Raw genomic sequence first — 57321 nt, 5'->3', positions numbered from 1 at the left:
TGGCCAGGCGGTTGGAACTGAAGGTGGATGAGCTGGCCGGCACCATCAGCCTGCATACGCTGGTGTTCCAGCAACTGGTCAAGATCAGCGGCGGAATTCCGGTGGGCAACAAGGACACGGTCTATACCGGCTTCGGCGACGACAAAGCGTTCAACGCCGGTGTCCGACGCATTGCCGCGGATGCGCAGGCGCAGGCCAGGCTTGATCGCGACCTGCGCCTTACCGGTGCGCTGCGCCGGCCGCTACTGCTGCAGTACAACCTCAACGACCCATCCGTGACACCCCGGTTCGAGCCGGTCTACCCGGCACTCGCCGCCAAGGCAGGCGCTACCCCTCAGCCCAGGACGCTACCACCTGCTGGCGAGGGGCACTGTGCGTTCACGCCGGACCAGGTGGTTGAAGCCATGTCGATCCAGAGCCGGATGGCGCGGTAGCTGAAGGACTGGTACTGGCACTGGCACCGGGCCGTCACCCCAACTATCGTAGGCGCCTTTCCCGCCAGGCTCCGAGCACCGATGCATTCAGCACACGCCCATCCCGCCGCCTGCGAGAACTGCACCGCCGCGCTGCAAGGCGCGTTCTGCCACCAATGCGGCCAGTCCGCGCACAGCCCGGTGCGCAGCTTCGGGCATGCGGTGGAAGAGGTGTTCGAATCGTTCTGGCACCTGGATGGGCGCATTTTCCGTACCCTGCACCAACTGCTGCGGCCCGGCCGCCTGGCCGTCGCCTACCTGGCTGGCCATCGGACCCGTTACATCCCGCCGATCCGGCTGTTCGTGATCCTGAGCGTGCTGACCTTCTTCGTGGCGCGGCTGGCGGTGCACGTGGATGCGGGTACGTTCGTGCGCCAATCGCCCAAGACACCGGAAGTACCGAGTGCGTTCCGTGACGCCAGCACAGCCGATGAAGTGGACAACATCCGCCGCGCGTTGCTGGCGCCATTGGAGCAGTCACGCCAGACCATGCCGGAGCGCCTTCGCACGCCCATCGACAAGGCCATCAGAAAGGTGGAGAAGCAGGCCGAGCGCCGGCAGAGGGAACTGAAGAAACGTCCCCCGGTCGCGGCGGCATCAGGTGACGCAAAGGTGGCCGCCCCTCAGCCCAAGGTGGCGCCCGCGCCCGGCGCTGGAAATGACCCGGTCGACATCGGCTTCCTGCCCGGCTTCGTCAACCGCTGGTTGACCGGGCAGGCTGAAACCATCCGCCTGAACCTGCCGCGCATCCGCGAACGGCCGCAGCTGCTGGTCAACGCATTCTTCGCCTCGGTGCCCTCGGCGTTGTTCGTACTGGTGCCGTTGTTCGCCGTGCTGCTGAAGGTGTTCTACGTAGGCAGCGGCAGGCTCTACCTGGAGCACCTGGTGGTGGCGTTGTACAGCCATGCATTCCTGTGCGTGGCCCTGCTCGGCATCCTGCTGCTGTCGATGCTGGGTGGCCAGGTGGCCACCGTGCCCGGTACCGGGGCCGTCGTCGGCATTCTCATCGCGGCGCTGCTGCTGTGGATGCCGCTGTACCTCTGGCTGATGCAACGCCGGGTGTACGGTCAGTCCCTGCTGGTGACCACAGTCAAGTTTGTCGCGTTGGGTTGGCTGTACTTCACCGCGGTCACCACGGCGACCGTCATTCTTGCCATTGCCAGCCTGGCCCGGATCTGAGCCGGTCTAAGTAGTTTTACCCAGTTTTCCTGCACCTCTTTCGGTGGAGCAGGGAAGCGCGCACCTGCATGCTCTTCCCCACTCCTTTGCGCACGCAGGCGAACAGACTATGGCTGCCATCAGCACCCCAGCGCTCCACCCGGCCCGTTTGGCCCTCCGGCTCGGCGGCCTGTTACTGGGCCTGTGCGCGTTGGCTGCCTGCGGCAAGCGCGAGCCCGACACCGCCGCAACAGCACCGTCGGCCGCACCCGCCACTGCCGACGCCGCGCGCGCCAGTGAATTGCGCGCCACCGCCAAGGACGCCTATATCTGGGGCTTCCCCATCGTGGAGGGCTACAAGACCCTGTACCAGCAGGCGGTGGACAAGGGCGGTCCCAACTTCCATGCGGGCCTCAACGAGATTGGCAACGTGTCCTCGGTAGCCACTCCCAAGGACACCGCGATCATCACGCCCAACTCGGACACGCCCTATTCCTTCCTGTGGATGGACCTGCGCGCCGAACCTGTGGTCATCAGCGTGCCGGCAATCGATGCCAATCGCTACTTCTCCGTGCAGTTGATCGACCTGTACACCTACAACTTCGCCTATATCAACCGTGCGGCGACCGACGGCAAGGCCAGCGTCTTCATGGTCGCCGGGCCCGATTGGCAAGGCGAAACCCCCAAGGGCGTGCGCCAGGTGTTCCGCGCCGAAACCCAGCTGGCCTACGGTCTGTTCCGTACCCAGTTGATTTCGCCGTCGGATCTGGACAACGTCAAACGCCTGCAGGCGCAGTACAAGGTTCAGCCGCTGAGCGCATTCCTGGGGACGCCGGCGCCGCCGCAGGCACCGGCGATCACCTTCCCGCCCTACGATCCGGAAAAGGCCAGTGGGCTCGGCTTCTTCTCCTACCTCAACTTCCTGCTGCAGTTCGCGCCCACCGTGGACAGCGAAGCCGCGCTTCGCCAACGGTTCGCGGGAATCGGCATTGAACCGGGCAAGCCATTGGATGCTGCAGCGCTCCCGCCGGCCGACCGTGAAGCGATTACCGCGGGCATCGCCGACGCCAACCAGGCGCTGGAGCAGTTCGTCGCCACCGAGGTGAACACCGGGAAGGTGTCCAGCGCGGACATGTTCGGGACCCGCGCGGCGTTGAAGGACAACTACCTGTACCGCTTCGCCGGCGCCAAGCTCGGCATCTACGGCAACTCCGCTTCCGAGGCGGACTACCAGAGCTACTTTGTCGATGCGCAGCACAAGCCGGCCGATGGCAGCCAGCACGATTATGTGCTGCGCTTTGCCAAGGACCAGTTGCCGCCGACCAACGCGTTCTGGTCGGTCACGCTGTACGACGGCAAGAGCAAGCTGCTGGTGGACAATCCCCTGGACCGTTACCTCATCAACTCGGCCATGCTGCCCACGCTGAAGCGCGATGCCGACGGTGGCCTGACCCTGTACATCCAGCATGGCTCGCCGGGCACCGACAAGGAAAGCAATTGGCTGCCGGCACCGGCGGGCCCGTTCTACCTGATACTGCGCAACTACAGTCCAGGTCAGGCAGTGCTGGACCGCAGCTGGCAAAAGCCGGCGCTGACGGCGGTTGAGCGGACGCCCGGTTAGGTCGCGATCATTGAGAGGCCCAACGTAGTGCGGTTGGCATGCCGCCAGCCGGCCGACTGCTGCAGCTGTTGCACCATGTGGCCGAGGAACGCCCGTACCCGTGGTGCGACCTGTTTCCCGGGCGCGTACACCGCACTCAATGGCGAGGTCGCCAGCGCATGGTTGGCCAGTACCTCCTTCAAACGCCCGGCGTCGAGGTCTTCGGCCACGTCCCAGATCGACTTCCGGGCGATGCCGGCGCCCCGCACTGCCAGGATCTGCGCCGCTTCGCCATCGTCGCAGAGCGTACTGGCATCCAATGGAAAGGCGATGGTGCCGCCCGGCTGTGCGAACACCCATTGCGACACCGGCGGGCTGCCCGAGGCGATCAGATCGTGACCGTGCAGGTCGTCGATGCTCAGCGGCGTGCCGCGGCGGCGCAGATACTCCGGCGACGCGCACAGGATGCGCCGGTTCGGCGCCAGCTCCCGCGCCACCAGCCGTGAATCGTCCAGCGCGCCATAGCGCAGCGCCAGCTCCACGCCTTCGCCGACCAGGTCCACCCGCTCATCGCGCAGCGAAAGGTGCACGCGAACGCCGGGGTGCGACTGCTGGAAGCTGCGCACCGCCGGGACCACGTGGCGGCGACCGAACCCATTCGGGGCGGTGAGCTTCAGCACCCCGGCCACCACGTCCTGGCGCTGCTCCAGGGCCGCCTCGGCCGCTTCGATCGCATCGAGCACGCGGCGGCAGTGCAGGTGGAACAGGCTCCCCTCGTCGGTGAGCGAGGCGCGCCGCGTGCTGCGGTTCAACAGCCGCACCTGCACGCGCCGCTCCAGTGCGGTGAGGCGTTTGCTGACCGGCAAGCGAAACCCCCAGGTCGCGTGCCGCAGCGGAGAGGCTGCCGCCATGCACGATACGGTCGAAGGTGCGCAGCTCGTTGAGATCGTCGATCACGCCGATGTTTCCCGTTTGGCAAGAGTTCCTTTCCCATATTGCCATTACGGAAACAGTCGCACATCCACACAATGGTCGCATTCGGCGAGCACGCTGCCGCGACAGGACCCGCGCCATGCTGAGCCCCAGCCACCCGCCAGGTAGCCACACAATGAAAGATGATGCCGACCAGAACCGGCCGACGTTGACCCGTCGCCGCTTCTTCCAGGGTCTTACCCTGCTCCCGGTTGCCGCCGCCCTCCCCGGCTGCGCCCCCGGCACCCCCACCGAGGCCGACACCCTGCCCCCCGCAGCGGCCAAGGATTACGCCCCCGAATTCTTCAACGCCGCCGAATGGGCGTTCATCACTGCGGCCTGCGACCGGTTGATCCCCTCGGACGAAACCGGCCCGGGCGCGGTGGAATCGGGCGTGCCCGAGTTTCTCGACCGGCACATGCAGACCCCTTATGCGGCCGGCGCCATCTGGTACATGCAGGGCCCCTTCCTGGAAGCGCCCAGCGAATTCGGCTACCAGGGCAAGCTGGCCTTGCGCGACATCCTGAAAGTGGGCATCGATGCCTTCGATGCCTACTGCCGCAGCCAGTTCGACGGAAAGACCTTTGCCCAGCTCAGCCATGAGCAGCAGGAGACCCTGCTGAAGGCGGCCGAGGGCGGCAAGCTCGAGCTCGAGGCGATCTCCAGCAAGTTGTTCTTCTCCAACCTGCTGGGCGAGGTGAAGAACGGCTACTTCGCCGATCCCAAGTACGGCGCCAACAAGGGCATGGCGGCCTGGAAGATGATCGGGTACCCGGGCATGCGCGCGGACTATGTGGATTGGATCGGGGTGCGCGACAAAGCCTATCCCCTGCCGCCGGTGGATCTGGCCGGGCGGAGGGGCTGAAGCATGGCAATCACGAAACCGAAAGTCGATGCGGTCATCGTCGGCATGGGCTGGACCGGGGCGATCCTGGCCAAGGAACTCACCGATGCCGGCCTGCACGTGGTGGCACTGGAACGCGGCGGTGACCGCGATACCCAGCCCGATTTTGCCTACCCCAAGGTGGTGGATGAGCTGGAAGGCTCGGTGCACCGCAAGTACCTGCAGAGCCTGAACCAGGAAACGGTGACGGTGCGCCACACCCTGGCCGATACCGCCGTGCCGTACCGGCAGATGGGCTCGTTCAAGCCCGGCACCGGTGTGGGCGGCGCGGGCAGCCACTGGTCCGGCGCGCATTTCCGGCCGCTGCCGGAAGACCTGATCCTGCGTACCAATGTGGAAGAACGCTATGGCAAGGCGTTCATCCCCGCAGACATGACCATCCAGGACTTCCCGGTCACCTATGCCGAACTCGAGCCGCATCTGAACATGTTCGAGCTGGTATGCGGCACCTCCGGCAAGGCAGGCGTGATCAACGGCGTGGTGCGGGAAGGCGGCAATCCGTTCGAAGGTTCGCGCTCGCATGAGTATCCGCTCGGCCCGAACCCCAATTACCTGGGTGGCGAGCTGTTCTACAAGGCGGCCAAGGAAATGGGCTGGCATCCGTACCCGATTCCCGCGTCGAATGCCTCCGGCCCGTATGTGAACCCCTACGGCTGCCAGCTGGGGCCGTGCAACGCCTGCGGCTTCTGCAGCGATTACGGCTGCCTGAACTATTCCAAGGCCAGCCCGAACGCCTGCATCCTGCCGGTGCTGCGCCAGCGCCCGACGTTCGAGCTGCGCCCCCATTCGCAGGTGCTGCGGGTCAACCTGGACAGCACCCGCTCCAAGGCCACCGGCGTGACCTACCTGGACGCGCAGGGACGTGAAGTGGAACAGCCGGCCGACATGGTGCTGTTGTGCGCGTTCCAGCTCTACAACGTGCACCTGATGCTGGTGTCCGGCATCGGTGAAGCCTACGACCCGCAGACCAACACCGGTACAGTCGGGCGCAACTACTCCTACCAGAACCTCAACCGGGTGGTGCTGTTCTTCGACAAGGACGTGCAGGCCAACGGCTTCATCGGCATTGGTGGCGCCGGCACCACCATGGACGACCTCAACGGCAACCAGCTGGACAATGCCAAGGCCGGCTTCGTCGGTGGCGGCCTGGTCTGGGCGCGGCAGCCCGGTGCCGGCCCGGTGCGCGGCATCAACGTGCCCTCGGGAACGCCGAACTGGGGCCCGGCATGGAAGAAGGCGGCGGCCGACAACTTCCGCCACAACTTCTATTACGAAGTGCAGGGTGCGTGCATGGCCTACCGGCAGCACTACCTGAGCCTGGATCCCAACTACAAGGACTCCTTCGGCCGCCCGCTGCTGCGCATGACCTTCGATTGGCATCCAAATGAGATCAAAGCCTCGCAGTTCTTCGTCGACCAGGCCATGCAGATGAGCCGGACACTCAATCCGTTGTCGATGAGCGGTGATGCCAAGAAGAACGGCGAGCACTACAACATCACCAAGTACCAGAGCACGCACACCTGTGGCGGCGCGATCATGGGCGCGGACCCGAAAACCTCGGCGCTCAACCGCTACCTGCAGAGCTGGGACGTGCCGAACGTGTTCGTAATCGGCGCCAACGCGTTCCCGCAGAACAACGGCTACAACCCCACCGGGCTGGTCGGCGGGTTGGCGTACTGGGCGGCCAAGGCCATCCGCGAGAAGTACCTGCCCGATCCGGGCCCACTGGTGCAGGCGTGAGGAGGCGCGCATGAAGAAGCTTCTGCTCTGGATCGTGGCGATCGGCCTGGTCGTGCTGCTGGCGGCGCTGGCCTATGCCTTCATTCCCGCCAGGACCCGGGTGCTGGCCGACAGTCCTGTCGCCGATGCGGCATTGATAGAGCGCGGCCGCTACCTCGCCGCGGCCGGCGACTGCACCGCCTGCCACACCAAGCCGGGCGGCAAGCCGTTTGCCGGCGGGCTGCCGGTGGCCTCGCCGCTGGGCAACATCTACAGCACCAACATCACCCCGGACAAGGAAACCGGGATTGGCGCGTATTCGCTCGATGACTTCGACCGCGCGGTCCGCCACGGCATCGCACCGGACGGCCGCACGCTGTATCCCGCCATGCCCTACCCGTCCTATGCGCGCATCACCGATGACGATGTGCGGGCGTTGCACGCGTACTTCCTGCACGGCGACATCGCGCCGGTGCATCAGGAGAACAGGGGCGTGGACATCACCTGGCCGTTGTCGATGCGCTGGCCGCTGGCGATCTGGCGCAAGACCTTTGCACCGGATGCGGAGGCCGTGGCCTTCGATCCCGCCCGCTACAGCGATCCGCAACTGGCGCGCGGCGCGTATCTGGTGCAGGGCCTGGGTCACTGCGGCAGCTGCCACACCCCGCGTGGCGTCGCGCTGCAGGAGAAAGCGCTGGACGAATCTGGCCAGACCTATCTGTCCGGTGGCCAGGTGATCGACGGCTGGAACGCGGTGAACCTGCGTGGCAACACCGCCGATGGGCTGGGCCGCTGGTCGGAGCAGGACATCGTGGACACCCTGCGCACCGCACGCAACGCGCACAGCGCGGTGGTAGGCACGCCGATGGCCGATGTGGTCCGCCACAGCACGCAGAAGCTGACCGACGAAGACCTGCAGGCCATTGCGCTGTACCTGAAGCAGTTGCCGGCCAGCCCGCATGATCCATCGGCGTACACGGCCAGCGATACCACCGCACGCAAGTTGCGGACGGGTATCAACGACAGTCGCGGTGCCGAACTGTTCGTCGACAACTGCGCCGCCTGCCACCGCACCGATGCGAAGGGCTACACGAACGTGTTCCCGACCATTGCCGGCAACCCGACCGTACTGGCCGATGACCCCACCTCGGTGATCCGCCTGCTGCTGGCCGGCAGCGAACTGCCCTCCACTGCCCTGCGCCCGTCCAACCTGGGCATGCCCGGGTTCGCCGAGCGCCTGTCGGACACCGAGATCGCGCAGCTGGCCACCTTCATCCGCCAGGACTTCGGCAACCAGGCGGGCGCGGTAACCGCCGATCAGGCCAGAAAGGTCCGCCAGCACCTGCAGGACGACGCCGAGGCAGCCAGGACCACGCATGATCCGACCGCCGCCCGGGACGGCGAGGATGCTGAATGATTGAACCTGCGGCCCGGGCGCAATGCCTGGGCCGTCATCCTGCCGTCACTGCCGGATCCAACCTGATTCAGAACTGTGCCCTGACGGTCAGCTGCGCCCCCTGGTCCTGGAACCGGGAACCGGGAACCGAAACGCCCCTGGTAGTCCGCCTTGAGTTCCACCCGAGGTGTCAGCTGGGTGGTGAAGCCCACCTCGGCCAGGCCGGAATTGCGCCCCTGACCCCTCAGGTGGCCCCCGTCTCACACCTCAGTGTGACACAGCCCACAAAACAGCGTCGGGCGGGCCGCTTCAGCCCCTCCAGCATGAAGCGCCCGGATCAGGGACAATAGCGGCCCTCTCAACCCCTCTGCCCCACACCGGCAGGGTGGCCGCCATGCGGTCGACGGCCAAGCTGCCGCTGCCCCGCCGTTACTTCCGGATCCAACGTGAACGCTATCGCTTCCCCTCCCGCCGACGCCCTGCCCCAGGACGAGCTGCCCCTGACCGACCGCCTGCGCGCCGCGCTGGATCTGCTGGAGGCGATCGAGGCTGACCGCGCCGTGCTGGATACGCTGCCCGAGGACGACCGCGTGCGTTTCCACCAGGTGGTGGCCAAGGTCTACCACCCCGAACCGAAGGCACGCCGGCAGATGCTCAAGCAGCAGGCCAAGGCCCGTCACCACGAAAAGGTGCGCAAGGCCGAAGCGCTGCTGGAGCAGACCGGTATCCGCGCCCTGCGCCGCAAGCCGGTGTTCAGCACGCCGAACTATTTCCCGCCGCACGCCGCCGGCCTGCACGACGCGCACAACGGTGAGAACGCCAGCGAAACACCGGAGCCGGTGCATTCGCCGGAGCTGCGCCACTGCTATGTGTGCAAGCAGAAGTTCACCCAGCTGCATCACTTCTATGACCAGATGTGCCCGGCCTGTGCCGACCTGAACTTCATCAAGCGCACCGAAACCGCCGACCTGCGCGGCCGCGTGGCGCTGCTCACCGGTGGCCGGGTCAAGATCGGTTACCAGGCCGGCCTGAAGCTGCTGCGTGCCGGTGCCGAGCTGATTGTCACCACCCGCTTCCCACGCGATTCGGCCGCACGCTATGCCGAAGAGCCGGACTTCGCCGAGTGGGGCCACCGCCTGCAGGTGTACGGGCTGGACCTGCGCCACACGCCCAGCGTCGAAGCGTTCTGCAATGAGCTGCTGGCCACGCGCACGCGCCTGGACTTCATCATCAACAACGCCTGCCAGACCGTGCGCCGCCCGCCGCAGTTCTACGCGCACATGATGGCCGGCGAAACCACCGCGCTGCAGGACCTGCCGGAGACGATCCGCAAGCTGGTGGGCCAGTACGAAGGGCTGCGCAGCCCGGAAATGCTGGGCCTGGGCTCGGACACCAACGCACTGGCGGTGCAGGAGCACGCCCTGGCCGGTGCCGATGGCCTGACCCGCGCCGCCGAGCTGTCGCAGGTGCCGTTGCTGGCCGACGAGCTGCTGGGCCAGCAGCATCTGTTCCCGGAAGGCCGCCTCGACCAGGACCTGCAGCAGGTGGATCTGCGCGGGCGCAATTCCTGGCGCCTGCTGATGGCCGAAGTGCCGTCGGTGGAGCTGCTGGAAACGCAACTGGTGAATGCGATCGCGCCATTCATCATCAACGCGCGCCTGAAGCCGCTGATGCTGCGTTCGCCCGAGCGCGACAAGCACATCGTCAACGTGTCGGCGATGGAGGGGCAGTTCTACCGCAACTTCAAGACCACCCGCCACCCGCACACCAACATGGCCAAGGCCGCGTTGAACATGATGACCCGTACCTCCGCAGCCGATTACCAGAACGACGGCATCCACATGAATTCCGTGGATACCGGCTGGGTGACCGACGAGGATCCGGCAGAGATCGCCGCGCGCAAGGTGGAGGAAGAACGCTTCCACCCGCCGCTGGATATCGTCGATGGCGCCGCGCGTATCGTCGATCCGATCATCCAGGGCTTCAACACGGGCGAGCACGTGTGGGGCCAGTTCCTGAAGGATTACGCGCCCACCGATTGGTGAGGCGCGGCATTCCGCCTCAGATCAGGCCTTCCTGCCTGGCTCTCCTGATGAGCGCCAGGGTGGTGCTGACCTCGAAGCGTTGCATCAGCATGTACTTGTGGGACTCTACCGTTCGGGTAGAGATGCCCATTTCCTCGGCGATCTGCTTGGGGCGCAGGCCCTCTGCCACAAGCTTCAACACCGCCAACTGAGCGGCAGAGGGCGGACGTGGAATCGACGCGTGAACCTGGGTGGGTTGGACGCCGGAGCTGACGAATGCGATTCCGCGCACAGCGTGCTCCAGTGCGGTCACCAACTCATCGGCGACGGCATTCTTGACGACATAGCCGATTGCGCCCGCTGCAAGCGCCCTTCGCACCATGGATGCATCGTCATGCATCGTCAGCATGACGACAGGCACTTTGCAGCCAAGTCGCTTCAATTCCTGGAGCGTCTCAATGCCAGACATGCCCGGCATGGCGATGTCCAGAAGGATGGCGTCGGGCGTTGTGTCCTGCAGGACCGTCAGCAGTGCGGCCCCAGAGTCCAAGACCTGGATCGATCGTGCGCGACCTTTGAGCAGGAGCCTGATTCCATGCGCCACCACCAGATGATCGTCAACCAGAACAATCGACATTTCGTGAAGCGGTAGCGTCATGGTTGCAAGCTGCGGGCGAGAACGGCAGGGGAGTCTATGAAGCCCCGGTCACGGCGGACATCAGACAGATCTCAACTGCACGCACTTCGCACCACCTCGTGCCATCATGCGTCAAATGCGAATGATTCGTGATACGATTGTTAAAGTTGCTTGAAACAACGCACACGGATGTCCCAGCCATCGCCAGCGGACCCTCTTACTCAGGAGTTTGCTCGATGCACGTTTCCTCCCCCGCCCACGCCGCTGCCGTTCTGGCCACCGCCATCACCCTCGCCCTTTCCGCCCAGGCCCATGCGGCGGCCGACGCTGCGGGCGACACAAAAAACATGGACATCGTGGTGGTCACCGCCACCGGTGCCCAACAGTGGATCAGGGACGCGCCGGCCAGCATCAGCGTGATCACCCGCCAGGAGATCGAACGCAAGCCGGTCACCAGCATTGGCCAGCTGCTCAGCACCGTGCCGGGCGTGACCGGTGGCTATGCACTTTCCGGTGCGCAGTCCAAGATCCGCCTGCGTGGCCTGCCCGAGCAGTACACGCTGATCCTCATCGACGGCCGCCGCCAGGGCAATTCGTCCGGCGTGAACTATCGTGACGACCTGGGTCCGCAGGATCTGAACTGGTTGTCGCCGGACATGATCGAGCGCATTGAAGTGGTGCGCGGCCCGATGTCGTCGCTGTACGGCTCGGACGCCATGGGGGGTGTCATCAACATCATCACCCGCAAGATCGCCCCCGAGTGGAGCGGCTCGGTCACCTACAACTACAGCAAGCCCGATTCGTCAACGCGCGGCAACACCACCCAGATGGGTGGGTTGTTCAGCGGCCCTTTGACCGACAGCCTGGGCCTGCGTGTCGGCGCAAACGTGACCGATCGCGAATCCGATCGAGGCCGTGGCCAGACCCCGGGCACCAAGGCCGAGAACGCCAACGCCCTGCTCAACTGGGCGATCAATGGTGACCACACGATTGGCTTTGAAGCCACCCATGGCGTGCAGCGCAACAGCGGCGGCGGCGATGTCGGCGCATGGGGGCTGTCCAAGCTTGTCCACACCGGCCATGTGGTCACCCATGACGGCCGTTATGGCGACGCCAGCACGTCCAAAACCACGCTGGCCCGGAACGACTATGAGGACAAGGACAGCCAGGTGGGCAACCACTCCAGGGAAACCGTGTTCGATACCGCCTTCGCCACCGGCTTCCACCTGGGCTTCGAACACCGCTTGAACGTGGGCGGCCAGTGGAAGCGCGAGGAGCTGCAGAACACCGACACCATCGGCACCGTGCCGGTGACGTGGAGTGGAAGCGGCCGGATCAGCCCGACCAACCAAGCCGATTCGTGGGCGCTGTTCGCCGAAGACCACATCACGCTGCATGAGCGCTTCACCCTGACCCTGGGCCTGCGCTGGGACAACACCGAGAACTACGACGACAACCTGAGCCCGCGTATCTATGGCGTGTGGCACCCGTCCGATGACTGGACGGTTCGTGGCGGCGTGTCGCAGGGCTTCCGTGCGCCGAACCTCAAACAAGGCAGCGCCGGCGCGGCCACGCAGTCCGGCGGTAACGGCTGCCGCAGCCTCACCGTGGAAGGCTGGACCAACCGTTCGGTCAGCGCCGATGGCACTACCGGCTGCTACATGGCAGGCAACCCGGACCTGGAGCCGGAAACCAGCACCAACTACGAGCTGGGCGTCGGCTTCGACCGCAGCGGCTGGTCGGCTTCGGCCACCTACTTCCTCACCGACTTCGACGACAGGATCGAGCAGGTGCCGCTGCGCGAGATTGCCGGTTACGACACCAGCTTCGTCAACGGCTTCTGGTGGACGGTGGCGCAGAACATCCAGAAGGCGCGCACCCGTGGCGTGGAAGCCAGCGTCACGGTCCCCTTGCACGGGCGCCTGGGCTGGACCACCAACGTCACCCGCATGCTGGAATCGAAGAACCGCACCACCGGAGCGAGCCTGCTGGTGGTGCCCAGGATCACCGCCAACACCTCGCTGGATTGGCAGGTCACCGATGCGTGGTCGCTGAATCTGAGCGCGCAGCACATCGGCGAACAGCTGGTGTCCAGCACCAGTGCGACGTTCGCCAAGGCCTACACCACGTGGGATCTGGTGACCGGATTCAACGTCAACGAGAACCTGACCCTGCGTGCAGGCGTGCTGAACGCAGGCGATGTTTCCACCATCGATGAAGGCAACAACTACGACGGTGGTGCGCGCACCTTCTTCGTGGGGGCTACTGCGCGGTTCTGATCCCGCGCCGAGGACGCGCCCACCCATCGAGCCGGATGGGCGGAGCGTAGCACGCGTTTCCACCGTCAATGAATCAGGCGTAGGCCACCCAGCCACGGAAGCTGAAGGCTGCGTAGAACAGACCGACATCATGAAAGCCGGCCTCCTGCAGGACGGCGACTTCTTCCGCCTCGGTGAGCAGCGGCAGCGCTTCGGCCAGTGCACTGGCCGAAGCTGCAGCCCGCACGGGATCGGCCGGCGTGTCCATCGAGAACAGGGTCGAACGGAGCAGCCAGCGCTCCCGCTCGCCCACCGCCGGTGCGGTGTGATGGGCCACCACAAGCGGGGCACCGGGCTTGAGCCGGCGATGCAGCTCCCTCAACGTGCGCAGCCGCTCCGCCCGGCCCATGAAGTGCATGGTCAGCAGGCAGGTGGCTCCGTTGAACGGTCCCTCCGGCGCATCCTGGATATACCCTTCCCGCAGGTGCACCCGCTCGCCGAACGGCGCCGTGGCCCGTGCGGCCAGTGCCAGCATCGCGGCGGCGGGATCCACGCCCACCAGGCGCCAGTCCGGTTGCGCCTCGGCGAAGGCCTTCAGCTCCAGTCCGCCGCCCGCTCCCAGGACCAGGATCTCTGCATTGGCCGGTGCCTGCTCGGACAGCAACAGCATCGCCATGCGCTGCATGTCAGCAAAACCAGGCACTTTTCGTGGCGTCAGTTCCGCGTAGCCAGACACCGCCGCGGCATTCTTGAATGGTTGCAACAGATCCATTGTCCCACCCCTCCCGAGGTGTGTCAGCGCTTCATGTTCAACGCAACATACAAGGAACGACCCGCAACCGGTGAGAACATCGGTTGCGGCTGCGTGGGGCTCAAGAAGACCAGCGATAGTCCGAACGCGCCAAAAACCGTACTGCGTTGACGGCAAGATGAAGTGCGGCCTGCCGTAAGTTGCGCCTGCCGGAAACGTCCATCCCGGCGCGTCCCCGCGCTGCTATAGTCCCCCCCATCGTGACGGGCACCCCGCCCGTCCTTGGATCACAGGGAGCGGGTCATGGGTCTCATTCAGGCGGTGAAGGGTGCGGTGGGCGGTGTTCTGGCCGACCAGTGGAAGGACTTCCATACCGTGCCCGCAGGCCTGCCGGCCACTGCGGCGTTGTTCGCGGCCGTGCCACAGGGCACCAATGCCGGGCGCGGGTCGAACACCAGCGGCTCGTCCAACATCATCACCAACGGCTCGAAGATCGTCGTGCCGGAAGGCTACGGCCTGCTGCTGTTCCAGGACGGCGCCATCACCGGCTTCGTGGCCGAGCCGGGCGGCTATGAGTGGCGCTCGGACGACCTGAACTCGCAGTCGATCTTTGCCGGCGACGGCATCGTCACCCCGCTGATCAGGCAGAGCTGGGAGCGCTTCAAGTTCGGCGGCCAGCCGGGCGGCCAGCAGGCGGCGTACTTCGTATCGCTGAAGGAACTGCCCGACAACCGCTTCGGCACCCAGTCGGAAATCTACTGGGATGACGGCTTCCTCAATACGCAGGTAGGCGCGGTGACGCGCGGCTCCTACACGCTGAAGATCGTCGACCCGATCCTGTTCGTGAAGAACTTCGTGCCGGCCAGCTACCTGCAGCCGGGCAAGGTGTTCGACTTCACCGACCTGGACAACGCGGCGGCCAGCCAGCTGTTCAACGAGGTGGTGGGCTCGCTCGCGCCGGCTTTCAGCCTGTATACCAATGATCCCGGCAAGGGCAACCGCATCACCAGGCTGCAGCAGGATTCGCTGGGCTTCGCGCAGAGCCTGTCGGCGGCGGTTGAACAGGGGTACCAGTGGAAGTCCGACCGTGGCCTGGCCATCGTCAAGACCGCCATCGTTTCCATCGAGTACGACGCCAACACCCGCGAGCTGCTCAAGACCGTGCAGCGCGCCGATGCGCTGTCGGGTGGGCGCGGCAATTCCAACCTGCAGGCCAGTGTGGCCCAGGGCATCCAGTCGGCCGGCGAGAACACTGGCGCGGCCGGCATCATGGGCATTGGCATGGCGTCCGGCATGGCCGGTGGCCTGGGTGCGTTGCAGCAGCCCGCCGCCCCCGCTGCGCCGGCCGCGGAAGATCCGGTGGCCAAGCTGAAGAAGGCCAAGGAGATGCTGGACCTCGGCCTGATCACCCAGGACGACTACAACGCACTCAAGGCCAAGGCACTGGGCCTGTAAGGCGGACGAACGAAGACCATGTCCGACCCGAAGATTCCGCCCCCGTTGCCCGGGGCTCCACCGCCGTTGCCGGAGGTCGTCACCGGCCCCGGCTCGCCGCGCGATGTGCCGCCGCTGCCGGGCAGCTTCCCGCTTGACCCAGCCACCCTGCCCGACCCGATCCGTGCCGAGATCGAGGCGCCCGATCCGGTCGCGCTCGACACTTCCGCCGAGGAGCTCAAGGACGGTCTCAACCGCTGCCCCAAGTGCGGCTCGACGGATGTGCGTCTCAAGCTGGGCACCGATGTACTTGTCTGCCAGTTCTGCCGTCACCAATGGCACGGCGCACTGGTGGAGCAGGAGTTCGGCCTCGGCGAAGGCCTCGACCAGCTGCGTGGCACGGTCATCGCCTCCGGCGCACGTGATATCGAGGCCGGCACCGCCAGCCTGATGAGCTTCAAGTGCACCGGTTGCGGCGCCGAAGTGACGATCAATACCGAAACCACCATGACCGCACGCTGCCACTGGTGCCGCCATGTGTTCGGCGTCAACGAACAGGTCGCCAACGGTGCGGTGCCGGATGCGGTGCTGCCGTTCCGGATCACCAGGGACGATGCGGTATCGCGCATCCGTCAGTTCGTGGACAAGCGCAGGCTGTTCGCGCTGAAGGCCTTCAAGGATCAGTTCACGCCCGAGAACGTGGTGGGCGTGTACATGCCCTACATGATCGTGGACAGCAACGTCAGTGCGAGCGTATCGGGCAAGGGCGAGATCAAGACCCGCCAGTACACCCGCGGCGACGGTGACAGGAAGAAGACCTACTACGACGCCGATGTGTACCAGGTGGACCGCGCGGTGGACTTTACCGTCGATGACCTGCCGCTGGAGTCGTCCGCCGAGCGCGGCAATCTTGATACGAAGGCCAACACCAACAACATCATCAACGCCATCCTGCCGTTCGATACCAAGAACGCGCTGAAGTGGAACGCGTCGTACCTGCTGGGCTTCACGTCGGAGAAACGCAACCTGGACGTGGAGAAGATGAAGCCGCGGCTGGAGGACCAGCTGCTGTCCATCGCCCGCGCGCAGGTGGAAGGCTCCGTGCGCCGCTACGACCGCGGCGTGCGCTGGGAGCGGGAACGCGTGGATCTTCACGGCTCACGCTGGGTATCCATGTACCTGCCGGTGTGGCTGTATTCGTACCACCAGCCCGGCCGCAACGGCGGCATGCTGCATTACATCGCGGTGAACGGTCGTACCGGTGAAACCATGGGCAGCGTGCCGGTGCAGCAGTGGAAGCTGCTGCTGGCCGCGCTCACCACCGGCACGATCGTCGAAGCCATCACCCTCTGGTTCCTGGTAGCTGCCTCATGAGCGACGAAAGTGGACTCTGGTTGCTGTTGGCTGGCCCCGCCAGCGCGACAGCCCTGTACTGGGCGCTGTACCGGTACTACCGCAATACCGACAAATCACACGCGTTCGAGCGTGAGACCACTGTCGAGGCCAAGCCGGTCACCGGCTCGGACCGCCAGGTCGATACCATCACAGGGACGCAGGAAACGCGGATCCGTGGCGACAACGTGCGCGAGTATCGCAAACGGGTGATGCAGGACCCAGGTTGAAGTCTGCTTGATCCCTACCTGGATTGCGCTGATGCCGCCTGCAGGCAGAGCAGCATCAGCGCCCGGGAGGCCATACCGGCCCCACCTATTCCTCCCGCGCAGGGCGCGCGCGCTCGGGCGGGCGCTTCCACGGCCAGAACCCTTCCACCTCCAGCACCACCGACCAGCTCAGGAAGGTTCGGATGATCACCAGCAGGCCAAGCGACAGGATCGCAGTCATGGTGCTGTCCAGCGCTACGGTGCGTACGATGTCGGCGGCAACGAGGATTTCAAGGCCGAGCAGGAGCGCACGACCCAACCGGCGCCGGTAGCGTTCGTAGCTTTCCACGCGGTCCTTGTGCTGCACGGCCAGCGCCAGCACATACACCACCGTGGACACCAGTATCGTGGCGACGATCAGGCCGATGGCCAGCAGCTCGATGCCGAGTGCAGACCATTCGACCCATTGGATGGCGGCTTCCTGGCTGGGCATGACGCGTGATCCGACGCTGCAGACTGCCGTCAGGGTGGGGCCAAGGCGCCGTATCAACCAGCGTTTTACTACCGAAGATCGTCCAGTAAATTTACCTGTCTGCCGTATCCAGGCTTGCTGGCAGCGCCTGGACAGCGACGACAGCGCCACCGATGCATTCCCGAAAGGTGCGCAAGATGGCGGCCTTCCTGCTTGATGGGTCCGGCACCGCTCCCCCTGCGGGAAATACTGTGGCTCGGCTCACGGGTTGCTGCCACGCTTGGGGCGTGGACACGATCTCCGCCTGCCGCCACGCCGTTGTGTACGCTGCCGTTCTGGCGGGGTGTCTGCTCCTGGGCGCGTGCGCCACCCTGCCTCGCACCCCGGTACCCGCCGACCAGGGGGCTTGGGCCGTTGTTCCCGGCATGCCGGACGTTCGCGCCTGGGCCGGCCGGCCGAACCGGGACATGGAGCTCGACTTCGAGCAGTCCATCCGCGATGAGCATCCGGATCGGTTTCCCGTAGCTGCGGACGGCCGCATCCATTACCCGCACCTGGCATTGTCCGGCGGTGGTGCCAACGGCGCGTTCGGTGCCGGGTTTCTCAACGGATGGACAGCTACCGGCACCCGGCCCACTTTCAAGATCGTCACCGGCGTATCGACCGGCGCGTTGATGGCCCCTTATGCGTTCCTGGGACCAGACTACGACGAAGCGTTGCGGCGCTTCTACACCACCACATCCGATGCCGACGTCTTCACGGCCGGCAACCCACTGATGGCGCTGTTGCGTCGCGACTCGCTCGCCCATACCGCGCCGCTTGAAGCACTTATCGCCACCGCCATCGACGCACCGCTGCTGGCGAAGATCGCCGCCGAACATCGGGCTGGCCGTCGGCTGTACATGGGCACTGCGGACTTGGATTCGCGCCACTTCGTGGTCTGGAACATGGGCCTTATCGCCAGCCGTGAAACGCCGGCGTCCCTGGCGTTGTTTCGCCGCGTGATGCTGGCCTCGGCCTCGATTCCCGTCGCCTTCCCGCCCGTGCTGATCGAAGTGGACGTACACGGCCACCGCTATGACGAGATGCACGTGGACGGCTTCGTAGCCGCCAACATCTTCCTGCACGCGGGAATCATCGACCCGCAGCAGATCTACAACCGGCTGTCGCGCGCACCGGCCACCTATGACACCTTCATGATCCACAACGGCCAGCTCAGTGCCGCCTCTGATCCGGCCGAACGTTCGCTGCGGGGCATCGCGTTCCGCACCATTGAAGTTGCCGGCCGCGCCGGCATGATCGGCGACCTGTTCCGCGAGTATGCCTATGCCCGTCGTGACCAGGCCCGGTTTGCCTGGGTAACCATCGATTCAACGCTTGCGTTGCCCGAGGCGACCAGCTTCGATCCGGTCCGGATGAAGGTGCTGTATGACATTGGCCATGCACGCGCGCTCGAAGGACCGGTATGGCTGTCGCGGCCACCGGGAATGACGCCATGAAGATGCCCGGCAGAAGCTTGCCGTCGCGTTGAAGGCCATCCGTTGGGTGGGCTGGGCATCTTCGCCTGCGGCATGAAGCCGCAGGCGTGACCGTGGATGCGCGTTGCGGGAGGCAGCCAGGCAGGGCCTGGCTCTACGGCGTGGGTGCCGACGGGGTTGAGGAGGGAGCGGGCGCTGCGGCCGGCGTGGTGGATCCAGCGTCCGGAGTGATCCGCCAGATCGTATTGGCCAGGTCGTCGGCGACGATCACCGCACCACGCGGGTCGACACTGACGCCGACCGGGCGGCCGCGGGTCTTGCCGTCATCACCTCGGAACCCGGTTGCGAAATCGACCGCATCACCAGACGGCTTGCCATCACGGAACGGCACGAACACCACCTTGTAACCCACCGGTGGGTTGCGGTTCCAGCTGCCGTGCTGGCCAACGAAAACGCCATCGGTGAACGTGCCACCGAGCGCCGGGTGGGCGAACGCCACGCCGAGTGCGGCCACGTGCGAACCCAACGCGAAATCCGGGGTCAGCGCAGAAGCCACCTTATCCGGGTTCTGCGGCATCACCCGGCGATCCACGTGCTTGCCCCAGTAGCTGTAGGGCCAGCCGTAAAAACCACCGTCGCGCACCGAAGTCAGGTAATCGGGTACCAGGTTGGGCCCGATCTCATCACGCTCGTTGACCACTGCCCACAGCGTGCCGGTGCCCGGTTGCACTGCCAGCGCAGTCGGGTTGCGGATGCCGCTGGCAAAGGTGCGGTGCGCACCGGTCTGGGCGTCGATCTCCCAGACCTGGGCGCGGTCGATTTCCGCCGCCATCCCGCGTTCGGTGATGTTGCTGTTGGAGCCGATGCCCACGTACAGGTGGGTTCCATCCGCACTGGCAGCGAGCGACTTGGTCCAGTGATGGTTGATGGCCGACGGCAGGTCGGTGACCTTGGTCGGCGCGCCGCTGGCCTTGGTCTGGCCTTCGGCATAGTCAAAGCGCACCAGCGCATCCTGGTTGGCCACATACAGTGCGTTGCCGACCAGCGCCAGGCCGTACGGCGCATTGAGTTTGTCGGCGAATACGGTCTTGAGCTCGTACACGCCGTCACCATCAGCGTCGCGCAGCAGGGTCAGGCGGTTGCCGCTCTTGACCTGGGTGTTGCCCTTGGCCTTGATCTTGCCGGCAACCACATCCTTGGGCTTGAGGTTGGGCGCACTGCCACCGCGTCCTTCGGCCACCAGGATGTCGCCATTGGGCAGCACAAGAGTCTGCCGCGGAATGGCCAGGTCGGTGGCGATCGCCGAGACCTTGTAGCCGGCCGGGACATTCGGGACGGTGTCGCCCCACGCGGTCGGCTTGGCGATGGTCATGTCCGGCATGACCCCGCGATGGGGCTTGGGCAGTTCGGGGTTGGCGCCAAGCTGCTGCAGGTCTGGCGCCTTGCCGCTGCAACCGGCCAGGGCCACGGCGAGGACGGACAGGGCCGCCACGTTCGAAGAAGTGCGGTTCACAGGGCACCTCCCACGCGCACCCGCACGCTGGAGAAGCCCAGCCACGTTGCCAGCAGCGCCAGCACCGTGACGATTACCGACCACAACAGCGCCGCTGGCATGATCGCCCAGGCATCGCGCGCGTGGTGCAGCGAGTTGATGAAGCCCACAATCCAGGTCGCTGCCAGCACGATGACGTAGAAGCTGTTGCGGCTGCCGCGAACCAGACCCAGCAGCCCGCACAACAGCGCCAGCGTGGTCAGGACCATGGCCCCGACCAGCAGCCAGGAGGCGAAGTTGCTCCACTGGATCTCATAGGTGCGCCAGTACGCGTAATCGGCCAACAGCGCGCCGAGGAACAGCGGCAGTACCCCGCCGAGCACGGCGGCATGGAACGGATGGATGACCCAGTGGCGGGTCACGACGTCGGTTGAGGACACGGCTGTCTCCTGAGGGTCGCGGGGAATGCACGCCATCGTGCCAGCCCGGGCGTGAGGGGCCTTTTGATGTACCGCGCCAGAACCGGCACAACCGGCCGATGTCCCGAATGCGACGATGGCGGTCCCTATCGCGCGAGACGGCCGCCTGCGCCCGTCTTACGCTTTGCCTCCGCTTGTCCCCCACGGGTCCGGGCTGGAGCGCGCGCCGGTATGCTGGCGTCGCCCGCCTGGACCGCTGCCGCTGTCCAAATGGTCCCATGAGCACAGAACCCACGCCTTCCGCTTCCCCTGCCACACCTGCAGTTGCGCCACTGCCCGCTGCGCCCGATACCGCCCACCAGGGCTTTGCGATCCGCATCGTCGGTGCCGCCGCCTTCGCGCACCTGCTCAACGACATGATCCAGGCCGTGCTGCCGGCCGTGTACCCGATGTTCAAGAGCCAGTTCGCGCTGACCTTCGGCCAGATCGGCACCATCGCGCTGGTCTACCAGTTCACCGCTTCGCTGCTGCAGCCGTGGGTGGGCATGTACACCGACAAGCGGCCGCTGCCTTACCTGCTGCCCTCCGGCATGATCGCCACCTTCGTCGGGATCGGAATGATGGCCATGGCCGGCAGTTACGAAATGCTGCTGTTGGCCGCCGCCGTGGTGGGCGTGGGGTCGGCCACCTTCCACCCGGAAGCATCGCGGGTTGCCCGCATGGCCTCCGGCGGGCGTTTCGGCACGGCACAGTCCACCTTCCAGGTCGGCGGCAATACCGGCTCCGCGATCGGGCCGCTGCTGGCCGCAGCCGTGGTGATTCCGCACGGGCAGCGCGCCATCGGCTGGTTCCTGCTGATCGCCGCCGTGGCCATCTACGTGCTGTTCCGGCTGACCGGTTGGACCGTGCGCCATGGCCAGGCCAAGATGAACAGCCTGGCGCGGTCGCATGGCATCGGCCTCAGCCGCGGCAAAGTGGTGCAGGCCATCGCGGTGATTGCGGTGCTGATGTTCGCCAAGTTCGTGTACATCGCCTCCATCACCAACTACTTCACGTTCTACCTGATCGAACGTTTCCACCTGAGCGTGCAGCAGAGCCAGATGTACCTGTTCGTGTTCCTGGCGTCGATCGCACTGGGCACCTTCATCGGCGGTCCGGTGGGCGACAGGATCGGGCGCAAGGCGGTGATCTGGATTTCGTTCCTGGGCGTGGCCCCGTTCGCGCTCGCCCTGCCCTACGCAAACCTGATGGGCACGGCGGTGCTGGCCGTTGCCGTCGGCCTGGTGATGTCGTCGGCCTTTGCGGCGCTGGTGGTATATGCGCAGGAAGCGGTACCTGGCCGCGTCGGCATGGTATCGGGCCTGATGTTCGGGCTGATGTTCGGCATTGGCGGCATCGGCGCGGCCGGGCTGGGAAAGCTGGCTGACGTGCACGGCATCGTGTGGGTGTACCACCTCACCTCGTTCCTGCCGTTGTTGGGATTGGCTACTGCGTTTTTGCCGAAGACTTCCGTGCGATAGCGTGTAGTGACAGGCTACGTCAGCCCACGCGCTTTTGCCGCGATGTTCAAGAAGCGGTTCGGGCAGTTGCCGAGCCGGTTCTTTCAGTGACCCTGCCGTGCCGAAGGTAGCCGATGTTCAGAAATCACAGCCCCCGACCGGAACCCATCGGATTCCACCGCCGAGGCTGCAAGGGACCAGTTGCACGCCCGGTGGAAAGCCGCTCTGACCAGGCGGGAGCGGGGTGATGGGACCTACGTCGACCGTTCCGGTCCAGCCGGAGCCGCCGCCGGGTAGAATTCCATGGCTACCGCCATTTCCAGCGGGCGGCGCCGGAGCATGCGCCGGAAAGACTCCATCTGCCACAAATTCTTCATTGAACGTCTGTCGATACTTCGCGCAATGTGTCGCGTTGCAGACTGTGTAAGTCGTTCCAGTGGCCCACATCCACAATGGAACTGCATCAATGGCGGCAAGCTGACGCTCAAGAAATTCCTTTGTCAGCGGATCAATAAGGTGATGTTGCACCAGGCATCCGTTGTCGCAAGTAACTGGGCCCTTCTCCCAGGCATGCAGGAGGGAGCACGTCATTCCCAGGATGAGGATCAGCAGCGTCCAAAGCAGGATTCTTTTTCCATACTTACGGGGTGGCTTGTTGGCTACAGCACTCGTCATATATTCGCATTCCCTTGGTTCGTGAAAATTTAACTTCCTGCTGACTCAGTTGTTTCTCGATGGCCTCCATCTTCTCTCGCGACACAAAGCGCGGTTCGATTCTTTCAACTGCCTGGTAGTAGGCGTACGCCAGTGTGTGACCCTTTTCTGTCAGTACGCCGAGCCGGTAAGCATCTGCCAAACGAATCAGTGCATCGACGTTTCCGTCGACTGATGCATTTTTCAGATAGGTCATGCTCTTCTCCTTGTAGCTTTTGATCGCGTCTGGGTACCTGAGCATGTCTGCGGGAGTGCCGAGTGTCGCCTCCGGATCGGCTACGTAAAGAAGCTGGGCGCCCAGATGGCCATGGGTAGCGGCACGGTCAAGCCACGATGCAGCAGCGTCGTACGACTCCGCCGAAAGGTTCCTGCAGCTTTCATAAGTTCCAGAGTCGACTGCGGCCGCGCCACGCTCATCGAATCGCCGCATCATGCTGGCGCAATCCCTGATCTTCAGGTAAATTCCGTACGACGCACTTGCATCTCCCGCCAATGCTGCAGGCGAAAGCGCGCGCACTGCGCTTTCTGCGTCTCCATCCGGAGTTTCACCAGGGTTGATGATTGTGTAAGCGCGCCCACCCAGCGACCTCGTGATGACGCTGGCGCTCGGTTCGCGGTTCTGTGGATGAGGCGTAAGAGCGACGGCATTCGTTGGCGCGGAGTGAGCCCCTACACTGGATTTCATCGGTCGCGCCTGTCTCTCGGACGGCTCCTCGCCGCCACATCCAGCAAGGGGTGCAATGGTCAGGGCGCTGATCGCGATCGAACGGGCACAGGTTTTGACTGAGCCCTTGTGTGCCGCAATGAGAATAAAGTTCACCACTCCACATCCATATCTTCCTCCAGCAATCCATGCATTCGCATCGTTGATTCGGTGTTGGTTAAAGTCTATGGATACGTGTGCAATGGTCCAATTGAACTTTGCGATACCTATTTCCAAGCGTTAATGCTTCGTCAATCACGTCGAAGAGGAGCTGCCGACTAACAGTCGGCACTACCATCGACACCAGGTCGGCACTGCCCCCGCAACCGCCGGGTACACCACTATGCGCGCTGCCTACCGTGACAGGACCTCAGCGTCGAAAAGATCAATTGGACTAGACTCTGTAGCTACCTAGACTTCATCCAACATCACATGGATCGTGCGGTTGCAACCGGCCAATGGGGTCGGTCGCCTGCGAGGATCGCTGCAGGGTTGGAAGATGAGGCGCGTGCCACCTGTTTATTTTGTAATCGCAGCCCTGATGGCTGTACGGAATCGCCGCACCCCGATGTGAGCCGCGAGCCAACTGAAACTGGCGCAGCGTCAGCAACACCCCAGCCACTCCCCAGCGAACGTGTCACCCAGGTAATTGAGCGCCATCGCCGCAACGGCATCGTCACCCGCAATCTGGGTGGCCGCGCTTACACGATCACGGAAAGGAATGCAGATTTATGAAGAGTGTTGCAGGACACGTTGAACAGCGCCGTAAGCGGATCAGACGCGGGCTTGCGGCGATTGCGATTCTTCTGGTGGCAGGTCTCAATCGCTTTACCAGATGTTCGCGCACACCCGGCAACCAACTCCCCGCCCTTGATTCCCGGATTGGCTCCCGTTACTGAAAGAATTGACTCGGCAACTGGCCAAACCGCTTCTTGAACATCGCGGTGAAGGCGCTGGGGCTGGCGTAGCCCTGCGAGAGCGCTACGTCGATGACCTTGTCGCCGTGGGCGAGGCGCTCCAATGCACGGACCAGGCGGATCTGCTGGCGCCATTGGCCGAAGGTCATGCCGAGTTCGCGCGCGCACAGGCGCTGGATCGTCTTGGCGTCCACGCCCAGGCGCGCCGACCATTCCTGCAGTGTCGAGGCATCGTCGGGTGACGTTTCCCAGTGCTGGGTGATCTGCTGCAGGCGCGGGTCGGCCGGTTGTGGCACGTGCAGTGGAAGCACCGGCAATGCCTGCAGCTCGTCCAGGATCAGCTGCATCAGGTGCCCATCGCGCGATTCGGGTACATACGGCTGCTCAACTTCCGCAGCGGCGCTGATGAGTTCGGCAAGCAAGGGGGTGATCGATACCGTTGCCGCACCCGTCGGCGCATCGGCGATGGCCTGCGGCAGAATGTAGAGACTGCGCATGCGCACCGCGCCGATGCAGCTCACTTTGTGGCCGATCCCGGCGGGCATCCAGATCGCGCGTGTGCTGGGCACCACCCAGCGACCGGCACCGGCCTGCACCACCAGCACGCCGGAGGCGGCATAGACCAGCTGGTGCCGGTCCGGGTGGTGGTGCAGCGGGATCACCGTGCCGGCGACGTAATCGCGCGCCCGGCACAGCACGGCGGATTCCGGACCCAGCGGCAGGCGCTGGCCAGCGGCGTCCACCGGCGGAATGTCTTTTTTTCGATGGAGCATGGGCAGATACCGCGAAACAACCAGCCCGGTGACTCTAGCGCCCCCCGCGCCGCCGCTCAACCGGATGCTCACGGCACCCGCCCTACCCTGCAGGCATGCGTCGTTTTGCCCAAGCCATTGCCGAGCCGGAATCGGTCCCGGACGGACTGCCTTCCGAGCTCGCCATCGCCGTGGCCGCTGCGCCGGACCGCTACAACATCGGCAAGGGTTCGCCTGCGTCGGTGCTTGCCCGCAATGCCGATGGCGAGCTGATCGTGACCGACATGGTCTGGGGGCTGGTCCCGCGCTGGTCGAAGACCCCTGAGACGCCCTACACCACGGTCACCGCCCGGCTCGATCGGGCCCCCGGGAGCCGCATCTTCGCCAAGGCCTGGTCCGAACGTCCCTGCGTGATACCGATGACGGGGTATTACAAGCTGGACCGGCAGCGCCGACCGCCGTGGCCGCTGTTCGTGCAGCGGCGCGATGGCCTGGCCCTGCTGGCGGCCGGTATCTGGGAGCATTGGGAGGATGGCGAAGGGCACGCAATGGATTCCTTCAGCGTGCTCACTGCGCCCAACCGGGCCATTCCGGAACCGCTCACACCCGATGGACCGGTGTTCCTGCCGACGGACCTTGCCCTGGCGTGGCTGTCAGGCGCAGCCACCACGCCCGCCGATCTGCGCCTGCGCTCGCCGGCACTGGAGGCGTATCCCGTGGGGCGCGCATTCCGTGACCTCAAGCGCGACGACTACACACTGCTGGAACCGGTCGACCCGGACCTGGAAACGACATCGCCGCCCCCGCTGGACGGGGACGGCGATGGGTGGGACGAGGACAGCTGAGCGGCTTCAGCGCGACATCGAATACGGCTGTTCCGCACCCTGCCCCGGCCACGCCTTGTTGGGCTCGGCCTGCAGGGTGAAGTGCAGTTCGCCGCCCGCCAGGATCTCGGCATGGCGCAGGAAGGTGCGGTTCAACGGCTTGCCGTTGAGCGTCACCGCACCCACGTATTCGTGGCCTTTGGCCATGCCGTCGGTGGTGATGCGGAAGGTCTTGCCGTTCGGCAGGTTGAGCACCGCCTTGGGCAGGAACGGGCGGCCGATGATGTATTCGGCACTGCCCGGTGCCACCGGGTAGAAGCCCAACGCGGTGAACACGTACCAGGCCGACATCTGGCCCAGGTCGTCGTTGCCGGCCAGGCCGTCGGGGCGGTCGGCGTACTGGGTGTCCATGATCTGTTTCAGGCGCGCCTGGGCACGCCACGGCTGGCCCGCATGGGAATACAGGTAGGCCACATGGTGGCTGGGTTCGTTGCCGTGCGCGTACCAGCCGATCAGGCCGGTGATGTCTTCCATGTGCTCGAAGATGGACGGATCGACCTTGGCATCGAACACCGCATCCAGCCGCGCCAGCAGCTTGTCGGCGCCACCGTGCACCTCGGCCAGGCCCGCCACGTCCTGCGGCACATACCAGGAATACTGCCAGGCGTTGCCTTCGGTGTAGTCGGTGCCGTAACCGCTGGCGCTGGGATCGAACGGGGTACGGAAGCTGCCGTCACGTTTCCGTGCACGCATGAAGCCGGTTTCGGCGTCGAAGGCGTGGCGCCAGTTGCCGGCGCGCTTGTCGAACTCCGCGGCAACGTCGGTGTTGCCCATGGCCGTGGCCATGCGGGCGATGGTCCAGTCGTCGAAGGCGTATTCCAGCGTCTTGCTGGCCGCTTCGCCCTCTTCGTCGATCGGCACCCAGCCCAGTTCACGGTACTGCGCGATGCCATCGTAGGGGCCGTAGTTGGCGGTGGCCACCATGGCCTGCAGCGCCTTGTCGGCATCGAAACCGCGAATGCCCTTGACGTAGGCATCGGCGATCACCGGCACCGCGTGGTAACCGATCATGCACCAGGTTTCCTGGCCATGGAACGCCCATACCGGCAGCATGCCGTAGGCGCTGTTGTGCTGGTGGGCGAGCAGCGAATTGACCATGTCGCTGGTGCGCTTTTCCGGCTGCACCAGGGTCAGCAGCGGGTGCAGCGCGCGGTAGGTATCCCACAGCGAGAAGGTCGAATAGTTGGTGTAGCCCTCGGCGCGGTGCACGGCATTGTCCGAACCGCGGTACTGGCCGTCCACGTCCATGAACAGGGTCGGGCCGAGCAGGCTGTGGTACAGCGCGGTGTAGGCGCTGCGCCGGTCATGCGCAGGGGCGTCGATATCGAGCACCGACAACGCCTGCTGCCATTGCGTACGCGCGTCGGCGCGGATGCGGTCGAAGTCCTGGTCCCTGGCCTCGGCGTCGAGGTTGGCGATGGCGCCGGCTTCGCTCACCGAAGAGATCGCCACGCTCACCACCAGCGGCGCGTCGAGTTTGCCGAAATCGAACGTACCCACCAGCTGGCGGCCTTCGATCTGCGGGCGCTGCTCCGGGCTGTTCTGGCCCGGCGGCGGGAAGCCTTTGTAGGCGATGTCGGTTTCGGTGTTGTGCAGTGCGTGCCCGGTGAGTGGGCGCGAGAAACGCATGGCAAAGTACAGCTGCCGGCCCGGGGCCCAGCCGCGGGTTTCGCGGAAACCAGTCACCGTGCCGTCGTCGCGCAGGCGCAGGCGTGACCACAGGATCTTGCCGGGGTAGTCATACAGGCTGGTGCGCAGGTCGAGCAGCAGCTTGGCCGACTCGCCCTTCGGATAGGTATAACGGTGCACGCCGGTGCGGGCGCTGGCGGTCAGCTCGGCGCGGACCTTGTAGTCCTGCAGCGTGACCGCGTAGTAGCCCGGCTCGGCCTTTTCGTCCTTGTGGTCGAAGCGCGACGCGTAGCCGCTGCGCGGTTTTTCCGGATCCCCCCGCTCAAGGCCGGGATCGCCGATGAAGGGCATCACCAGCACATCGCCCAGGTCGGAGTGGCCGCTGCCGGAGAAGTGGGTGTGCGAGAAGCCGACGATGCTGCTGTCGTCGTAGCGGTAGCCGGCGGCCCAGTCGTAGGCCTTTTCGCGCGGCTGGATGCGCGTATCGGGGCTGAGCTGGACCATGCCGAACGGCACCGTTGCGCCGGGATAGGTATGCCCCTCGCCGCCGGTGCCGATGAACGGGTCCACTGCGGCGTAGGCGCGTTCGCCTGCGCTCTGCGGGGCTGCTGTTGCGCCCCCTGCCACCAGCATGGCGCCGATTGCCAGCGCCGCCCATCCCGACTTCCCCGCTCTGCTCATATGAATTTAGATCGATTCAAGGTTGATCGATCCTAGCATTGGTGGGGGCGATGTCGCATGTTGCGGCGCGAGGGGCACCTGCGGTCACAAGGCGCGGCGTGGCACTACGCGGGGGTTGGGTCGTTCGACAGGGCCGTCTGGGGCAACGTGGGCTGGGTGGCGTCTACGGTAACCGGTTCGTCGCTGCGGAGCAGTGCGTGGGCTTCGGCTTCACTGGCCACCGCCGGCGGCGAGCCGCGCAGCGGCAGGTTGGCGGTCTCGTTGACGAACAGCATGGTGACCAGGCCGATCACCGCCGCGCCCATCAGGTAGTAGGCCGGCACCAGCGGGTCGCCGGTGCGTTCGACCAGCCAGGCAGTGATCAGCGGCGTGGTGCCGCCGAACAGCGAGACCGAGACGTTGAAGGCGATCGACAGCGCGCTGTAGCGTACCGGGGTGTAGAACAGGGCCGGCAACGTGGAGGGCATCGAGCTGGTGAAACACACCAGCGCCAGGCCGAGCAGCATCAGGCCGAGGAAGATCAACCCGTCATGACCACTGCCAACCAGCAGCAGGCACGGAATGGCCAGCGCGAACAGCGCGATGCACGCACCGATGATCATCGGCCGGCGTCCCAGCCGATCACTGAACAACCCGCCCACCACGTTGAGCGGCATCATCACCAGCATCACGATGATGATCAGCAGCAGGCCCTTGCTCTCGGCATAGCCCATGGTCACGCTGAGGTAGCTGGGCATGTAGGTGAGCAGCATGTAGTCGGTGACGTTGAACACCAGCACCAGGCCCACGCACTTGAGCAGCTGCGGCCAATGCACGCGCAACAGCGCGCCCAGTCCCGGGCGCTCGTGGTCGCGCTTGTCGGCTTCTTCGGCATAGGCGCGGAATGCCGGGGTTTCTTCCAGCTTCATGCGCATGTACAGGCCCAACAGGCCCAGCGGGCCGGCGATCAGGAACGGCAGGCGCCAGCCCCAGTCCAGCATCTGCGTGCTGCTCAGTGCCATGTGCAGCACGGTCACGGTGGCCGCACCGGCGATGTAACCGCCCAGCGTGCCGAACTCCAGCCAACTGCCCATCAGGCCGCGGTTGCGGTCGGTGGAATACTCGGCGATGAAAGTAGCCGCACCGCCGTATTCACCCCCCGTGGAGAAACCCTGCACCAGCCGCGCCAGCAGCAACAATGCCGGTGCCCACATGCCGATGCTGCCGTAGGATGGAATCAGGCCGATGCTGAAGGTGCCCAGCGCCATCAGGATCATGGTGAATGCCAGTACTTTCTGACGGCCATAGCGATCGCCCAGCGGCCCGAACACCAGCCCGCCCAGCGGGCGGACCAGGAAGGCCACGGTGAAGGTGGCGAAGGTGGCAATCAGCTGCGCGGTGGGACTGCTGGCGGGAAAGAACACCTGGCCCAGGGTGACCGCCAGATAACCGTAGACGCCGAAATCAAACCATTCCATCGCATTGCCGAGCGCGGCGGCACCCACGGCCTTCTTGAGCATGGGGCGGTCGACCACGGTGACTTCATCGACCTTCATATGGCGGCGGCGCTTGAACCACCCGAAATGGGCGTGTGCGGCATGCAGTTCCTGCATCTGCTTTCTCCTGGAAGCAGGGTCACCAACGCACCCGAGGCCCCGCGCAACGCACAGGAAAAACCGCCTCCGGAAGAACGCGGCACGATGCGCGAAGAGGGGTAGCAACAGGCGTTCCCGGACGGCCGCGTGGTACACCACGGCGCTGCAGGAAGGATGACCGGGAGACGGGCAATGGCCCGAGGCAATGATCAAGCAATCATGTTACCACAGTGCGTGCACGCAGCCTTTATCGCACCTTCACATGTTGTTTGAACAGCTCGGTAACGCATGACCTGCGCCGAGATGCGAACCTGCCGCATCAGCCCAATCGTGTTACGCGCTCGCCTGTAGTTCCATCGCGCGCATCACGATGGGTTTGGCCCAATCCGGTGTCTGCAGCAGATCGATCACCGTCACCGGAAAGTGCAATCCCTCACGATCCAGCTGCAACAGCGGCAGTGGCGCCGCCCTGCCCTTTGCATCGGCGGGAGCGCTGTTGTCGTACACATGTAATTCGGCGAGGTATGGCAACAACCCGATCAGGTTTTCGCGCGCGGAATCGTAACGCGCGCGGATCTTGTCATGCGGAATATCGTGTCCGCCCTGGCTGACCCGGTCTGCCACGCGTTCGATGTGCAGCGCCACGCTGTGCAGGCCGCAGAACCAGATGGCTACTTCGTGGGTCTGGCAGGCATCGCGCAGCAGACGCGGAATGGTGTTGCCGCCGAGCGTGGTTTCAAACGCGAAATCGGTACCATCGGCCATCGCCTGGCGCAGCCGCCGCGCGCCTTCGCTCCATGCCGCGGCGTTGGCCTCGTCAAGCGGCCAGCCCTGTTCCACCAGGCGCCGGGTAAAACTGTCCGGGTTGAACCAGGTCAGCCCGGCTTCGCGCAGCCATGTGCCCAGCAGTGAACTCTTGCCGGCGCCATTGACGCCGGCCAACACCAGGATCCGCGCCACCGGTCAGAGCGACGGGCCAAGGGCGGTCTTGCGCCCACCGCGAATCGGCTGGCCCATCACTTTGCCCAGGCCGCCCTCGGTGTTGAGGCTGGCCAGGGTGGTATCGAACTCAGCGCGCAGGCGCTCCAGTTCCCCCTGGCGCGCGTCGTCCGGGTTGCCCGCCGCGCGGGCCAGCAGCTCCTGGTAGGCCTTGATGTCCACGATCACCGCTTCGGGGTGATTGTGGTTGGTGATGACCAGGGCCTGCTTTTCGCGCACGGTGCGCATCAGGCTCGGCCAGCCACGGGTCTTCACCGATGACGCAGTGGCCTTTTCCAGGCCGGGAACATCCAGGGGCAGGCTCATGACGGACATCCAACGGAGGGATGTGGCCACTATACCCCTTTTGGGTAAATTGGGAATAAAGGGATGTTTTTTATCCCGTCGCGGGCCAGGACTCCAGCAGCTGCCAACCCACGCCGGCTTCCACTTCGGCGCGGGTGGGCTCGGGAAACGGGTCAAAGGTACTCGCGCAGCCCCTGGCTCAGGCCGCCAGGGCGCGCTGGATATCGTCCAGCGTGGAATTGGTGAAGTCCTTGGCGATCTCTTTGAGCAACCGCTCCTGTACTTCCTTGTGCAGCTGCGGCCGGATATGGCCCAGCGTTTTCGGGTCGGCGATGAGGATCAGGTGCTTGTAGCGCTGCTTCAGGGCGTCGTCGTTCAACTGCTGCGCCAGCTGCCTGGCGAAGGTGGCTTCGTTGAGCTGGGAGGTGCTCATGTCCTTCGGCACCGACCCGGACGGACCCTGGCCCAGCAGGCCCTGGGCGCTGAAGTCCTCGACCTGCAGTTCCCCATGCTGTTTCAGCTGCAGCTTGCCGCGCTCGCCGACATTGGTGAACACGCGGGCCGAGCCGCCATCTGCGACGACGATGAGGGTACCTTCGGGGATCTGCATGGTGGACTCCTTGAATGAAAGCGGGCGATGTCCTGGCCTGCCCCCACCGTAGGCAACTGGATGTAAGCGCGGTGCATAGGCGCGTGCTCACCGTGTGTGGAACGGCATTCAGCGAGTCGATCCGTCATTCCAGTGTAAAATTCGCGGTTTTGACCGGAACCATGGCGAAAACGCAGCACCGCACGCCTGTCCCCGGCCCGCCCTTCATCCGGTTGCTGGCGGCGCTGGCCGACCGCAATGCCCCACGTACCGGGCCGGACCTGTCCGACCGGCTCAGCCAGTGGATCGACTGGACCCGCGCGGTCGCCCTGTCGGGGGCGCTCGATGGGCGGCTGCCGGCACCGGTCGACGCCGCGCCGGTCGCCGTGGATGCGCTGGCCAAGGAATGTGCGCGGGTACGCGCCACCCTGGTCGACAGCATCACCGCCCCGCCGGCGGCGGGCAAACCGGTCCCCACGGACCCCATTGCCTACCGCCAGCGCTGTCTCACCGTGCAGCGCGCCATGCTCACCGCCACCGGCCGCCTGCGTGGCCAGCTGCGCGACCGGCTCAGCGCTGAACCCGGCGAGCTGCCGCGCCTGGCCGAAGTGGATGCGGCCATGGAACAGGCGCTGAGCCCGCGCGAGCAGCAGTTGCTGGCCGGCGTGCCGGCCCTGCTCGGCGCCCATTTCGAGCGCCTTCGCGAAGACGCCGGCAGCGCCGAGGTCGATCCTGACAGCGGCTGGCTGCAGTTGTTCAGGAACGACATGCAGGCCGTACTGCTGGCCGAGCTTGATGTCCGTTTTCACCCCATCGAAGGCCTGCTTGCAGCGCTTCGCCCCCACTAACCGGGCTGTCATGTTCAGAACTCCTCTCTACCTCGTTGTTTTCCTCGCCGGCCTGCTGGCGGTGTGCTGGATCGGTGCCGGTTACGTGGGCACCAACCCGGTCGGCCTGGCCATGGCACTGGTCATTGCCGCCTGCTACGTGGCCGGTGCAGTGGAACTGCACCGCTACCGGCAGGCCACGGCCGGGCTGGCGCTGGCCGTGGACGCAGCGGCGACCGCGCCGGCCAGCCTGGGCGAGTGGCTGGAACGGGTGCCCGCTGGCCTGCGCAACGCGGTGCGCCTGCGCGTGGACGGCGAGCGCGTGGCGCTGCCGGCGCCGGTGCTGACCCCATACCTGGTTGGCCTGCTGGTGCTGCTGGGCATGCTCGGCACCCTGCTGGGCATGATGGCCACCCTGCGCGGCACCGGGCTGGCGCTGGGAAGCGCCACCGACCTGCAGGCCATCCGCAGCTCGCTGGGCGCGCCGGTGGAAGGCCTCGCCGTGGCGTTCGGCACCTCGATTGCCGGCGTGGCCACCTCGGCCATGCTGGGCCTGCTGTCGGCCCTGTGCCGGCGCGAGCGCCTGCTGGGCGTGCAGCACCTGGATACCCGCATCGCCACCACCCTGCACGTGCATTCGCAGGCCTGGCAGCGCGCCGAGGCATTCCGCCTGCTGCAGGCGCAGGCGGGATTGATGCCGGCGCTGGTGGACCGGCTGGAGGCGATGAGCGCAGCGATCGAGGCACAGAGCGACGCGGCCGGCGAACGCCTGGCGGCCAGCCAGGACACCTTCCATGCCCGCGCCGAGGCCGCCCACGAGCGCCTGGCCGGTACGGTGCAGGAGGCCCTGCAGGCCAGCGTCGCGCAGAGTGCGCGCGCGGTCGGCGAGGCGCTGCAGCCGATCATGGCCGACACCATGGCCGGCCTCACGCAGCAGACCACGGCCCTGCAGGGCACGGTTGGCGAGGCCGTGCGCGCGCAGCTCGATGGCCTGGCCAGCGGTTTCGAGGCCAGCCGCGCCGCCACCACCGAGACCTGGAACGCCGCGCTCAGCAGCCAGCGGCAGGCGCACGACACGCTTTCGAGCGAGCTTCGTTCGACCCTGGCCACACTCAGCCAACAGCATGACCAGCGTGCCGTGCAGCTGCTGGAAACCCTGGCGGCCCGCCTGGATGCCAGCGTGGAGGCATGGACCGACGCCCAGAACGAACAACAGCAGCGTCACGCGACGCTTACCACCGACCTGCGCACTACCTTTGATGCCTTCAGCAAGGCCCAGGGTGAACACAGCACCGGCCTGCTGGATGCGGTCGGCACGCGCCTGGAGGCTTGGGTCGATACGCTGGCAGACCGCATGGACACCAGTGCCAACACCCATGCCCAGGCATGGCGCGATGCGTTGCAGGGCCAGCAGTCCGTCAATGCCGAGCTGGCCGAGCGCAACCAGCAGGCGCTGGTGGCCGCCACCGCCAGCTTCGATGGTCATGCGCGTTCGCTGGTGGACGGCCTGCAGGCCTCGCACAGCGGGCTGCAGGACCGCCTGGAAGCCCGCGATGCGCAGCGCCTGGCCACCTGGAGCGATGCCTTCACGCAGTTGTCCGGACAGCTCGCCCAGCAGTGGGCGGACAACGGCGCCCAGGTCGCGGCCAGCCAGCAGGCGGTCTGCGAAACGCTGTCGCGCACCGCGCACGAGATCGGCACGCAGGCACAGGTGCATGCAGCCGAGACCATCAGCGAGATCTCGCGGCTGGTCACCTTGGCCTCGGAAGCACCGAAAGCCGCCGCCGAAGTGGTCGCCGAGCTGCGCCAGAAACTGTCCGACAGCATGGTCCGCGACACCGCCATGCTGGACGAACGCACCCGCCTGCTGGCCACGCTGGAAACCCTGCTGGATGCGGTCAACCACGCCTCCACCGAGCAGCGCACCGCCGTGGACGCGCTGGTCAGCACGTCGGCCGACCTGCTGGAACGTGTCGGCACGCAGTTCACCGACCACATTGCCGTCGAAACCGGCAAGCTCGATGGGGTGGCCGCGCAGCTCAGCGGCAGCGCGGTGGAAGTGGCCAGCCTGGCCGAAGCCTTCGGCACGGCGATGCAGAGCTTCGGCAGCGCCAGCACCGGGCTGGGCGAACAGCTGCAGCAGGTCGCCGGCGCGCTGGACGCCTCGATGACCCGCAGCGATGAGCAGTTGGCGTATTACGTTGCGCAGGCGCGTGAAGTGATCGACCTGAGCGTGCTGTCGCAGCAGCAGATCATCGAAGAACTGCAGCAGCTGGCCGGTCGTCGCCGCAGCGCCGGGACCGCCACCGCATGAGCGACGAGATCGAGCTGGAAGGCGAAACCGGTGCGCCGATCTGGGCCGCCTTCGGCGACCTGATGGCGGTGCTGTTGGGCGCGTTCGTGCTGATCCTGGTCGGCGTGGTGGCACTGCAGCTGGAACTGTCACACCGGCTGGATGAGGAAGTGGCGCAGCGCCAGGCCGAAGCCAAGCGTCGCCAGACCCTGGAACAGGCATTGGCCGGCCCGCTCGCCGCCGGCCGGGTGACGCTGGTGGATGGCCGTATCGGCATCCGTGGCAGCGTGTTGTTCGCGCTCAATTCCGACCAGCTGCAACCGGAAGGCCGCGAGCTGCTGCGCAGCCTGGCCGCGCCATTGACCGGCTACCTGGCCTCGCGCGAGGAAATCCTGATGGTCAGCGGTTTCACCGATGACCGCCCGGTGCGCGACAGCAACCGCCAGTTCGCCGACAACTGGGAACTGTCGGCCGAGCGCGCATTGACCGTGACCCGCACCCTGATCACCGAAGGCGTGCCGGCCGGCTCGGTGTTCGCCGCCGCGTTCGGTGCCGAACAACCGGTAGGGTCCAACGCCGACGAGGAAGGCCGCGCGCGCAACCGCCGTGTGGAGATGGCGCCGATTCCGCGACCGAAACCGACCGTGGCGGGCGATGGACGGTAACCGTACCGCCGTCAGCAACCGGCTCGCGCAGTGGCGCGGGCAGCAGCTGGATCGCCACGATCCGGTGCATTTCGCGTTCCTGGAAGCGCTGCATCGGCGTGCGCAGTCGGCCAGCGGTTCACTGCGACAGGTCCTGGACGCGCGCCTGGACGCGCTGCTGGACCGATACGCAGCGCGCTTGGCCGACGTGCCGGTTCCCACCGCAGGCACGGCGCAGGCTGGCAGCCCGGACACGCTGGCCGCGCTTGGCCAGCCGCGCATCACGCACAATCCCGACTACCCTGCACTGCCGGCGCTTGCCCGGTTCCGCAGCGCGTGGGCGGCGCTGCGCACCGCCGGCCAGGTACGGCAGACGCTGGCGCAGACACCGAGCGATGGCGGCCCGTTGAACTCCAGCGTGCTGGTGCACCGGGCGATCGGCTGGATGGGCGAGGTATCGCCTGCGTACCTGCAGCACTTCCTGGCCTACGTCGACAACCTGGCCTGGCTGGAACAGATGCAGCAGCGCGGCACCCTGCCCAGCCGCGACAGCGTGCCCGGCCGCGCACCGGCCAAGCCGCGCCGCAGCCGCACCGCGCGTTAGCCGCGCAGCGTTGCGCCGCCGTCCACGTACAGATCGCTCATCGCAATGTGGCCGGCCTGATCGGACAGCAGGAACATCACCGCCTGCGCGATGTCGTCCGGGCAGGCCAGTTTGCGTAATGGTATGCCGGCCTTGTAGGTCGCCGGGTTGCCATCGATGACGCGTTGCGCGCCGTCGCTGTCTGCCCACATGCCCGTCTGCATCGGGGTCAGTGTGGAGCCCGGTGCGACGATGTTGCAGCGGATGCCGTGCGGAGCCAGCTCCAGGCCCAGGCAACGGGTGAACATGGTTGCTGCCGCCTTGGACGCCGCATATGCAGCCATCCCATGGCGCGGCACTCCCGCTGCGTTGGAGCTCACCGTGACAATGGCACCCTGTCCGCGCGGGGTCATCACCCGCGCCAAGGCACGGCCAAGATGGAATACACCATCGGCGTTCACCGCGAACACACGGCGCCATTGCGCGTCGTCGATGCCAACCACCTCGCCGACCTGCAGCACGCCGGCCACGCTGATGCCGAACCCGATCGGGCCGAGGGCGGCTTCAGTCGCTTCGACCAGTGCCTCGACTGCCGCCGAATCGGTCACGTCCAGTGCGCGTGGGTGCAGTCGCGGATGAACCGCCAGCATGGGTACGGTCAGATCGGTGGCGACCACCACGCAGCCGCTGTCCAGCAGCTGCCGAACCAGCGCGGCACCGATACCGCCGCTGGCGCCGGTGACCAGCGCAAGCGTGTCGTTGAATCCAGTGAGTGTCATATCCTGTCCTTCGGTCAAAGGCCGTCCCAGTGCTGCAACCGTGCCGACAACCACGGCGCCAACTGCGCCACCGCGTCGCGACCGGTCAGCTCCGCATGCAGGAACGGCAGCGGCAGCGATTCGATCCGCGTCGCGTACGCTTGCCATAGTGCCGATTGCAGGTGTGGCCGTTGGGCATGGTCGTTGCCGGCGCGCACGTGCACCAGACTGCCGTTGAATCGGCGATGGTGATGCTCGCGAATCAACCGGTTGGTGCCGGTCACTGCACGGACCACGCCGTCGAGCACATGCTCCGGCAGGTTGCCAAGCGCGCTGTCGCCACGGCGCAGGAACGCCACGATCCGCTCGCGGCTGTCCAGTTCAGGGTGTCGTTCCGGGTCATGCCCGGCAATGGCCAGCAGCGCACGCAACGCCGCCACCGGGTCCGGGTCCGGCTCCGGCTCGGCCCGCCAGCATTCGCTGGGATAGGCATCGAGCAGGACCAGCGCGCCGACCTCCCGCTGCTGCGCCTGCAGTTGCACGGCGATGGCCTGGGCGATGATGCCGCCCACCGACCAGCCCAGCAGGTGCACCGGGCCGCGCGGGTGCAGCGCGACGATGCGGGTGGCGTAGTCCGCCGCCAGCGCTTGGATCCCGGCGGGCAATGGCTGCGTTGGATCCAGCGCCGGCGACTGCAGACCATGCACATCGCGGGCCGGGTGCAGCGCACGCGCCAGTTCGCGGTAGCTCCAGGCGATACCGCCAGCCGGGTGGATCACAAACAGCGGCACCCTGCCCGGCTCGCCGTGCGCCAGTGTGATCACCGGCGCCAGGCCGTGGTCGCTGTCCTGCACCGGTGCATCCAGTCGTGCCGCCAACCCAGCCACTGTTGGCGTGGCGAACACGGCCCCCAACCCCGGATCACACTGCCACTGCTGCTGAATCCCCAGCAGCAGGTGGACTGCCGAAAGCGAGTCGCCGCCAAGCGCGAAGAAATCCGCGTCGGCCGATGGCGCAGCGGCAAGGCCGAGTACCTGCTGGAACAGCGTGGCAAGCGTCCGTTCGGTGGGCGTTGCCGCGCTGCGGCCAGCCGCCCCGGTGTCAGGCAATGGCAGCGCGGCGCGGTCGAGCTTGCCGTTGGCGGTCACTGGCCAGGCCTGCACGATGACGAGGGCCGCCGGCACCATGTATTCCGGCAGCTGCGTGCCGAGCCCGCGGCGCAGGTGGGTCGGATCAAGTGCATCGCCGGACACGTAGCCGACCAGCCGTACCGGCATGCCCGGGTCCTGGTCGCGCAGCAGTACCTCCGCCCGCGCCACACCGGGCATGCTCCGCAACGCCGCCTCGATCTCACCCAGCTCGATGCGCAGGCCGCGCAGCTTGACCTGATGGTCGCTGCGCCCGAGATACTCCAGCGCTCCATCGTCGCGCCAGCGTGCCCGGTCACCGGTCCGGTACAAACGGCCTCCCGGTACATGCGGATCGTCGAGGAAACGTTCTGCGGTGAGATCCTCGCGCCCCAGGTAACCACGCGCCAGCTGCACGCCGCCGAGATACAGGTCGCCGGGCACGCCAGGAGGAAGTACCCGCAGCTGTGCATCGAGTACATACAGTCGCGTGTTCCAGACCGGGTAGCCGATCGGCACCGGGTCTGAACTGTCGTCACCGGCAGCCGGCCAGTAGCTGACATCCACCGCCGCTTCAGTGGGCCCGTAAAGATTGTGCAGCTCCGCATCGACGCGCGCGTGGAAGCGGTGGCGCAACCCGGCGTCCAGCGCTTCGCCACTGGTGAACACCTGCTGCAGTGCCAGTGCGCCCAGATCAGGCACTGCCAGCCAGGCATCCAGCATGGAAGGCACGAAATGCAGGGTGGTGATCCGCTCGGCCACGAGCAGGCCGGTCAGCGCCTGCGGATCCCGGTGCAGGCCGGGCGATGCGATCACCAGCACAGCCCCACTCAGCAGCGGCAGGAAGAACTCCCAGACCGAGACATCGAAGGTGGCCGGCGTCTTCTGCAGGATGCGTGCGTCCGGCCCGATCCTGTAATGGCTGCGCATCCACTCCAGCCGGTTGACGATGGCGCGGTGTTCCACCAGCACGCCTTTGGGTTCGCCGGTGGAACCGGAGGTGTAGATCACGTAGGCGGCGTCGCCGGGCTGCACGGTATCGGGCAATGCGGCGTCGCTGCTGGTTTTCCACTGCGAAGGAGGGAGCACCGGTGCTCCCTCGAACCGCAGCGCATCGTCGGCTTCAGCCAGCACGCACTGCGGTTGCGCCGAGGCCAGTATCCTCTGCAGGCGCGCATCCGGGTGGTCCAGGTCCACCGGCAGGTATGCGCCCCCTGCGCGCACCACCGCCACCAGCGCGATCGCCAGCGACAATGAGCGCGGCAACGCCACCATCACGCGCGACTCGCGGGTGACGCCCATCGCCTGCAACTGCAGCGCCAGCGCCCGGCTGCGTTGTTCCAGTGCGGCATAGCTCAGCGCCTCGCCTTCGAACACCAGCGCGGTCGCCTGGGGCGATGCTGCCATGCGCGCGCCCAGCAATGCCGCCAGCGACACGTCCGGCATCGCATGCGCTGTGGAATTCACCGTGTGCAGCCAACGATGCTGCTCTTCGGGAGTACACAGGGCAATCTCGTCCAAGCGCCCGGCGCGCGCCTGCACGTGCAACGCCGCCGACACGAAATGCAGCAGTCGCCGTGCATGCGCCTGCACCGAACGCGGTGTGTGCCGCTGCTGATTGGCTTCGATCTCCAGTGCCAACGACGAAATCGCATCGCCACGGAAGCCGAAGGTGATGTCATCCACTGGCCCGGTGCACAGCACCTCCAGCCGCGCCGCGACTCCCCGCCACGGCAGCGGCCGGTAGAACGGCTGCACATTCACCAGCGGTCCGTGCAATCGATGCTGCAGGCCGCTCCAGCCCAGGTCGCGGCGCATCTGTTCGCCCCGGTAGCGCCCGTGCCGGCGCCCGCGCACCAGCGCGTGCGCGATATCACGGACCCATGCATCCACGCTGGCGCCAGCGGCTGCGGCTGCGCGCAACGGCAGTACGTTCATGACCATGGCCGGCACCCGTGCCGACGCGCTGCCCAGCCGCCCCATGTAGGGCACCCCGACGGTTACTTCATCACTGGCCGTTACACGCCGGCAGTACTCGGCCGTCAACGCAGTAAGCAGGTCCGGCCACGGCTGCCCAACGGACTGTGCCGCCGCCAGCAGACGCTCGCGCAGCGGTGCGTCGATGGCCTCGGTCAGGCGCAGCGCATCGGCGCCGGCCGCTGCGGCACCCCCGCCCAGACCCTCGGCCGGGGCCGCACCCTGCAGGTACGCCTGCCAGTAGCCGGCATCGGCCACCCGGCGCTCGCACCCGCGCTGGCGGTACTGCGCGTCCTCCTCCAGCACCGGCTGCAATGGCTGCAGTACATCGGTGGCGTCCCCGACGTACAGCGCGCAGACACGGGCGCTGAACAGCGCCATGCCGTAACCGTCCGTGGCCAGGTGGTGCACCCGCAGGTACCACGCGAACCGTTGCGGCCCGAGCACGAAGAGCCGCTGTCGGGCCAGCCGGTCGCGGCCGGGATCGACGGGCTGCAGTCGATCGGCCTGCATGGCGTCGCGCGCCAATTGCATCGGGTCGCGCTGCGCCGACAGATCCACCACCTGCACGCACGGGAGGTGCGCGGGATCGAACCATTGCTCTGCCGTGCCCGCTTCGTTTTCCGCAACTCGCAGGCACAGGGCGTCGGCTTCGGCGGCTGCCGCATCGGCAGCTGCGCTGAAGCGCGCCACGTCCAGCGGTCCCTCGAACCACACCACATGCGCGGTGTTGAACGCCGCTGGCGCAGCCGACAAACGCTGTGCGTACCACAGCCCGGTCTGCGCCTCACTCAGCGCACGTCGTTCCAGGCCGGCGCCCGCCTCGCTGTCCCGCTGCGCGCTCATGCCCCGGCGCTGGCGCTGGCCTGCAACTGCCGCACCACCTGCCACCAGCCGGCCAGCGTGGTGTGTTCGGCCAGGTGGCCGAACTCCAGTGCGATGCCGGTGTTGCTCCAGGCCAGTACCAGCCCGAGCACACGCATGGAATCCAGCCCGAGGTCCATCAGGTGGTCGTCATCGCCGACCGCGTCGGGCGATTCGCCGAGCATGCCGGCCACATCGGTGCGCATGCGTTCAAGGGTCAGTGGCGCGGTGGCCGTGATGTCGCTCATGCCAAGCGCTCCAGCAGCTGGTGGGTGGTCATCGGGACGCCGCAGGTGCGGGCGATCCAGTGCAGCGCGTGGTCATGGTCCGCCCGCGAGAAGTCGGCCACCGCATCGGCGGCGATGAATGCTTCGATATCACGCTGGAACGCTTCAACCACGGTGGCGGTGCAGCCGATGTGCGCATACACGCCGGTCACCAGCAGCTGGTCGCGCCCGCGTGCGCGCATCATCGTTTCCAGGTTGCTGCGCTGGAAAGCGCTGTAGCGGTGCTTCACCAGGACATGATCGCCATCGGCAGGGGCCAGCACGTCGATGATCGCTTCGTGTTCGCCGATTGCCCTCATGCCAGGGCCCCACAGATCGGCCTGCAGGCCACGATCACCGCGATCCTGGTTGCCGCGCTGGGCGGTGTAGAACACCGGAATGCCCTGCGCGCGGCAGTACGCGATCAGGCGGGCGATGTTGGCCACTGCCGGCGCCAGCGGCGCGACGTCGGTGCCGAACGCGGCCAGGAAGTACCGCTGCATGTCATGCACCAGCAGTGCGATGCGCCCGGCCTGTGGCTGCCACGGCCCGCGCGGTGACGGCAGTTCGGCTGCGGTGGGAAGTTCATAGGCTGGAATGGTGGGCAGCGCCATCAGCGCGTTTCTCCAGTCTGTTCGATATGGCGCGCGCGCAGCTGCGCACGCAGTTCGCGGCGGCTGACCTTGCCCACCGCCGTGGTGCCGAAGGCCTCCACGAACACCACCTGGTCCGGCACCTTGAAGGCGGCCAGGCCGCGGCTGCGTACCCACGCTTTCAGGCTGGTTGCCGTAGGGCGGTCACCGCGTGCGATCACGAAGGCGCAACTGCGCTCGCCCAGATACGGATCCGGCATGGACACGACCGCCGCGTCGAACACGCCGGCGTGGGCCAGCAGGTGGTCTTCGATTTCCTCGGCGGAGATCTTCTCGCCCGCACGGTTGATGTGGTCGCCGGCACGGCCCTGCACCACCAGGTATCCACCCGGCAGCTGCTGGACCATGTCGCCGGTGCGGTAGAACCCGTCCTCGGTGAAGGATCGGGCGTTGGCGCCGGGGTCGTTGTGGTAACTGCGGATCGTGTAGGGGCCGCGGGTGAGCAGATGACCCACCACGCCCGGCGCGACCGGATTGCCGTGATCATCGACCACCAGCACCTCGTCGTCGGGCGAGATCGGACGGCCCTGGGTGGTGAGCACGCACTCCAGGGAGTCGTGCAGGCGGGTGTAGTTGACCAGCCCTTCGGCCATGCCGAACACCTGCTGCAGCCGGCAACCCAGACCGTCGATGACCCGGCGTGCGGCTTCGGGCACCAGCTTGGCCCCGCCGACCTGCAGCACCTGCAGGCTGGACAGGTCATGCGCGGTAGTGGCCGCCGCCTGTGCCCACAGCAGCGCCAACGGCGGCACCAGCCCCACGCAGGTCACCCGCTCACGCGCAATGAGCGGGAACGCGGTGTCCGGGCCGGCCCCGGGGCCGAGCACCACCCGTGCGCCGGCGTAGAGCGCACCGAAGAAACCCGGCGAACTCATCGGGAAATTGTGTGCCGCCGGCAGCGCCACCAGGTACACGCTGTCGCGACCAATGTCGCAGATCGCATTGCTGGCACGGAAGGAATACAGATAATCGTCGTGGGTGCGCGGGATCAGCTTGGACAAGCCGGTGCTGCCACCGGAGAGCTGCAGGAACGCGACCGACTGCGGGTCAGGATCCGGCGGCAGCGCTTCGACGTCCCCCGCCAGGCCGGCAACGGAGATGAACTCCGCCGCGTCGCCAACGATCAGCACATGGCACAACGCGGGGATGGACGCCTGCAGCTCACGCGCCAGCGTCCGGTAATCGAAACCCTCGTAGGCGGATGCGGCGATGTACGCGCTGGCTTCGGCCGTGCGCACGACGTGGGAAACCTCGGTGAAGCGATGGGCCGGCAGCGCGTACACCGGGATCAGCCCGGCGCGGAACAACCCGCAGACCACGCCGACAAACTCCACCGTGTTGCCCAGCTGCACCACCACCCGGTCACCCGGCAGCAGTCCACCCGCCAGCAACCCCGCACCAATGCGCCCTGCTTCGCGCCACAGCTGCGCATAGGTCAGCCGGGTCTGGCCGCCGACCACGGCCACGTCGTCGGCGAACTGCGCCGCGCGTTCGCGCAGGAAACCGGGAAATGTCTCGCCACGCCAGTAGCCGGCGGCACGGTAGCGCGCGACCAGCGCCGGTGGCCAGGCCTGGCGCAACGGCATGCGCGCCGGGGAAACGACTGAACTCATCAGGTGCTCGCTCCTTCAAGGTGCGGGGCGGCGTCCGCGCCAAGCGCGGCCAACAACGCCCCGAATTTCGCCCCGGTTTCGGCCACTTCCGAGGCCGGGTCAGATCCCGCCACGATCCCGGCACCCGCATGGATCCGGGCCTGGTTGCCCTGCACGCGCGCGCAGCGGATCGCCACGTACCAGTCGCCATCACCGTGTGCATCCATCCAGCCAACCGCGCCGGCATAGAAGTCGCGCTGCACCGGCTCCAGGGCACGGATGGTGTCCAGCGCCAAGGCAGTAGGCGTGCCGCACACCGCCGGGGTGGGATGCAACGCGGCCAGCAGCGTGGCGACCGACGGGAACGGTTCGCGCAGGGTCGCTTCAATGCGCGTGCCCAGGTGCCACAGCGTGGCGGTGGCATGCAGGGTCGGCTGCGGTGCGGCGTCGATCACCTCGCAATAGGGGCGCAGCGCCGCCACAATCGCGTCCACCACGTAACGGTGCTCGTCATGGTCCTTGGCCGAGGCCAGCAGATCGCGGGCGGCCTGCGCATCCTCTTCCGGATCGGCGCGGCGACGGGCCGAGCCGGCCAGCGGGTGCGACAACACCTGCCGGCCACGGCGCGACACCAGCCGCTCGGGACTTGCACCGACCAGCCACGCCGGCACCTCTTCGGACGCCACCGGCAGCGGGGACAGATACGTGATCGCTTCGGGATCCTGGCCAAGCCGCGCCACCAACGCGCGCGGATCGATCGGCGTGTGCCCCTGCACGTGCAACGTGCGCGACAGCACCACCTTCTTCAGTGCCGCGTTGCCGTCCCCCAGGCGCATCAAAGCATCACGGACCGAATCGGCAAACTGCGCGGCACTGGGTTCAGCGTGGATGTCGCCGCTGAACGGCAGCGCTGCGCTCACCGCTTCCGCCGCGCCCTGTGCCAGCCACTGCGGCTGATACAGCGCGTCATCAGCGTCCGGGTCGAACGGCAGCACCCCTACCAGCAGCGCCGGTGCGCTGCGTTCGCGCGCGAAGAAGGCCTGCACCCGCGCGTCCAGCGTCGATGTGCCACCGGCCGGCAGCGTGGCATGGCAACCACGCGCATCCAGCGTTCGCTCGGGCAGGCGCAACACGAACTGGGCGGTTGCATCCAACGCCGGCCCGGCCGTCAGCGCCGGCAGGCGCGCGCGCGGGTCGTACCAGGCCAGGGGAGTTGAACGCATGGATCACCACGACCGATCAGGAATGAACACGCACCGCGCGGGGCGGGCGTTCGATTGATTCGGCTTCGTCGGTTCAAGGACCGGCGTGGCTATCGCCTCAAATGATAACAGCTCTCATTTAGATTTGCGCATCCCATGCCACGGGCGTTCATCCGGGGCTGCCACATCACAAGGATTGACGCGGATCAACACCGCCTTCCGGCGGGATGACTAAGCTGCAGGCAATGCTTCAAGGACCTTCCGCCATGGCGTTGCTTCCCCTGCCCGCGCTGCTTGCCGACGCACAGGGCCTGTCGCTGCAGATCCTCAGCCTGGCCGGTGAGCTGTGGAGCGGCGAGGTCCGCGAGGTGAGCATGCCCGGCAGCAATGGCCGCTTCGGGGTGATGGCCCGCCATACCCCGCTGCTGGGCACGCTGCGCGAAGGCATAGTGTCGGTGTATCCATTGAAAGCCGAACCGCCACTGCACGTGTACGTGTCCGGAGGCTACGTGGAAGTGCAGCCGGGCAAAGTGATCGTGATGGCCGATCTGGCCCTGCGCAGCGACGACCTCGATCAGGCACGCGCACGGATTGCAGCGGAGGCGGCGCGCTCGCCGATGGCACAGGCGTTCACCGACGAGGACTACGTCCGCCTGCACGCCGAACTGATGCATCAGCGCGCCCTGCAGCTGCGCGGCCTGCCCTGGAAGTAGCGGCTGCAGCTGCGACATCTGGTCATCTCTGTCCGCTCGTAAACACAACATATGATGTTGACGATGAGGCAGACCCACACTATGTTGTGCTTATCGGCTCCCCGCTTCCGCCAGGCCCGGTTCCTGTCTTCGTCCCTGCAGCCTCCTCCGGCCGCACGACATGACACCCCGAACGGCCCCTGGAAGATGGAACAGCGATGACCAACGACGACACCGCCACCGACACCTCCGTGTCGGCCGAGCCGGCAACCGACGCCGGCGAAAACACCCTCTGGATCACCAAGGAAGCCGGCAACCGCCGCATGCGCTTCGATCCGGCGCGGCTGGAACGCGCCCTGCGCAGCACGCACACCGGGTTCCCCAGCCTGGACCTGGCCGACTACCTGCGCGCGGTGCTGGCACTGATCAACCGCCGCACCCAGCTCAGCGCCGATGACCTGGTGGACCTGCTGATCCGCGAAGCCGAATCGCGGATCGATCTGGTCGCGCCGGACTGGGAACACTTCGCCGCCCGCCTGTACCTGCGCCGCCTGTACAAACGCGCCAGCCGCAACCGGTTCTACGATGCCGCGCTGCGCTACGGTTCCTACGTGGGCCTGCAGGAAAGCCTGGCCGACCGCAACGTATACTCGATCGACATCCTCAAGGCCTATTCCAAGGAAGAACTGGAGGAAGCCGGGCAGATGATCGACCCGGACCGCGACCGGCTGTTCGCCTACAACGGGCTGTATCTGCTGGCCACCCGCTACCTCGCCACGGACCAGACCCGTGGTGTGTTCGAACTGCCGCAGGAGCGCTGGCTCACCATCGCGCTGTACCTGATGCAGCACGAGCACCTGCATGGCGAACGCTCACGGCAACGGCGCATGCAGCTGGTGCGCGAGGCCTACTGGGCGTTGTCGCATCTCTACATGACCGTGGCCACCCCGACCCTGGCCAACGCCGGCAAGGTCGGCGGGCAGCTGTCCTCGTGCTTCATCGACACGGTGGACGACAGCCTGCAGGGCATCTACGACTCCAACACCGACGTGGCGCGCGTCTCCAAGCACGGCGGCGGGGTCGGTGCCTACCTGGGCTACGTGCGCTCGGCCGGCGCGCCGATCCGTGGCGTGGCCAATTCGTCCGGCGGCGTAGTGCCGTGGATCAAGCAGCTCAACAACACCGCCGTCAGCGTGGACCAGCTGGGCCAGCGCAAGGGCGCCGTCGCGGTGTACCTGGATGTGTGGCACCGCGACATCGAGAACTTCCTGGACCTGCGCCTGAACAACGGCGACCAGCGCCTGCGCGCGCACGATGTGTTCACCTCGGTGTGCCTGCCGGACCTGTTCATGGAAGCGGTGGAACGCCGCGGCGACTGGTACCTGTTCGATCCCCATGAAGTACACCGCATCAAGGGCTGGTACCTGCAGGATTTCCACGACGAGCAGCGCGGCCACGGCAGTTTCCGCGAGCGCTATGCCGAAGTGGTGGCCGACGAGCGGATCAGCCGGCGTACGCTCAAGGCCATCGACCTGTTCAAGCGGATCATGGTCAGCCAGCTGGAAACCGGCAACCCGTTCATGTTCTACCGCGACGAGGTCAACCGGAAGAACCCGAACAAGCATGCCGGCACGGTTTACTCCAGCAATCTGTGTACCGAGATCCTGCAGAACATGAGCCCCACCCGCATGATCCAGGAGATGATCAGCGGCGACCAGATCGTGACCACGCGCCAGGCGGGCGATTTCGTGGTGTGCAACCTGTCTTCGATCAACCTGGGCCGTGCGGTCACCGCCGCGCCGGACCTGCTGTCCTCCGACGTGCTGGAACGGCTGGTGCCGATCCAGGTGCGCATGCTCGACAACGTGATCGACCTCAACCAGCTGCCGGTACCGCAGGCCACCATCACCAACCGCAAGTATCGCGCCATTGGCCTGGGCACCTTCGGCTGGCACCACCTGCTGGCCCAGCAGCACATCCAGTGGGACAGCGTGCAGGCCGAGGATTATGCCGACACCCTGTACGAACGCATCAACTTCCTGTCCATCCAGGCCAGCCTGCAGCTGGCGCAGGAAAAAGGCCGCTACAGCGCGTTCGTCGGCAGCGACTGGCAGACCGGCGAGTACTTCCGCACCCGCGGCTATGACAGCCCGGCCTGGCAGGAACTGGCCACGCAGGTCGGCTTGCATGGGCTGCGCAACGGCTGGCTGCTGGCGGTGGCGCCGAACATGAGCACCGCGCAGATTGCCGGCTCCAGTGCTTCCATCGATCCGGTGTACGGCGCGTTCTATTACGAGGAGAAGAAGGACTTCCGGCGCCCGGTCGCCGCGCCGGGGTTGTCGCTGGAGACCTACCCGTATTACGAGAAAGGCGCTTACCGGCTGGACCAGTTCGCCAGCATCCGCCAGAACGCGCGCCGACAGCGGCATGTGGACCAGTCGATCAGTTTCAACCTGTATGTCCCAAGCACCATCCGGGCGAGCACGTTGTTGGCTTTGCATATGAGTGCGTGGCGCGAGGGGTTGAAGACCACGTATTACGTGCGGTCCAACGATATTGATATTGAGGAATGCGAGTGGTGTGCGTCTTGACCACGCATTGCAGCCATGCAGGGCGTGGCTCTACAGCAGATCGGCCGCACCGGTAGCGCCGGCCGTTGGCCGGCCTTCGGGAACGCCGGAAATCACGTAACAGGGAACATCCCATGGCAACGCCGTTAGAACGCATCAGGATTCTCGAACCCCGCCACCCCAACCGGTCCACGGGGATCATCAATGGCCGCACCAGCGGCATCCTGAACTGGAACGACATCCCCTACCCATCCTTCTACCGGGCGTACAAGGAGCTGTCGACCAATTTCTGGATACCCGACGAAGTGGACATGAAAGGCGACGCGCGCCAGTACGGTGAGCTGTCGGCGCGCGAGAAAAACGCCTACGACTCGATCATCGGGTTGCTGGCCACGCTGGATTCGCCGCAGACCCGCTACATCTACAACGTGGCCGAGTACATCACCGACCCGGCCGCGCACGCCAACGCGGCCATCATCGGCCAGCAGGAGGTGATCCACAACGAAAGCTACAGCTACGTGCTGGCCTCCATCGCCGGGCTGGCCGACCAGAACCGGGTGTTCGAGCTGGCCCGCACCCACCCGACCATCCTGGCCCGCAACGCGCCGATCATGCAGTCCTACGACGACTTCATGCGCGAGAAGACCGCCGAAACGTTGATCCGCTCGCTGATCCAGTCCTCGATCCTGGAAGGCATCAACTTCTATTCGGGCTTTGCGTTCTTCTACAACCTGGTCCGCCAGAACCGGATGACCGGCACCGGCAAGATCATCAGCTTCATCAACCGCGACGAGCTGGCCCACACCAAGTTCATCAGCGAACTGATCCGCGCCATCATCGGCGAGAACGCACAGCTGCAGGGCGACCAGCTCACGGCCTACGTGCACGATGCGTTCGAGCATGCCATCGCACTGGAAACCCGCTGGACCGGCGAGGTGCTGGACGGTATCGACGGCATCGACGTGGACGAGATGATCCGTTACGTGAAGTACCGCGCCAACAAGATGGCCGGCATGCTCGGCATCGAGAAGCTGTACAGCGAATCGAACGCCAACGTGATGCCGTGGATCAAGGCCTACGCCGACAACTTCACCGAAACCAAGACCGACTTCTTCGAGATGCGCAACGCCAGCTACAAGAAGACCAATTCGGACAACGGCTTCGACGATCTGTAAGGAGCCTGCGCATGCACGCCTTGATTGCCTATGCCTCGTTGAGCGGCAATACCCGCGAAGTGGCGCGGATGGTTGCGGCGCGCTGCAGCACGCACGGCCATTGCGTGACGCTGCTGGATGTCGACGACGCACAGGCCGCCGCCCTTGCAGCCCGGCCGCATGACCGCCTGTTGCTCGGCTGCTGGACCGACAACGCCGGCCGCACCCCGGCCGAGATGAAACGGTTCGTGGGCGCGCTGCGCGATGCCGATGCCCTGCCCCCGCCCGAGCGCGTGGCGGTGTTCGGTACCGGCGAAACGCAGTGGGGGCTGGAGTACTACTGCGGTGCCGCGCATCGGTTGGCCCGCTGGTTCGGCTCACCGCATCCGGTGCTGGAAATCGAACAGATGCCACACGGCCAGGCCGACGCCCGCACCATCCACCACTGGACGGACACCGTCCTGGTTGCAACCGGAGTTCCCGTCCCATGCTGACCCTGCACGCCGACACCGCCGAGCACTACCATGCCGCCATCGCCCGCCACCCCGCGCTGCTGGTGGACTACCACAAGGACAACTGCCCGGGCTGCCGGATGCTGGATATGTCGCTGGCAGCGGTGGCTGACGCGCCAGAGGCAGAGGGCCTGGTGCTGCTCAAGGTCAAACTGGAATCCGTGGGCGAGCCGCTGTTCCGCGAACTCGGCCTGCGCCAGACCCCGACCCTGAGCCTGGTCCGTGACGGCCGCGAAATCCAGCGCCTGCCGGGCTTCCAGTCGCCCGACGCCATCCGCGTCCTGCTCTGCCGATAACGGGGGCGTCAGCGCGGTGCCAACAACCCGCGCCGCTTGAACCACCATTCCAGCGGCAACGTCACCTGCGGCGGTACCGCCGCCAGCAGCGCCAGGTCGGCGGCCAGCACGGTCACCACGTCAGACGAACATGCCGCCCGACGCTTCCACCCGCTGCGCGTTGATCCAACCAGTGGCCGGCGACAACAGCGCCACCACCACCGGCCCGACGTCATCCGGCTTGCCCGCACGGCCCAGCGCCGTATTGCCGGCGACCATGGCGTTGATCGCTTCGTCGTCGCGGACGCGGCCACCGCCGAAGTCGGTTTCGATCGCGCCCGGTGCCAGCGTGTTGGCACTGATGCCGCGTGCACCGAGTTCCTTGGCCAGGTAGCGACTGAACACCTCGATGCCGCCCTTCATCATCGCGTAGGCCGAACTGCCCGGCAGCGAGAAACGGGCCAGGCCGCTGGACACATTGAGGATGCGCCCACCCTCGGCGATCAACGGCAGCAGCGCCTGGGTCAGGAAGTACGGCCCCTTCAGGTGCACCGCCACCAGGTGGTCGAACTGCGCCGCGGTGGTATCGGCAATCATCGCGTGCAGGCCTTCGCCTGCATTGTTGAGCAGGCCCTGCAGCCCGGGTTCGCCCCACGCCTGCAACTGCTCTTTCACGGCACCGGCGAAGGCGGCAAAGCTGCCGCTGTCGGCGACATCCAGCGGCAGCGCCGCCGCGCGGCGGCCCAGCGCCTGGATCTGCGCGACCACGGCGTTGGCCGCATCCGCCTGGTTGCGGTAGGTCAGCAGGATGTCGGCGCCGTCGGCGGCCAGCGCCAAGGCGGCATTGCGGCCGAGGCCACGGCTGCCGCCGGTGATCAGCACGACGCGGGAAGTGGAGATGGACATGGGGTGCTCCTGGGTGAGGTGTGACGCCAGACTATTGGCATTGCGCAATCACATAAACCGCGCAATCCTGATTTGACTGTCCACCCAGAGCGAACAATCCATGGACCGCCTCGACCACCTGCGCAGTTTCCTGCGCGTTGCCGAACTGGGCTCGTTCACCGCCGCAGCCGAGCAGCTGGGGTTGCCCAAAGCGAGCGTTTCGCTGGCCGTGCAGCGGCTGGAAGCGGAAGTGGGCGTGCAGCTGCTCCACCGGACCACCCGCCGGGTCCGGCTGACGTCTGATGGTGCGCAGTTCCAGCAACGCGCCCGCGACCTGCTGGATGACATGGAGGACCTGCAGGGCATGTTCCGCCGCGATACCGGCCAGCTCAAGGGCCGGCTGCGGGTGGACATGTCCAGCGGCCTGGCCCGGCAGCTGGTGATTCCGCAGCTGCCCGATTTCCTGGCCCGGCACCCGGGGCTGGAAATCGAGCTGAGCGGCACCGACCGCCGCGTCGATCTGGTCCGCGAGGGCTTCGACTGCGTGGTGCGGGTCGGCCCGCTGGATGACAACACGCTGGTGGCGCGACCGCTCGGCGTGATGCGCATCGTCAACTGCGCCAGCCCGGCGTATCTGGCCACACACGGCGTGCCACGTTCCCTCGACGACCTGTCGCACCATGCGCTGGTGCACTACGTAGGCACGCTGGGCCAACGTTCGCCCGGCTTCGAGTACCACGACGGCCAGGGCTATCGCAGCGTGCCAATGCGGGGGGCCATGACGGTCAACAGCGGCGAGGCTTACAGCGCGGCGGCACTGGCTGGGCTGGGCATCATCCAGGTGCCGCGGCTGGGTGCACGGCGGGCGCTGGCGGCGGGGACGCTGGTGGAAGTACTGCCGGACTGCGTGGCCGAGCCGATGCCGGTGACCCTGCTCTACGCGCAGCGCCGGCACCTGCCGCGTCGGGTGGCGGCCTTCATGGAATGGGTGGCGGAACGGGTGACGCCGGAACTGCAGCGCGTCGACTGAACACAGGCACGCACTGTGCCGCACACTTACGCATATTCGCGCACACTCGTGCACATACGTGCATTCATTCGTGTACAGTTCGTCACTCCAGACGGCTGCCCCACGATGCTGATGACCCCCGACGCGCTCCCTGGCGAACGCCAACAGACCATCCTGCGCCTGCTGCGCGAACAGGGCCGCGTGTTTTCCGCCCAGCTTGCCGTGCAGATGGACGTGTCGGAAGACTCGATCCGCCGCGACCTGCGCGAGCTCGCCAGCCAAGGCTTGTGCCACAAAGTCCATGGCGGCGCGCTGCCGGCCGCAGTGGATTTTCCGCCGCTGCCCGCGCGCCACGCGCAGCAGCCGGCGCAGAAGCACGCGCTGGCGCTCGCCGCCGTCGCCCATGTCCGCCCCGGTAACCGCGTCCTCCTGGATGCCGGCTCCACCAACAGTGCGATCGCCGCTTGCCTGCCGCAACAACAGGGCCTGCATGTGGTCACCAATGCACCCGATATCGCCCTGGCGTTGCTGGCGCGCGGCGGGATCGAGGTGACGCTGATCGGCGGGCGGCTGGACCCGCGCGCCGGCGCCTGCATCGGCGCGCAGGCACTTGAGACGGTGGCCGGGCTGCGCGCGGACGTCTGTTTCATCGGCACCTGCGCGGTCGATGCTGACGCAGGTCTGTGGACGATCGATGGCGAAGAAGCACCGCTCAAACGCGCCCTGCTGGCGGCCAGCAGCCGCTGCATCGCGGTGGCCACCAACGACAAGCTTGGCACCCAGGCGGCCTATCGCGTCGGCGGGGTCGAGCAGATCGACCTGCTGGTGATCGAACACGATGCCCCCGACGCGCAGGTGCAGGCCTTCCAGCGCCGCGGCGTCGACATCCAGCGCGCTGCGCCGTACTGAGGTTTCATTGATGACCGTTACCGCTCTTTCCGCACGCGGCGCGCGCGCCGAACAGCACGCCACCCGCGCGGCGTTTTTCCTGCCCGGCTTTGCCACCGCCGCCTGGGCCCCGCTTGTTCCGTTCGCCAAGAGCCGCACTGGATTGGATGAAGGCTCGTTGGGCCTGGTGCTGCTGTGCCTGGGCGCCGGCTCGCTGCTGGCGATGCCGTTGGCCGGCATACTCGCCGCCCGCCATGGCTGCCGCGCGGTGATGATCGTGACGCTGCTGATGGTGGTGGCCAGCCTGCCACTGCTGGCCATCGCGCCCTCGCCGTGGACGCTGGGCCTGGCGCTGTTTGTGTTCGGCGCTGGTGTCGGCGCCTGCGACTGCACGATGAACATCCAGGCGGTGATGGTGGAGCGCGACAGCGGTCGGCCGATGATGTCCGGCTTCCACGCCTTCTACAGCATCGGCGGTGCGGTGGGCGCCGCCGCGATGACCGCGCTGTTGGCACTGCGGCTGCCGCCGCTGTGGGTATGCGTGCTGGCATCGGTTGCGATGGTGATGGTGCTGGCGGTGTCCGTGCCGTACTGGCGGCGCGACCGCGCGCCGAGTGGCGCCCCGGTATTCGCCGTGCCGCATGGCGTGGTGCTGGCGATCGGCGTGCTGTGCTTCGTCGCCTTCCTCGCCGAAGGCGCGGTGCTCGACTGGAGCGCGGTGTTCCTGCATGAAGTGCAGCAGGTGCCACCGGACCGCGCCGGCCTGGGCTTCATGACCTTCGCCATCGCGATGACCGTGACCCGCCTGGTTGGCGACGGCATGGTCGCAAAACTTGGCCGCCTGCGCGCGATCCTGCTGGGCAGCATCGTGGCCGCCGCCGGTTTCGGCATCGCCACCTTCGCCAGCGCCCTGTTGCCGGCACTGCTGGGCTATGCGCTGATCGGCCTGGGCTGCGCCAACATCATCCCCGCCCTGTTCTCCATGGCAGGCAACCAGAAGACCATGCCAGAAAGCCTGGCCATCCCCGCCATCACCACCCTCGGCTATGCCGGCATCCTGGCCGGCCCGGCCCTGATCGGCTTCGTCGCCCAAGCCAGCAGCCTGGTCATCGCCTTCTGCGCCGTTGCGATCGCATTACTGCTCGTAGGCCTGACCGCAAAGTGGGTGAAGGCGTAGAGCCACGCCCTGCGTGGCTGGGGCTTTCCTAGCAGCGCCTGACCGCGGCGCGCACTGCCATCGACCGCCGATCAATGGGCCAGCGCGTAATCAATGGCCGCGCAGATCGCCGCGACCTGCGCATCGTTGCACTGCTGCGGCGTCGCACGCGGGCTGTCCGGATACACCTCGGTGGTGGTAGTGAAGCGCGCACCGGTGATGCTGGCGCACAGACCCAGCTTCTTCAGCGGATACTCGATTACCCCCGGCGCCACCACCGGCGAACCGATGATTTCGTTGCGCTCATCGGCGGGCGCGATGTGGGTCACCTGCTCCACCGCCGCATTGACCGCCTGCTGGAAAGCCGGCTGCCGGTTTTCGGTGTCGTCGACCAGGTAGAAGCCATCGGGAATCAGGCCCGGCTCGAACGGCTTGCCATCGCGCGCGGCCAGCGCCGGGCGGAACTCGCTTTCATCGCTGTCGGTGGTTTCGTGCAGGTCGATGTGCAGGACCATGCCGTCACGCAGCGGTGCCACCAGCGCCATCAGCGCGGCCGACTCCTGCGCCGGGCTGTCGGCCACGAACGAGCGGTTCGGGTCGATCGCATCGGCATTCCAGCGCTGGACGCGCTCATACCCCCACGGACTCACGCACGGGGCGACCAGCACGTTGGCGCGCCCGGCATAGTCGGCCGCACGCGTGGCCAGGAACTGCAGCGCGCCTTCCACGCCGCTGGTTTCGTAGCCGTGCACGCCACCGGTGACCAGCACCGACGGCAGCGCCGGATTCCAGTCGCGGCTGCGCACCGCAAACAGCGGGTAGTGGTCCGGCGCGTAGCCCAGGGTGCCGTACTGGACCACATCGAAATCAGCGCGCAGTCGTTCCAGCGCCGGCAACACATCGTCGGCATAGCGCCGCACCGGCAGCTGCCGCGCCCGCCACTCCGCTTTCTCTGCAGCGCCCCACGGCTGGCCGGGGGTACCGATGGGGTAGAAGCGGGTGTCGTTCATGGTTGGGCTCGCGGTTGTCACGGAAGAACCGCGATTTTAGCCTGCGCGACCAAGGTATTGGTCGTCGCTGACCTGCTCCAGCCAGGTGACCGGCGAACCATCGACAGCCTCTGCGATGGCGATGTGGGTCATGGCCACATCCGGCGTGGCGCCGTGCCAATGCTTCATGCCCGATGGGATCCAGATGATGTCGCCGGGGCGGATCTCCTGCGCGGGCTTGCCCCACTCCTGCACCCTGCCCACGCCGGTGGTGACGATCAGGGTCTGGCCCAGTGGACGGGTGTGCCCGGTCACCGGCGCGCCCTTACGGGCGCAGCAGGACTTTGCCGTTTCGGCCTGGTTCCAGACTGGCCTTCGCTGCCTCGGCCACCTGGTCCAGCCCGAACACCGCGTCCACCGGCAGGCTCAGCCCGCCCGATGCGGCCAGCTCAAGCAACTCGCCCACCAACTGGCGTTTCTTCTCCGGGGCCATGTTCTGGCTGACCTTGCTGCCCCAGAACCCCTTCACCGTGGCCTGCTTGAAGATCACATCACCCGAGCCCAGCTGCATCGGCTCACCGGTCATCGAGCCGAACGACACCAGCGTGCCGCCCTCACCGAGCAGGCCCATCAACTCGCCGCTGGCGCGCCCGCCGACCGAATCCACTCCGGCTACCATCGCACCACCACCAACCCGCGCCTGCACCTGCGCAATCCAATCTGCCTGCGCGGTGGAAATCGTGTTGTCGATGCCCAGCGCTTCCATCTCGGCCACGCCCGCATCACGTCGCACCAGGTTCACGCAATGCACGCCGCGCGCCTTGGCCAACATCGCCAGTGCCTTGCCGACCGCACCATTGGCCGCGTTCTGCACGATCCACTGCCCTGCTTCCACCTGCAGGAACTCCAGCAGCATCAACGCACTCAGCGGCATGGCGATCAATTGCGCAGCCGTTTCATCGTTGATGCTGTCCGGCATCGGAATCACCATCCGGGCCGGCGCAATGAACTGCTCGGCCCAGGTGCCGTGCACGGAGGCAGCGCTGACCCGTTGGCCCAGCTGCAGGCGGGTCACGCCTTCGCCCAGCGCGTCGATCACGCCGGTACCTTCACTGCCCCCGATGGCCGGCAGTTCGGGCCTGTAGCCGTACTGGCCGCGGATGGTCCACAGGTCATGGTTGTGGATCGGTGCGAGCACGGTGCGGATCCGCACTTCGCCGGCCGCAGGTACCGGAAGAGCCGCCTCACCGCCGTGCAGGACGACAGTCGGGTCACCAAACTGGTCATGCAATGCTGCACGCATGGGAATCTCCTCGATCAACGACGATGGCGGTGCGCGGCGACCACACCCACGCGCGGTGCGCGCCAGGCACGGGTGCGCAGCAGCAGGGTCTGCAGCACCAGCAGCACGGCAATGGCCAGCGCAAGAACCGCAACGGTCTCCGCACCCGGCAGGCGCCAGCCGGATTGTTTGATGCACACGCCCACCAGCGCCCAGATCACCGCTGCCGGGTATGCAAAATGGCCGCGCAGGCGATAGTTCATCACCCACGCCAGCAGCGTGGCCAGCGCCAGCAGCACCACACTCCACGACAGCATGTCGCCGGTCGGCAGCCACTGGTACGCCACGATCACCTGGGCGGTATTGAGGAAGGCGGCCACGGTCAGCCAGCCGGCATGAAGCGCCAGCGGATAGGCCGCGAACGCACGCTGCCCGGCGCTGGCGGTGGCCGGCGCGGCGCGTACCGCTGCGACCAGCAGGCACAGCAGCGCAAGCCAGATGATCGCCAGCGCCGGCAGGAATGCCTGGCTGGAGAACACGGGCATCCACGCTGCCGTAAGTGCGAACCCGGCGGCGGCCCAGCCGCGTACGCCGGTATTGCCGTCAGGCCGACGCTGGCGCAACTGCCACAGGCCAAAAGCCACGTCCCACAGGAAGATCAGGCCCCAGATCGAGAACGCATAGCCGGCCGCGACCAGCAGCGTGGGATAGCGGTCGGAGATCGCACCGTTGGTCGGGCCGAACTGGCCGGTCTGGGACAACCACGCCACCACTGGCATGGCCAAGGCGGCCAACAACACGATCCAGCGCATGCACCCACTCCTGCTCAAAGAGCGTCGACCATACGCGCTTTGCGGTTAAGGAGGTGCCACGACACATGGCGTACCCATCGGCCCATGGCGGGCAACCGCGCAATGCCGAACGGACCATCAGTCGAACACCCCCCACTGATCGCCAGCAGAAGAAAGCGGCGCCAGTTGCCGCCGTGGTGAGCGGCCCCCGACTTTGCACTGACTTGATAACATAGCCTCTGCTATATTCAACGGCATGAGCGCGGATCCCCCCTCCCCGACCGCCACGGCCTGGCCGCAGGCCACCGGAAATCGCCC

General features: G+C 66.4%; 50 protein-coding genes and 2 pseudogenes (2 of these 52 only partly in view). 27 read left to right on the top strand and 25 right to left on the bottom strand.

The features are described 5' to 3' along the window. The 3 genes from WIX41_RS17095 to WIX41_RS17085 form a co-directional block, all read left to right on the top strand. Window positions 1-434, top strand: the 3' portion of a protein-coding gene (locus WIX41_RS17095) for an alpha/beta hydrolase (RefSeq protein WP_339449703.1). Its footprint begins 664 nt before the window's first position; only the last 434 of its 1098 coding nucleotides appear in the window; its start codon lies beyond the left edge, outside the window; the stop codon is at window positions 432-434. Between the two features lie 81 nt (window positions 435-515). Further along, on the top strand, window positions 516-1652 hold the full coding sequence (locus tag WIX41_RS17090; RefSeq protein ID WP_339449701.1) for a DUF3667 domain-containing protein: 1137 nt from the start codon (window positions 516-518) through the stop codon (window positions 1650-1652). Window positions 1653-1761: 109 nt separating this feature from the next. Further along, window positions 1762-3252 (top strand): DUF1254 domain-containing protein, encoded by a 1491-nt coding sequence (locus WIX41_RS17085; RefSeq protein ID WP_339449699.1) that lies wholly within the window; start codon window positions 1762-1764, stop codon window positions 3250-3252. On the opposite strand, the gene WIX41_RS17080 is transcribed toward WIX41_RS17085, so the two are convergent. Further along, window positions 3249-4097: a LysR family transcriptional regulator gene (locus tag WIX41_RS17080; RefSeq protein ID WP_339449697.1), complete on the bottom strand. Its 849-nt coding sequence runs from the start codon at window positions 4095-4097 to the stop codon at window positions 3249-3251. The genes WIX41_RS17085 and WIX41_RS17080 overlap by 4 nt on opposite strands. Window positions 4098-4339: 242 nt before the next feature. Between WIX41_RS17080 and WIX41_RS17075 the strand changes: the two genes are divergently transcribed. From WIX41_RS17075 to WIX41_RS17060, 4 genes are all read left to right on the top strand, one after another. Continuing rightward, a complete protein-coding gene (locus tag WIX41_RS17075; protein ID WP_339449695.1) occupies window positions 4340-5068 on the top strand; it encodes a gluconate 2-dehydrogenase subunit 3 family protein in 729 nt (242 codons plus the stop codon). A 3-nt stretch (window positions 5069-5071) separates the two neighbouring features. Further along, window positions 5072-6847: a GMC family oxidoreductase gene (locus WIX41_RS17070; RefSeq protein WP_339449693.1), complete on the top strand. Its 1776-nt coding sequence runs from the start codon at window positions 5072-5074 to the stop codon at window positions 6845-6847. A 10-nt stretch (window positions 6848-6857) separates the two neighbouring features. Beyond that, window positions 6858-8243, top strand: a complete 1386-nt coding sequence (locus tag WIX41_RS17065; protein ID WP_339449691.1) for a cytochrome c — start codon at window positions 6858-6860, stop codon at window positions 8241-8243. Between the two features lie 425 nt (window positions 8244-8668). Then, window positions 8669-10267, top strand: a complete 1599-nt coding sequence (locus tag WIX41_RS17060) for an SDR family oxidoreductase (protein ID WP_339449689.1) — start codon at window positions 8669-8671, stop codon at window positions 10265-10267. 16 nt (window positions 10268-10283) lie between these two features. Here WIX41_RS17060 and WIX41_RS17055 read toward each other — a convergent pair whose 3' ends face one another. Then, window positions 10284-10904, bottom strand: coding sequence for a response regulator transcription factor (locus WIX41_RS17055; RefSeq protein WP_339449687.1), 621 nt, complete (start codon window positions 10902-10904; stop codon window positions 10284-10286). Between the two features lie 215 nt (window positions 10905-11119). On the opposite strand from WIX41_RS17055, the gene WIX41_RS17050 reads away from it, so the two are divergent. Beyond that, entirely contained in the window at window positions 11120-13162 is a 2043-nt protein-coding gene (locus tag WIX41_RS17050; protein WP_339449685.1) for a TonB-dependent receptor domain-containing protein, read from the top strand. Between the two features lie 73 nt (window positions 13163-13235). Here the strand turns inward: WIX41_RS17050 and WIX41_RS17045 are convergent, their stop codons facing one another. Next, the gene (locus WIX41_RS17045; RefSeq protein ID WP_409187533.1) at window positions 13236-13904 is read right to left on the bottom strand and encodes a class I SAM-dependent methyltransferase; all 669 of its coding nucleotides are present in this window, start codon (window positions 13902-13904) and stop codon (window positions 13236-13238) included. A 291-nt stretch (window positions 13905-14195) separates the two neighbouring features. Between WIX41_RS17045 and WIX41_RS17040 the strand changes: the two genes are divergently transcribed. The 3 genes from WIX41_RS17040 to WIX41_RS17030 are packed head-to-tail and all read left to right on the top strand — an operon-like array spanning window position 14196 to window position 16948. Continuing rightward, complete coding sequence (locus WIX41_RS17040) at window positions 14196-15347, top strand: SPFH domain-containing protein (protein WP_339449681.1); 1152 nt, start codon at window positions 14196-14198, stop codon at window positions 15345-15347. Between the two features lie 18 nt (window positions 15348-15365). After that, the gene (locus tag WIX41_RS17035; protein WP_339449679.1) at window positions 15366-16700 is read left to right on the top strand and encodes a TFIIB-type zinc ribbon-containing protein; all 1335 of its coding nucleotides are present in this window, start codon (window positions 15366-15368) and stop codon (window positions 16698-16700) included. Continuing rightward, window positions 16697-16948, top strand: coding sequence for a hypothetical protein (locus WIX41_RS17030; RefSeq protein WP_339449677.1), 252 nt, complete (start codon window positions 16697-16699; stop codon window positions 16946-16948). The genes WIX41_RS17035 and WIX41_RS17030 overlap by 4 nt, the downstream gene beginning before the upstream one ends. Before the next feature lie 85 nt (window positions 16949-17033). Here the strand turns inward: WIX41_RS17030 and WIX41_RS17025 are convergent, their stop codons facing one another. After that, window positions 17034-17420 (bottom strand): DUF1622 domain-containing protein, encoded by a 387-nt coding sequence (locus tag WIX41_RS17025; protein WP_339449675.1) that lies wholly within the window; start codon window positions 17418-17420, stop codon window positions 17034-17036. Between the two features lie 176 nt (window positions 17421-17596). Here WIX41_RS17025 and WIX41_RS17020 point away from each other — a divergent pair, with 176 nt between their 5' ends. Beyond that, window positions 17597-18898: a patatin-like phospholipase family protein gene (locus tag WIX41_RS17020; protein WP_339449673.1), complete on the top strand. Its 1302-nt coding sequence runs from the start codon at window positions 17597-17599 to the stop codon at window positions 18896-18898. 133 nt (window positions 18899-19031) lie between these two features. Here the strand turns inward: WIX41_RS17020 and WIX41_RS17015 are convergent, their stop codons facing one another. Both WIX41_RS17015 and WIX41_RS17010 read right to left on the bottom strand, forming a co-directional pair. Continuing rightward, entirely contained in the window at window positions 19032-20390 is a 1359-nt protein-coding gene (locus WIX41_RS17015) for a PQQ-dependent sugar dehydrogenase (protein ID WP_339449671.1), read from the bottom strand. Then, window positions 20387-20809 (bottom strand): DUF2231 domain-containing protein, encoded by a 423-nt coding sequence (locus WIX41_RS17010; protein ID WP_339449669.1) that lies wholly within the window; start codon window positions 20807-20809, stop codon window positions 20387-20389. Before WIX41_RS17010 ends, WIX41_RS17015 begins: the two co-directional genes overlap by 4 nt. 257 nt (window positions 20810-21066) lie before the next feature. Here WIX41_RS17010 and WIX41_RS17005 point away from each other — a divergent pair, with 257 nt between their 5' ends. After that, entirely contained in the window at window positions 21067-22308 is a 1242-nt protein-coding gene (locus WIX41_RS17005; RefSeq protein WP_339449667.1) for an MFS transporter, read from the top strand. A 619-nt stretch (window positions 22309-22927) separates the two neighbouring features. On the opposite strand, the gene WIX41_RS17000 is transcribed toward WIX41_RS17005, so the two are convergent. Then, on the bottom strand, window positions 22928-23941 hold the full coding sequence (locus WIX41_RS17000) for a hypothetical protein (RefSeq protein ID WP_339449665.1): 1014 nt from the start codon (window positions 23939-23941) through the stop codon (window positions 22928-22930). A 655-nt stretch (window positions 23942-24596) separates the two neighbouring features. Beyond that, the gene (locus tag WIX41_RS16995) at window positions 24597-25394 is read right to left on the bottom strand and encodes an AraC family transcriptional regulator (protein WP_339449663.1); all 798 of its coding nucleotides are present in this window, start codon (window positions 25392-25394) and stop codon (window positions 24597-24599) included. Between the two features lie 95 nt (window positions 25395-25489). Between WIX41_RS16995 and WIX41_RS16990 the strand changes: the two genes are divergently transcribed. After that, window positions 25490-26218: an SOS response-associated peptidase gene (locus tag WIX41_RS16990; protein WP_339449661.1), complete on the top strand. Its 729-nt coding sequence runs from the start codon at window positions 25490-25492 to the stop codon at window positions 26216-26218. A gap of 6 nt (window positions 26219-26224) precedes the next feature. On the opposite strand, the gene WIX41_RS16985 is transcribed toward WIX41_RS16990, so the two are convergent. The 5 genes from WIX41_RS16985 to WIX41_RS16965 all read right to left on the bottom strand — a co-directional run bounded on the left by WIX41_RS16985 (window position 26225) and on the right by WIX41_RS16965 (window position 32035). Next, window positions 26225-28567 (bottom strand): GH92 family glycosyl hydrolase, encoded by a 2343-nt coding sequence (locus WIX41_RS16985; protein WP_339449659.1) that lies wholly within the window; start codon window positions 28565-28567, stop codon window positions 26225-26227. Window positions 28568-28671: 104 nt separating this feature from the next. Then, window positions 28672-30159, bottom strand: coding sequence for a glycine betaine/L-proline transporter ProP (gene proP, locus WIX41_RS16980; protein WP_339449657.1), 1488 nt, complete (start codon window positions 30157-30159; stop codon window positions 28672-28674). A 315-nt stretch (window positions 30160-30474) separates the two neighbouring features. Next, a complete protein-coding gene (locus WIX41_RS16975; protein WP_339449655.1) occupies window positions 30475-31101 on the bottom strand; it encodes a hypothetical protein in 627 nt (208 codons plus the stop codon). Between the two features lie 3 nt (window positions 31102-31104). After that, window positions 31105-31446, bottom strand: a complete 342-nt coding sequence (locus WIX41_RS16970; RefSeq protein ID WP_339449653.1) for a type II toxin-antitoxin system prevent-host-death family antitoxin — start codon at window positions 31444-31446, stop codon at window positions 31105-31107. Between the two features lie 178 nt (window positions 31447-31624). Next, window positions 31625-32035 carry a host attachment family protein gene (locus WIX41_RS16965; RefSeq protein WP_339449651.1) on the bottom strand — a complete coding sequence of 137 codons (411 nt, stop codon included), beginning with the start codon at window positions 32033-32035 and terminating at the stop codon, window positions 31625-31627. Between the two features lie 149 nt (window positions 32036-32184). Here WIX41_RS16965 and WIX41_RS16960 point away from each other — a divergent pair, with 149 nt between their 5' ends. From WIX41_RS16960 to WIX41_RS16945, 4 genes are read left to right on the top strand one after another with little or no spacing between them, the layout of a single operon-like run. Then, on the top strand, window positions 32185-32862 hold the full coding sequence (locus WIX41_RS16960) for a DUF3348 domain-containing protein (RefSeq protein ID WP_409187523.1): 678 nt from the start codon (window positions 32185-32187) through the stop codon (window positions 32860-32862). Window positions 32863-32872: 10 nt separating this feature from the next. Next, window positions 32873-35155 (top strand): DUF802 domain-containing protein, encoded by a 2283-nt coding sequence (locus WIX41_RS16955; protein ID WP_339449647.1) that lies wholly within the window; start codon window positions 32873-32875, stop codon window positions 35153-35155. Continuing rightward, window positions 35152-35799: an OmpA family protein gene (locus tag WIX41_RS16950; protein ID WP_339449645.1), complete on the top strand. Its 648-nt coding sequence runs from the start codon at window positions 35152-35154 to the stop codon at window positions 35797-35799. The genes WIX41_RS16955 and WIX41_RS16950 overlap by 4 nt, the downstream gene beginning before the upstream one ends. Continuing rightward, window positions 35789-36382: a DUF2894 domain-containing protein gene (locus WIX41_RS16945; protein ID WP_339449643.1), complete on the top strand. Its 594-nt coding sequence runs from the start codon at window positions 35789-35791 to the stop codon at window positions 36380-36382. Before WIX41_RS16950 ends, WIX41_RS16945 begins: the two co-directional genes overlap by 11 nt. On the opposite strand, the gene WIX41_RS16940 is transcribed toward WIX41_RS16945, so the two are convergent. Genes WIX41_RS16940 through WIX41_RS16915 form a run of 6 tightly spaced genes read right to left on the bottom strand, consistent with a single transcriptional unit; the run spans window position 36379 to window position 44821 of the window. After that, window positions 36379-37140, bottom strand: coding sequence for a 2,3-dihydro-2,3-dihydroxybenzoate dehydrogenase (locus tag WIX41_RS16940; RefSeq protein ID WP_339449641.1), 762 nt, complete (start codon window positions 37138-37140; stop codon window positions 36379-36381). The two genes, WIX41_RS16945 and WIX41_RS16940, sit on opposite strands and share 4 nt — an antisense overlap. Window positions 37141-37154: 14 nt before the next feature. Then, entirely contained in the window at window positions 37155-41069 is a 3915-nt protein-coding gene (locus WIX41_RS16935) for an amino acid adenylation domain-containing protein (RefSeq protein ID WP_339449639.1), read from the bottom strand. After that, window positions 41066-41326 carry a phosphopantetheine-binding protein gene (locus tag WIX41_RS16930; RefSeq protein ID WP_409187532.1) on the bottom strand — a complete coding sequence of 87 codons (261 nt, stop codon included), beginning with the start codon at window positions 41324-41326 and terminating at the stop codon, window positions 41066-41068. The genes WIX41_RS16935 and WIX41_RS16930 overlap by 4 nt, the downstream gene beginning before the upstream one ends. Before the next feature lie 5 nt (window positions 41327-41331). Further along, window positions 41332-41967 (bottom strand): isochorismatase family protein, encoded by a 636-nt coding sequence (locus WIX41_RS16925; protein ID WP_339449635.1) that lies wholly within the window; start codon window positions 41965-41967, stop codon window positions 41332-41334. Next, window positions 41967-43619 (bottom strand): (2,3-dihydroxybenzoyl)adenylate synthase, encoded by a 1653-nt coding sequence (locus WIX41_RS16920; protein WP_339449634.1) that lies wholly within the window; start codon window positions 43617-43619, stop codon window positions 41967-41969. The genes WIX41_RS16925 and WIX41_RS16920 overlap by 1 nt, the downstream gene beginning before the upstream one ends. Then, entirely contained in the window at window positions 43619-44821 is a 1203-nt protein-coding gene (locus tag WIX41_RS16915; protein WP_339449633.1) for an isochorismate synthase, read from the bottom strand. Before WIX41_RS16915 ends, WIX41_RS16920 begins: the two co-directional genes overlap by 1 nt. 245 nt (window positions 44822-45066) lie before the next feature. Between WIX41_RS16915 and atpC the strand changes: the two genes are divergently transcribed. The 5 genes from atpC (at window position 45067) to WIX41_RS16890 (ending at window position 50024) form a co-directional block, all read left to right on the top strand. Then, a complete protein-coding gene (gene atpC, locus WIX41_RS16910; RefSeq protein WP_339449632.1) occupies window positions 45067-45513 on the top strand; it encodes an ATP synthase F1 subunit epsilon in 447 nt (148 codons plus the stop codon). Between the two features lie 197 nt (window positions 45514-45710). Then, window positions 45711-48083: a ribonucleoside-diphosphate reductase subunit alpha gene (locus WIX41_RS16905; RefSeq protein WP_339449631.1), complete on the top strand. Its 2373-nt coding sequence runs from the start codon at window positions 45711-45713 to the stop codon at window positions 48081-48083. Window positions 48084-48196: 113 nt separating this feature from the next. Next, a complete protein-coding gene (locus tag WIX41_RS16900; RefSeq protein WP_339449629.1) occupies window positions 48197-49237 on the top strand; it encodes a ribonucleotide-diphosphate reductase subunit beta in 1041 nt (346 codons plus the stop codon). 11 nt (window positions 49238-49248) lie between these two features. Beyond that, entirely contained in the window at window positions 49249-49710 is a 462-nt protein-coding gene (locus tag WIX41_RS16895) for a flavodoxin (RefSeq protein WP_339449627.1), read from the top strand. After that, window positions 49704-50024, top strand: a complete 321-nt coding sequence (locus WIX41_RS16890; RefSeq protein ID WP_339449626.1) for a thioredoxin family protein — start codon at window positions 49704-49706, stop codon at window positions 50022-50024. Before WIX41_RS16895 ends, WIX41_RS16890 begins: the two co-directional genes overlap by 7 nt. Before the next feature lie 8 nt (window positions 50025-50032). On the opposite strand, the pseudogene WIX41_RS17495 reads toward WIX41_RS16890, so the two are convergent. Both WIX41_RS17495 and WIX41_RS16885 read right to left on the bottom strand, forming a co-directional pair. Next, window positions 50033-50128: pseudogene (locus WIX41_RS17495) on the bottom strand (DUF3817 domain-containing protein); the annotation flags it as partial. A 16-nt stretch (window positions 50129-50144) separates the two neighbouring features. Continuing rightward, on the bottom strand, window positions 50145-50909 hold the full coding sequence (locus WIX41_RS16885) for an SDR family NAD(P)-dependent oxidoreductase (protein ID WP_339449625.1): 765 nt from the start codon (window positions 50907-50909) through the stop codon (window positions 50145-50147). Window positions 50910-51009: 100 nt separating this feature from the next. Between WIX41_RS16885 and WIX41_RS16880 the strand changes: the two genes are divergently transcribed. The 3 genes from WIX41_RS16880 (at window position 51010) to WIX41_RS16870 (ending at window position 53962) form a co-directional block, all read left to right on the top strand. Further along, on the top strand, window positions 51010-51918 hold the full coding sequence (locus tag WIX41_RS16880) for a LysR family transcriptional regulator (RefSeq protein ID WP_339449624.1): 909 nt from the start codon (window positions 51010-51012) through the stop codon (window positions 51916-51918). Between the two features lie 105 nt (window positions 51919-52023). Then, window positions 52024-52806, top strand: coding sequence for a DeoR/GlpR family DNA-binding transcription regulator (locus tag WIX41_RS16875; protein ID WP_339449623.1), 783 nt, complete (start codon window positions 52024-52026; stop codon window positions 52804-52806). A gap of 10 nt (window positions 52807-52816) precedes the next feature. Beyond that, the gene (locus WIX41_RS16870; protein WP_339449622.1) at window positions 52817-53962 is read left to right on the top strand and encodes an MFS transporter; all 1146 of its coding nucleotides are present in this window, start codon (window positions 52817-52819) and stop codon (window positions 53960-53962) included. 71 nt (window positions 53963-54033) lie between these two features. Here WIX41_RS16870 and WIX41_RS16865 read toward each other — a convergent pair whose 3' ends face one another. The 4 genes and pseudogenes from WIX41_RS16865 to WIX41_RS16850 form a co-directional block, all read right to left on the bottom strand. Then, window positions 54034-54951: a M14 family metallopeptidase gene (locus tag WIX41_RS16865; protein ID WP_339449620.1), complete on the bottom strand. Its 918-nt coding sequence runs from the start codon at window positions 54949-54951 to the stop codon at window positions 54034-54036. 36 nt (window positions 54952-54987) lie between these two features. Further along, window positions 54988-55236: pseudogene (locus tag WIX41_RS16860) on the bottom strand (cupin domain-containing protein); the annotation flags it as partial. 19 nt (window positions 55237-55255) lie between these two features. Beyond that, a complete protein-coding gene (locus WIX41_RS16855; RefSeq protein WP_339449616.1) occupies window positions 55256-56233 on the bottom strand; it encodes a zinc-binding dehydrogenase in 978 nt (325 codons plus the stop codon). Window positions 56234-56247: 14 nt separating this feature from the next. After that, window positions 56248-57024, bottom strand: coding sequence for a hypothetical protein (locus WIX41_RS16850; RefSeq protein WP_339449614.1), 777 nt, complete (start codon window positions 57022-57024; stop codon window positions 56248-56250). 235 nt (window positions 57025-57259) lie between these two features. On the opposite strand from WIX41_RS16850, the gene WIX41_RS16845 reads away from it, so the two are divergent. Further along, on the top strand, window positions 57260-57321 hold the 5' end (the start) of the coding sequence (locus WIX41_RS16845) for an Nramp family divalent metal transporter (RefSeq protein WP_339449612.1). Its footprint extends 1285 nt past the window's final position; the window shows 62 of its 1347 coding nt (coding positions 1-62); its start codon is at window positions 57260-57262; its stop codon lies off the right edge, out of view.

It is taken from the genome of Stenotrophomonas sp. AB1(2024) (assembly GCF_037482345.1).
In the GTDB taxonomy this organism is placed as follows: domain Bacteria; phylum Pseudomonadota; class Gammaproteobacteria; order Xanthomonadales; family Xanthomonadaceae; genus Stenotrophomonas.
The sequence above is the reverse complement of the archived record's forward strand: the minus strand, read 5'-3'. Positions and strand labels throughout refer to the sequence as shown.

Excerpts from the sequence above, each read along its gene's own strand:
- WIX41_RS16955 (WP_339449647.1), top strand. The coding sequence starts at position 32,873 with ATGTTCAGAACTCCTCTCTACCTCGTTGTTTTCCTCGCCGGCCTGCTG.
- WIX41_RS16880 (WP_339449624.1), top strand. The coding sequence starts at position 51,010 with ATGGACCGCCTCGACCACCTGCGCAGTTTCCTGCGCGTTGCCGAACTG.
- WIX41_RS16870 (WP_339449622.1), top strand. The coding sequence starts at position 52,817 with ATGACCGTTACCGCTCTTTCCGCACGCGGCGCGCGCGCCGAACAGCAC.
- WIX41_RS17030 (WP_339449677.1), top strand. The coding sequence starts at position 16,697 with ATGAGCGACGAAAGTGGACTCTGGTTGCTGTTGGCTGGCCCCGCCAGC.
- WIX41_RS16995 (WP_339449663.1), bottom strand. The coding sequence starts at position 25,394 with ATGCTCCATCGAAAAAAAGACATTCCGCCGGTGGACGCCGCTGGCCAG.
- proP (WP_339449657.1), bottom strand. The coding sequence starts at position 30,159 with ATGCAGGAACTGCATGCCGCACACGCCCATTTCGGGTGGTTCAAGCGC.
- WIX41_RS17020 (WP_339449673.1), top strand. The coding sequence starts at position 17,597 with ATGGCGGCCTTCCTGCTTGATGGGTCCGGCACCGCTCCCCCTGCGGGA.
- WIX41_RS17070 (WP_339449693.1), top strand. The coding sequence starts at position 5,072 with ATGGCAATCACGAAACCGAAAGTCGATGCGGTCATCGTCGGCATGGGC.
- WIX41_RS17075 (WP_339449695.1), top strand. The coding sequence starts at position 4,340 with ATGAAAGATGATGCCGACCAGAACCGGCCGACGTTGACCCGTCGCCGC.
- WIX41_RS17005 (WP_339449667.1), top strand. The coding sequence starts at position 21,067 with ATGAGCACAGAACCCACGCCTTCCGCTTCCCCTGCCACACCTGCAGTT.
- WIX41_RS17050 (WP_339449685.1), top strand. The coding sequence starts at position 11,120 with ATGCACGTTTCCTCCCCCGCCCACGCCGCTGCCGTTCTGGCCACCGCC.
- WIX41_RS16970 (WP_339449653.1), bottom strand. The coding sequence starts at position 31,446 with ATGAGCCTGCCCCTGGATGTTCCCGGCCTGGAAAAGGCCACTGCGTCA.
- WIX41_RS16925 (WP_339449635.1), bottom strand. The coding sequence starts at position 41,967 with ATGGCGCTGCCCACCATTCCAGCCTATGAACTTCCCACCGCAGCCGAA.
- WIX41_RS17055 (WP_339449687.1), bottom strand. The coding sequence starts at position 10,904 with ATGACGCTACCGCTTCACGAAATGTCGATTGTTCTGGTTGACGATCAT.
- WIX41_RS17085 (WP_339449699.1), top strand. The coding sequence starts at position 1,762 with ATGGCTGCCATCAGCACCCCAGCGCTCCACCCGGCCCGTTTGGCCCTC.
- WIX41_RS16900 (WP_339449629.1), top strand. The coding sequence starts at position 48,197 with ATGGCAACGCCGTTAGAACGCATCAGGATTCTCGAACCCCGCCACCCC.
- WIX41_RS16940 (WP_339449641.1), bottom strand. The coding sequence starts at position 37,140 with ATGACACTCACTGGATTCAACGACACGCTTGCGCTGGTCACCGGCGCC.
- atpC (WP_339449632.1), top strand. The coding sequence starts at position 45,067 with ATGGCGTTGCTTCCCCTGCCCGCGCTGCTTGCCGACGCACAGGGCCTG.
- WIX41_RS16950 (WP_339449645.1), top strand. The coding sequence starts at position 35,152 with ATGAGCGACGAGATCGAGCTGGAAGGCGAAACCGGTGCGCCGATCTGG.
- WIX41_RS17065 (WP_339449691.1), top strand. The coding sequence starts at position 6,858 with ATGAAGAAGCTTCTGCTCTGGATCGTGGCGATCGGCCTGGTCGTGCTG.
- WIX41_RS16935 (WP_339449639.1), bottom strand. The coding sequence starts at position 41,069 with ATGAGCGCGCAGCGGGACAGCGAGGCGGGCGCCGGCCTGGAACGACGT.
- WIX41_RS16905 (WP_339449631.1), top strand. The coding sequence starts at position 45,711 with ATGACCAACGACGACACCGCCACCGACACCTCCGTGTCGGCCGAGCCG.
- WIX41_RS16945 (WP_339449643.1), top strand. The coding sequence starts at position 35,789 with ATGGACGGTAACCGTACCGCCGTCAGCAACCGGCTCGCGCAGTGGCGC.
- WIX41_RS17090 (WP_339449701.1), top strand. The coding sequence starts at position 516 with ATGCATTCAGCACACGCCCATCCCGCCGCCTGCGAGAACTGCACCGCC.
- WIX41_RS16885 (WP_339449625.1), bottom strand. The coding sequence starts at position 50,909 with ATGTCCATCTCCACTTCCCGCGTCGTGCTGATCACCGGCGGCAGCCGT.
- WIX41_RS16920 (WP_339449634.1), bottom strand. The coding sequence starts at position 43,619 with ATGAGTTCAGTCGTTTCCCCGGCGCGCATGCCGTTGCGCCAGGCCTGG.
- WIX41_RS16875 (WP_339449623.1), top strand. The coding sequence starts at position 52,024 with ATGCTGATGACCCCCGACGCGCTCCCTGGCGAACGCCAACAGACCATC.
- WIX41_RS17040 (WP_339449681.1), top strand. The coding sequence starts at position 14,196 with ATGGGTCTCATTCAGGCGGTGAAGGGTGCGGTGGGCGGTGTTCTGGCC.
- WIX41_RS16890 (WP_339449626.1), top strand. The coding sequence starts at position 49,704 with ATGCTGACCCTGCACGCCGACACCGCCGAGCACTACCATGCCGCCATC.
- WIX41_RS16865 (WP_339449620.1), bottom strand. The coding sequence starts at position 54,951 with ATGAACGACACCCGCTTCTACCCCATCGGTACCCCCGGCCAGCCGTGG.
- WIX41_RS17035 (WP_339449679.1), top strand. The coding sequence starts at position 15,366 with ATGTCCGACCCGAAGATTCCGCCCCCGTTGCCCGGGGCTCCACCGCCG.
- WIX41_RS16985 (WP_339449659.1), bottom strand. The coding sequence starts at position 28,567 with ATGAGCAGAGCGGGGAAGTCGGGATGGGCGGCGCTGGCAATCGGCGCC.
- WIX41_RS17025 (WP_339449675.1), bottom strand. The coding sequence starts at position 17,420 with ATGCCCAGCCAGGAAGCCGCCATCCAATGGGTCGAATGGTCTGCACTC.
- WIX41_RS16850 (WP_339449614.1), bottom strand. The coding sequence starts at position 57,024 with ATGCGCTGGATCGTGTTGTTGGCCGCCTTGGCCATGCCAGTGGTGGCG.
- WIX41_RS16915 (WP_339449633.1), bottom strand. The coding sequence starts at position 44,821 with ATGCGTTCAACTCCCCTGGCCTGGTACGACCCGCGCGCGCGCCTGCCG.
- WIX41_RS16990 (WP_339449661.1), top strand. The coding sequence starts at position 25,490 with ATGCGTCGTTTTGCCCAAGCCATTGCCGAGCCGGAATCGGTCCCGGAC.
- WIX41_RS16855 (WP_339449616.1), bottom strand. The coding sequence starts at position 56,233 with ATGCGTGCAGCATTGCATGACCAGTTTGGTGACCCGACTGTCGTCCTG.
- WIX41_RS16965 (WP_339449651.1), bottom strand. The coding sequence starts at position 32,035 with ATGCAGATCCCCGAAGGTACCCTCATCGTCGTCGCAGATGGCGGCTCG.
- WIX41_RS16895 (WP_339449627.1), top strand. The coding sequence starts at position 49,249 with ATGCACGCCTTGATTGCCTATGCCTCGTTGAGCGGCAATACCCGCGAA.